This window comes from Gemmatimonas sp. (assembly GCF_027531815.1).
Classification (GTDB): Bacteria; Gemmatimonadota; Gemmatimonadetes; order Gemmatimonadales; family Gemmatimonadaceae; genus Gemmatimonas.
The window spans coordinates 403,701-461,045 of the sequence record NZ_JAPZSK010000002.1; the positions used below are offsets into that span (position 1 = coordinate 403,701).

Here is a 57,345-nt window from a genome sequence, read left to right on the forward strand (position 1 = left end):
GGTGAGATACCCCGACGGACCATCCTCACTGGTATAGCGCAGCAGCAGCTTCGCCACGATTTCGTCAGCGCAGGAGAAATCGAGCAGGTTGACCTGCGAGAAGTCGATGGTGGTCACCACCGGCGCCCCGATCTCGGTGACCTGGCGCTCGATTGCCGACCGCACCGCTGCTCCGGTGGGGCGGGTGACGAGATTGGAATACAGGTCGCACACCGTGCCGCGCAAAACCGTGCCCACGTCGATGTGCATCAGAAACGGCTCCGGCCGCGGGTTGCGGTCGCGGTACTGCGTGGGCGCGCCGGCGCATCGGCCGAGCGCTCCGGGATGATGATCTGCATCTGGGCCCCCGGAAAGAACGGCAACCCTTCGGTCATGGGCACATCCTCGTCCCACTCGGGAATGATCCCCAGGCGCGCCGTCCCGCTGCGCACCGTGAGCTTGCCGTGCCAGCGCCCGACAAAACGGCGGATCCCCGCGAGTCCCTGGCCACGACCGGCATCGCCATGACGAAAGCGGGAGACGGCGCGCAGCACCGCATCTTCGAGGGCCATGGCGTCATCCCAGCGATCCTTGTGGCGATGACCGGGCGCACTCTCGAGCGACGTGCGGAAGCCCACGCCGGCATCGCAGACGGCAATCTGCACCACCCGACGGCCCAGGCGCTGCTTGTAGTTGTAGGTCTGCACCGCCACCCACCCGCCCAGGCCGGCGTGTTCGACGATGTTCTGGCACGACTCGCTGAGCGTCATGCCGAACGCGCCGGTCACCGCGGTATCGAGGTTGAGCTGACCGTGCAGGATGTCGGCGGCCTTCTGCTGGATGCGTCCCACCACGCCGTGCACATCGTCGCTCTTGGTGATGGGCGTGATCTCCAGCAGCACCTCGCTTTCGTGCGCCTCGCGGGGTCGCGGCACGGTACCGTGCAGTTCGTACAACTCGGCCGCGTGACGGAAGAAGCCGGCGCGCGACCAGTAGCTCACCGTGTCGGGGTGCTCGGGCACCGCGAATCCAATGGGCTCGGAGCGCGCCTGCGGCACGCACAGCAGGGCGGTGAGCCCATACGGCGACGCCCAGCGCGCGTGGCGCGCGTCGAGCAGGATCTTCGATCCGTCGGGAGCGGCGGCGAGCTGCTCGATGACCTGCTCGAACGAGTGCTCGTCGAGCGAGGGCGGCACGCTGATGACGATCGTCACGTGGTGCTGAGCTCTCCGCGGAGATGATTCGCGAGACCGTTGGCCCCACGATGTTCGACGTTGCGCGACGCAGCCCTGTTCGCCGCCGCGATGGCGTCCGTCAACTTATCACCGGCGAGGAGCCGTGAGAAATGGGTGGCGCCCCACACATCGCCGCATCCCGTGGGATCCCCGGGGCCATCGACGCGCGGCGCGACGCCGGGAACGAGCGCCGTGCGCACGGCGCCAAGCGCCCCAGCGCCACCCCGGGGCGATGTGGACAGCGCAGCGTTGTGACCTCGTCGTGGCGGCAGATCCTGCAGGCGCTCAATGCCCGGGGCCGCGAAGTACGCCGCGCCGCGCTTGCCGAGGGTGACGCCCAGAATGGAGACCCCCGCCGCCATCGCGGTCGCCGCGAGCGCCATGGAGTCGGGGGCCATGAGGCGCATCTCGTCCTCGTTCACCTGCAGCACGTCGAAGCAGCTGCACCACTCCGCGACATTGGGAAGCGGGCGCGGCGTGCGCAGGCCGTCGGCCTGGACCGCCATGACGAGCATGTGCAGGTCACAGTAGATGGGGCCGGTGAAGTGGGCGCGAATGAGCTGCGCCGTTTCGAGGTCGAGCTCCCACCCGCTGAGCAGGTTGATGTAGAGCGCGTCGAGGCGCGCCGCTTCCAGCACCGGCTTGAGCCCCAGCCATGTCCATCCGGGGACGCCACCGGTGAGATGTTCGGTGCGCCGTTCATCGTCGAGGTAGCGCAGCTCGACGCGATTGTTGGGGTAGGGCACACCGATGAGCGCGGCATCGGGGGCCATACGCCGCAGCCCCCGGATGTACAGCTGCGCCCGTTCCACCAGATCGTCGCCCACCATGGCGAGCGGCACGATCTCCCAGTCATCGGTGAGTGCCGCGTCGAGCGCCGACAGCGAGTAGGTAATGCCCCCCCACTCCTCCATGGGCACGCTGCGCCGGTCGCGTCCATGCAGCACATCCCACACGAAGGAGCCGATCACTCCCACGCGTTGGCGTGGCGCACCGGGTCCGGGAGCGGCCGACATCGTCACGCCGGCGGTTGGCCGGTGGTCTGCGAAATGAACGAGGCCACGGCACCCACCACGCCGGCGGTTCCGGGCAATGTGCCGGGCACGATACGGCAGCTGTCGGAGACACTCTTGAAGGCGCGGCGGCGGACTTCCGTGCGCAACGGGCCGAAGAGCGCTTCCCCGGCCTGCGTGACCCCACCGGCGATCACGACCACGTCGGGATTGAAGACGTTGAGCAGATTCGCGATGCCGGCGCCCAGATACTTCGCCGTGTCCCGTACGATTTCCAGCGCCAGCGCGTCACCCCGACCCGCGGCCTCATAGACGACGGCCGCCGTGATGCGACTGACATCGCCGTCGACGAGCGATGGCAGCACCGACGATTCATCGTTGTGCAGCGCTTCGCGCGCCCGCTCGGCGATGGCGCTGCCGGAGGCGTACGCCTCGAGGCAGCCGTAGTTGCCGCAGCCGCAGCGACGTCCGTTGAGGTCGATGGTGATGTGCCCGATCTCGCCGGCGGCGTCGCTCGAGCCGTGGTACACATGCCGGTCCACGATGATGCCCCCGCCCACGCCCGTCCCGATCGTGACGCCCACCACGTTGGTCCCCCCGCGCGCCGCGCCCAGCCACCACTCTCCGTAGGTGGCGCAGTTCGCATCGTTGTCGATGCGCACCGGCAACCCCGTGAGCGCAGCCATGCGCTCGATGAGGGGGAAGTCGTACCACTTGAGGTTGGGGGCGGCGAGGACCAGGCCACGCTGTCGGTCCACGGTGCCGGGGGCGCCGATGCCCACGCCGAGCACGGCACTCCGCGGTACCCCCGCCTCGTGCGTCGTGATGTCGATGGTGGTGTTCACCATGCGCGCCATGCGCGCCACCACGGCGTCCGCCCCCTCCTGCGCGTGGGTCGGCTCGCTCTGGGCGCCGAAGAGCCGCGATCCATCGAGCGACATGGACGAGACGACAATGTTGGTGCCGCCAAGGTCGACACCAACGATGAACTGCGACGCGGGGGAGAGGGACGGTGAAGACATGACCGGAAACATAACGTCCCACCGGGCGTGGTTAACACGCCGGGCGCTGGCGCGTCTATAGGGGATGCCTTCGATCGCTCGTCTCCTCCGGCTTCTCGCGCCGGGAATGCTCATGGCCTGCGGCGGTGCCCCCACGGCGCCAGCGCCCACGCCGGCGACATCGTCACCGGCACCGTTGCCGGCACCGCCAGCCGATGTGCGTGCCTTGCCCTTCGTGCACCCCGCTCCGGGGGCGGAGTGGCCCACGGTGAGTGCCGGTGCCCTGGGCTGGGACACCACGGCGCTGCGCGCCGCCCTCGACTGGGCCGGTACCCAACGCTCCACCGCTGTGGTCATCACCTGGCGGGGGCGCCTGGTGGCGGAGCGGTACTGGCGCGGATGGACCGGCGAGACCGACAGCATCATCGCCTCCGCCGGCAAGAGTGTGCTTGCCACGCTCATCGGGCAGTTGCAGGCGGAGGGGCGCCTCTCGATCGATGCCCCGGCCAGCCAATACCTGGGGGCGGGATGGTCGCGCAGCCCCAGCACCGAGGGGCGCATTACCGTGCGTCACCTGCTGCAGATGTCCTCCGGGCTCGATGACTCCCTGCGCACGGTCGCCGCACCGGGGACGCGGTTCTACTACAACAATCCGGCCTACTACCAGCTCTTTGCGGCGGTCACGCGCGCCGCGGGACAGGACATCACCACGGCCTCGCGCACGCGCCTGTTCGATCGCATTGGCATGACGTGCAGCTGGCGATTCAACGTGGACACCGGCGAGCCGGGCTTCATTCTCAGCTGCAGCGCCCGGGACATGGCACGCTTCGGCCTGCTCACGCTGTCGCGCGGGGCGTGGGGCCCCACGCGCATCGTGGCCGACACGTCGTGGGTGACGCAGATGTGGCGCCCGGCGCCGCATGACAATCCGGCGTACGGCATGCTCTGGTGGCTCAACGGCACCGAGCGGCACCGCATTCCCGGGCCCTCTGTTCTTCCAACACTCACTGGCCCGCTGATGCCGTCGGCGCCCCGTGACCTGGTGGCGGCCCTCGGGAAGGGGGACAAGAAGATCTATGTGATCCCGAGCCTCGACCTCGTGGTGGTACGACACGGCGACGAGGCCGATGTGAGCGGCGGCAACCCGCTGGCAATGAGTACCTTCGACGAGCAGTTCTGGCAGCGATTGCGCCAGGCGATCCGCTACTGAGCGGTTGCCGCGCGCTCCGCCGCCGCGCGCTCCGCCGCCGCGCGCACGGCCGCTGGCGAGAGATCGCGCATGCAGCGCCAGTGCCCCAGGGGGCACTGCATGGGGCCGTGCGCATGACAGGGGCGGCAGGGCAGGGTGTCGTGCTGCACCACGACCTGCCGCTCGGCCAGCGGCCCGAATCCGAGTGCGGGGACCGTAGGGCCGAAGAGCGCCACCGTGGGGGTGTTCATGGCGCTGGCGAGGTGGAGGGGCGCCGAATCGTTGGTGACGAGCACGCGGCAGCGGGCCAGCAGCGCCGCTGATCCGAGCAGTGACAGGCGCCCCGTGGCATCGATTACGGACGGCGCCCCCACGTTGCGTGCGGCGGCGGCAATGGCGGCGGCGAGCGGCGCATCGCCCGCGGCGCCCAACACCACCAGACGTGCGTTGGGCAGTGCGGCGGAGCGCACCAGCTCCGCGGCGAGAGCGTCGAAAGACGGCCAGCGCTTGGTGGCCCACACGCTGCCGGGGGCGAGGGCGACCAGCGTGTCGCCGTCGTGAACGTCGTGCATGGCCAGCAGGGCCGCCACCGCGGCCTGCTCGCGCTCCCCGGGAAACAGCGACGGGCGAAGTGGCGGAGGTACCGTGGGCTCACCGGGGGCATTGGCAAGCTGCCACAGGCGCGCGGCGTGATGCAGCGACGGCTGGTATGGTACCCGCCGCGTGGTGAAGAGACGCCCACCGCTGGTGTCGAACCCGATCCGTTCCGGGATGCGCGCCAGGAAGGCCAGCGCGGCGGTGCGGTTCGAGCCCTGCGCCAGAAAGGCACGCTGCGCCCCCACCGCCCGCAGGCGCCTGGCCACCCGACGCAGCCCGCTCACCCCGCGGTCGGCGCCGCGCTTGTCGAACACGATGACGCTCGCCACGGCGGGGTGGTTGGCCAGCAGCGCCGCATTCGCCGGGGTGCCCACCACATGCACAAGGCCCTCACCAGCCAGCCGCTCGAGGAGCGGGGTGGTGAGGACCATGTCGCCGAGAAACGAGGTCTGGAGGACGGCGGAGATCATCGGGGACGTTTCAAGTGCTTAGTGGTAGTTCTCAGTTGTCAGTGAACTGATGGCCAAAGACGTCAACTGAAAACTGAAAACTTCCCGGACGATCACGCGCAGCCTGCCGTCAATCCACCTGAAGCACCGCCAGGAAGGCTTCCTGCGGAATCTCCACGCTGCCCACCTGCTTCATGCGCTTCTTGCCCTCCTTCTGCTTCTCCAGAAGCTTGCGCTTGCGGGAGATGTCGCCGCCGTAGCACTTGGCCAGCACGTCCTTGCGGAGCGGCTTCACGGTCTCGCGCGCAATGACCTTCTGACCGATGGTGGCCTGAATGGCCACTTCGAAGAGCTGGCGCGGAATGAGCTCCTTGAGCTTCTCCGCCACCTTGCGCCCCCACTCGTAGGCCTTGTCCTTGTGCACGATCACCGAGAACGCATCGATGGCGTCGCCGTTGATGAGCATGTCGAGGCGCACGAGGTCACTGGAGCGGTACTCGAGCATCTCGTAATCGAGCGACGCATACCCGCGGCTCACCGTCTTCATCTTGTCGAAGAAGTCGAGGATGATTTCGCCGAGGGGAAACTCCCAGTCCAGCTCCACGCGCACGGTGTCGAGGAAGCGCGTGTTCTTGTAGATGCCCCGCCGTTCCATGCCCAGCGTCATGATGGGCCCGATGTATTCGGCCGGGCACATGATGCGCGCGCGCACGTACGGCTCCTGCACGTCGTCGATCACCACCGCCGGCGGCATGAGCGCCGGGTTCTCGACCAGCAACTCCGTGCCGTCCGTCTTGGTGACGTGGTACTCCACGCTCGGCACCGTGGTGACGAGGTCGAGGTCGTATTCGCGCTCGAGACGTTCCTGCACGATCTCCATGTGCAGGAGCCCCAGAAACCCGCACCGGAAGCCGAAGCCAAGTGCGGTGGACGTTTCGGGCTCGTACTGCAGCGACGCGTCGTTGAGCTTCATCTTCTCGAGCGCGTCGCGCAGTGTCTCGTACTGCGTGGTGTCGGTGGGATAGATGCCCGCGAACACGAACGACTTGACTTCCTGATAGCCGGGCAGCGCTTCGGCCGCGCGGTTGTCCTTGTCGAAGATCGTGTCGCCGGCTCGCGTTTCGCGCACGGAGCGCACGGCGGCGAGCACGTACCCCACTTCCCCGGCGCGCAGCGCGTCGGTGGGCACCTGGCGCAGCTGCAGGTACCCCACTTCGGCGACTTCGTAGACGTTGTCGGAGACGCCGAAAGTGATCTTCATGCCCTTGCGGATCTCGCCATCCACCACGCGGATGCTGGGAATGGCGCCGCGGTACTTGTCGTAGTACGAGTCGAAGATGAGGGCGCGCAGCGGGCCATCCAGCTCACCCGTGGGCGGCGGGACGCGACGCACAATTTCCTCGAGCAGCTCGGGCACGCCCGTGCCCTCCTTGCCGCTCACGCACAGCACGTCTTCGGGCAGGCAGCCGATAAGGTCCACCACTTCCTGCCGACGGCGCTCCGGCTCGGCGCCGGGGAGGTCGATCTTGTTGAGCACGGGGATGATTTCGAGCCCCGCGTCCATGGCCAGGAAGAGATTGGACAGCGTCTGCGCCTGAATGCCCTGCGACGCATCCACCACGAGAATGGCGCCCTCACAGGCGGCCAGCGACCGCGACACCTCGTACGTGAAGTCCACGTGGCCGGGGGTGTCGATGAGGTTGAGCTCGTAGTGCTGTCCGTCGCCCGCGGTGTAGCTCATGCGGACGGCGTTCAACTTGATGGTGATGCCGCGTTCGCGCTCGAGGTCGAGCGTGTCGAGCACCTGTGACTTCATTTCGCGCTTTTGCAGTGTGCCGGTCTTCTCGATCAGGCGGTCGGCGAGCGTGGACTTGCCGTGATCGATGTGGGCAACAATGCAGAAGTTGCGGATGTGGCTGAGATGCAACGGAATGCCTTGCTTAGGGACAGGAGCCGGACAGGAAATCCCGGCCAACCTCGAAAAATAGCGGGGACAGGCGGCGCGGGGCACTGGGACCGGGCTCGGAGGCGTGGCGAGGCTGGGATCAGCGTCCATCTGATGGTGACCCCAATTCAATCCACCCGGTCGGGAGCGGGGCAACGCGCCAACACGGAGTTCGCCGAGGATGGTGAGGGCACGGAGACCGGCCCCTTGAACTGCCGAGTTCACGTATTCGGCGGTTCTCCAAGCCCTCACCAGCCTCCGTGAGCACTGTGTGGACGCGTTGCTCTCGCACCGAGTCCCCGGTCGAGAATAGGACGTGGAGCGAAATATCCGCCGCCCGCGTATTCTCCCCACATGTCCACCCGCGCCGACCAGCTCGATCCCGCCGTCCTCGCCGCCCTTGGCCACCTCGAACTGGTCGCCCGCTGGGTCGTGGACGGCTTCATCACCGGGCTCCACCGGTCGCCGCGCAAGGGGTTCAGCGTGGAGTTCGCCGAGCATCGTCCGTACATGCCGGGCGATGACCTGCGCTATCTCGATTGGCGCATTGCCGGCCGGGCCGACCGCTGGGTGGTGAAGCAGTTCGAAGAGGAGACCAACGCCCGCGCCATGCTCGTGCTGGACGTGAGCGCCTCCATGCAGTGGGCCGGGGACCCGGCGCGCCTTACCAAGCTGGCGTACGCGGAGCGGCTGGCCAGTGCCATGGCGCTGTTGCTGCTGCGCCAGCGCGATGCCGTGGGGCTGGTGCGCTTCGACGCCGCCTTGCGCGATGTGGTCCCGCCCCGCTCGCAGCGCGGGCAGTGGCGTCGGCTCGTGGCGGCCTTCGCCGAACCGGGGGGCGGAACGGCCTCGAACGTGGGGGAGGCCCTCGCGGCTGCCGGCAAGTTGGTGCGCCGCCCCGGCTTCGTGGTCTTGCTCTCCGATCTCCTCACCGACCCCGCGCCCGCCGCCGATGCCGCGCGCACCCTGCGCGCTCGCGGCCATGAGGTGCTGGTGCTGCACGTCATGGACCCCGCCGAGCGCGACTTCCCCGAGAGCGGCGAGGCGCGCTATCGCGATCCCGAAAGCGGCCACGAAGTGCCGGCCAGCCCCGGCGATGTGCGCACCACCTATCGCACCACGGTGCAGGAAGCGCTCGCCGACTGGAAGTCGGCGCTTGGTCGGGCCGGTGCCCGCTACGCGCTGGCATACACCGACGAGCCGTTCGGGCGCGCCCTGCGGCACCTCGTGGGCGTCAACGGCCGCGGGGCGATGGTATAATGGCGTTCCTGGCCCCCGCTTTTCTTGCCCTCGGCCTGCTGGCCGGTGTGCCGCTGCTGGTACACCTGCTGCGCCGCCGCGTCGGGCGTGTGATCGATTTCCCCGCCGTGCGCTACCTCGAGCGCATGGAGCAGGAGCACAGCCGCGATCTCAAGCTGCGCAACCGGCTGTTGCTGCTGCTGCGGCTGCTGGCGGTGCTGGCGCTGGCCTTGGCTGCCGCGCGGCCCATCGCCCGGCTGCTTGGTGTGGGGCATGCTCCCATGGCGTTGGCCATCGTCGTGGACAACTCGCTCAGCACCGGCGTGGTGCAGAACGGGCGGGTGCTTTTCGACAGCCTGCGGGTGGATGCCCGGGCGCTGGTGGGTGAACTCACCGCCGACGATCGCGCGTGGATCGTCACGGCCGACGGCCGGGTCATCGGTGGGGGGCCGGACGCGCTGCGCGCCGGGCTCGACGCGCTGCAGCCGTTGGGGGGGCGTGGCGATCTGGCCGCCGCCACCCGGCGCGCCGTGGGACTGGCGCGCAGCGGGGCGCCGCGCACCCCGGTGGTGGCCATCGTAAGCGACGGCCAGCGCAGCTCGTTTCGCAGCGACTCGGTGGTGCAGAGCGACGAGGTGCCGGTGATCACGCTGCAACGTGACGGCCCCCTGCCGCGCAATCGCGCCGTGCTGCAGGCCACACCGGAGCCGGTGCGCTGGACCCCTGGTGGCACGGTCACGCTGGCGGTGACCTCCCCCGATTCGGCCGCGTGGCGGCTGACCCTCAACGGCCGCACCGTGGCGCGTGGTACGGTGCCGCCCGCCACGCTCGAGGCACCGGCCCGCGTGACGCAGCGTCTTGCCAGCACCAGCAGCGGGTGGGTGCGCGGCAGCGTGGAACTCGACGCCGACGCCCTGCGCGCCGACGACACGCGGTGGTTTGCCGTGCGCGTGGCGCCGCCTCCCACGGTGAACGTGCGCGGTGAGGGGGGCGTGTTTCTGGGCGCCGCGCTGGGTACGCTGGTGGACGAAGGGCGGCTGGCCCGCGCGCGCGCCGGGGAATCACGTGCCGTGACCGTATCGGGGGCCGACGCACCCGGTACCCGGTTGCCCGTGCTGCTCACGGCACCGCGCGACCCCATTGCGGTGGGTGAGGCCAACCGCCAGCTCGAACGCCTCGGCATTCCGTGGCGCTTTGGCGCCATTGCCCGCTCGCAGGTGCTGGCCCGCGTGCCGGCGCGCGGCGGTGCCGTGGACACCAGCTCCATCTCGGCCCGCGCCTTCGACGGCACACCGGTACGCACCCGGTACCCCTTGCAGTACTCCCCGGGCAGCGGGGCGGCGGCGCCGACCGGCGCCCCCGATACCATCGCCACCGCCGGCGGCGCGCCGTGGGTGGTGGCCGGCGAGGGGTACGTGCTGCTTGGCTCGCCAGTGGACCCCGAGGCCACCGACCTGCCGCTCGATGCGGCGTTCGTGCCCTGGCTGCTGGAGGCGCTCGCGCGGCGGCTGGGCGACGACGGGCGCCTCATCGAGGCCAGCCCTGGGCAGGTGGTGAGTGGCCTGCGCGACCTGACCGGCCTCGAGGCGCCCGACGGCACGGTATCGCCGCTGGCCTCCGACCGGCTCACCGTGCCCACGCAGGCCGGTGTGTATTTCTTGCGGCGGCAGGAGACCCGGGCGGGGGCCCTCGTGGTGAACGGGGAGCCCTCGGAGTCGGAGTTTGCCGCGGCGGCCACCGCGACCGCCGCACCCAACGCGGCCGTCGCGGCACTCGTGACCGGCCGCGATGTGGTGACCGCGACCGACGGAACGAAGTGGCAGGAGGCTGTGTTCTCCCGAGCGGCGGGTCAGGCACTGCTGTTGCCCCTCGTGGCGCTGGCCTTGGCAGCGCTGTTGGCGGAAGCCTATGTGAGCGGTCGTTAGCGTTCGGGCTTTCTGTTCTCTTGCTTCAGGTTGTCGATGGGACTTCCACGTCTGCTCGACGCGGTCGCCGGGCTCTCGGCCTTCGATCGTGTGCTCAAGACCCTTCCCGGTCCGGGTGGGTCGCTTCGTGTTGGCGGCCTTGCCGGTTCGGCCGACGCCGTGCTGGTGGCCGCGCTCGCGCGTGCCATGCCGCAGCGGCTGGTCGTGGTCATCACCGACCAGCTGGGTGACGCGGAGCGGTGGCTCGCCGACCTGCAGGCGCTGGTCGACGATGTGCCGGTGGCGCTCTACCCGCCGCGCGAAGGGTTTGGTGAAGTGGAGCCGCACGCCGAAGTGGCCGGCGAGCGGGTGGAAACGCTCGAGAAGCTTGGGCGCAGCGGCGTTCGCATTCTGCTCACCACCTCGCGGGCGGTGCTCGAAAAGACCGCGCTCCCCAGGGCGCTCTCAGGCGCGCGCCTCGAGCTGCGCAAGGGGGATGTGCGGCGCCCCGAGGAGCTGGCGGCGCACCTGGAGAGCATCGGCTTCGAACGCGTGCCCATGGTCGAAGACGTGGCGCAGTTCAGTGTGCGCGGCGGCATCTTCGACATCTACTCGTTCGGCATGGCGGAGCCGGTGCGCCTCGAGTTCTGGGGCGACGACATCATCGAGCTGCGTCACTTCGACCTCAACACGCAGCGCAGCACGCGCGACGCCGCGGTGGCGCTCGTGCTGCCAGTGGACGGGCGCGTGCAGCTGGGCGACGACACGGGGGAGCGCGTCACGCTCCCCGAGCTCTGGCCCGCCGATTCGCTCGTGATCATGCCGAGCGGCAGCAGCGTGTTGCCGGAGCTCGTGCGCACCTGGGAGGAGGCGTCGCATCACATCGAGCTCGCCCTGCGCCGCGGCGAGGAGTACACGCACCGCGACCGGCTCTTCGTGGAGCCGCCGAAGATGGCGAGCACGCTGGCGCGCTTCGGCACGGTGCGCTTCAATCCGCCGCCACAGCGCGCCGTCAGCACCAACGCCGCCGACAACGTGCCGGTGGGGCCGGAGCCCGACGTGGCGTTCCCCATTCGGCATCCGGAGACGATCTCGCGCGACCTGCGCGTGCTGCGTCGCCTGCAGCGGGATGGTCTGCATACGGTCATCCTGTGCGACAACGCCGGTCAGGCGGAGCGCCTCGAGGAGCTCCTTGGCGAAGACGGACCCGTGGCCGCGTCGCTCGCCATTGGCGTGCTGGGAGGCGGCTTCGTGGTGCCCAATGTGGTGCGGGTGCTCACCGACCACGAGATCTTCCGCCGCGAACGCCGCCTGCGCCGGGCACGCCGCTACAGCACCGGCGCATCGCTCGAGTCGCTGGGGGCGCTCAAGCCGGGGGACTATGTGGTGCACCTCGAGCACGGCATCGGCATCTATCGCGGCATCGAACAGGTGTTCGTGCGCGAGGCCACCATCGAAAGCGCCGTCATCGAGTACGAAGGGGGCGATCGGCTGAATGTGCCGCTGTACCGCATCGATCAGATCGAACGGTATCGCAGCGCCAGCGATGTGAGCGACGATGCGCCCCCGCCGCGATTGCACAAGCTGGGGGGCAACAAGTGGAAGGCGCAGCGCGAAAAGACGCGCATGGCCATTCTGGAAATGACGCAGGAGCTGCTGCACCTCTATGCGCGCCGCAAGGTCACCACGCGGCCGCCACACGGCACCGATGGGGCGTGGCAGCGCCAGCTGGAGAGCAGCTTCCTGTTCGAGGACACGCCCGACCAGCGCAAGGCCACCGAAGACGTGAAGCGCGATCTCGAGGGCGAGCGCCCCATGGATCGCCTGCTCGTGGGCGACGTGGGCTACGGCAAGACCGAAATCGCCATTCGCGCCGCCTTCAAGGCGGTGCAGAGCGGACGGCAGGTGGCGGTGCTGGTGCCCACCACCATTCTGGCCGAACAGCATGCGCGCAGCTTCGGCGACCGTCTGGCCGACTTCCCGGTCACGGTGGAGGTCATGAGCCGCTTCCAGACCGCCGGTCAGCAGGCGGTGGTGGTGGAGAAGCTCAAGAAGAAGCAGATCGACATCATCATTGGCACGCACCGGCTGCTCAGCCCCGATGTGTCGTTCGCCGAGCTTGGCCTCATCATCGTGGATGAGGAGCACCGCTTTGGCGTGAAGCACAAGGAACGGCTCAAGCAGCTCAAGCTCAGCACCGACGTGCTCACGCTCACGGCCACCCCCATTCCGCGCACGCTGCATCAGTCGCTGGCGGGGCTGCGCGACCTCACGCTCATGCAGACGGCGCCGCGCGACCGCTCGCCGGTGCTCACCTTCGTGGAGCCGTTCGACGACGCGCTCATCGAGGAGGCGGTCAGCCGGGAGCTCGACCGCGGCGGGCAGGTGTTCTTCGTGCACAACCGCATCGAAACCATCGAAGCGATCGCCGACCATCTGCGCCGCATCGTGCCCCGCGCCCGCGTGGGGGTGGGGCACGGGCAGATGAAGGAGCGCGACCTCGAGAAGATCATGCGGCAGTTCGTGGAGGGGGAGCTCGACATCCTCGTCTCGACACTCATCGTGGAGAGCGGCCTCGACGTACCCAACGCCAACACGATGTTCGTGAACCGGGCCGACCATCTGGGACTGGCGCAGCTGTACCAGCTGCGTGGGCGCGTGGGCCGGTCACACCGGCGTGCCTACTGTTACCTGCTGGTGCCCGACCGGGTGGACGAAGATGCCGAGCGTCGTCTGGCGGTGCTGGAGCACCATACGGAACTGGGCGCCGGCTACCGGGTGGCCCTCAAGGACCTCGAACTGCGCGGCGCCGGCAACCTGCTGGGCCCCGAGCAGTCCGGGTTCGTGCACTCCGTGGGGTTCGACCTGTACCTGCGCCTGCTCGACGAAACGGTGCGGCAGCTGTCCGATGACGGGTCGCAGAAGGCGTGGATCCCGGCCGACGTGAACCTCGACTTCCCGAGCTTCCTCCCCGACGACTACATCGCGTCGCCGGAAGCCAAGCTGGATGTCTACCGCCGCCTCACGGCGCTACGGGATGCCGGCGCCATCGAGGCGCTGCGGCAGGAGGTGCGCGACCGGTTCGGGGCGCTGCCGGCCCCCGCCGAGGCGCTCTTCGGGAGTGCCATGCTGCGGGTGATCGGGGCCGCCCTGGGGGTGGAGGGGGTGCTTGTGCGCGCTTCCGAGGCTCGTATTACTTTCAGGGCTGACGCAGTTCCGCGCCTGAAGGGGCTGTCAGCGGCATTCCACGGGGTACAATTCCAGGTGGATGTCCGCCGTGCGCAACCGTTGGCACTCAAGCTCACCCGACTGGGGGGCGCCGAGATGCTCGACGGGCTGATCCGTGCACTCAAGGCCCTCGTTCCCTGACCTTCGTCTCCGCTACCGGAGTCCGACCTGATGAAATCATACCGTTTGTCCGTGCTGGGTGCCGTCGCGTTCGCCGTTGCCTGTGGGGCAGCGTCCAATCCCGATGTCGCGGCGACCGCCGGCAATCAGCAGCTCTCGGCGGCCCGGCTCGCGGAGATCGTGGGGCAGTCGCAGGCGCCCCTCGAGAAGGACGTGGCGCGCTCCATTGCCGAGCTGTGGGTCAACTACCAGCTGGTCGCCCTCGCGGCGGCCAAGGGTGACTCGCTCACCGATCCCAAGGTCATGCAGGACGCGCTGTGGTCGAATCTCGACAACATCCGCGTGAAGAAGTTCTACGACAACGTCTCCAAGGGCTGGGACGCACAGGTGCCGGGGAGCGACGAGGACCGGTACAACAGCGGCGAGGCGTATGCCGCCCGCCACATCCTCATCAAGACCGATCAGGGCGCCACGCCCGAGCAGATCGCGGCCGCCAAGAGCAAGGCGCAGGGGATCCTGCAGCAGGCCACCACGGCCAACTTCGTGTCGCTGACCGCCCGCTCCGACGAGCCTGGCGCCAAGGAGCGCGGGGGAGATCTGGGGCTGTTCGGCAAGGGCATGATGGTGCCGGAGTTCGAGAAGTGCGTGGCCGCGATGAAGCCGGGTGAGATCTCCAAGGAGCTCTGTCAGACGTCGTTCGGCTTCCACATCATCTACCGCACGCCGTTCGCCGATGTGGCGGAGAAGTTCGCGCCCATCGCCAAGCAGCGGAACGTGGCCATTGCCGAGAGCACGTACCTGGCCAAGCTCGAAGCCGGCAACGAAGTCAAGGTCGAGGCCAACGCCACAGTGAAGGCCAAGGCCATCGCGAAGAACACGCTGGGGTACATGAAGGACACCGACGCCATGGCCACCTACAAGGGTGGCAAACTCACCGCGTCGCGCTTCGCTGAGTGGCTCGCGGCCTATCCGCCGTCGTCGCAGATCCGCCCGCAGCTGGTACAGGCGCCGGACACGCTCGTGGAGAAGTTCGTGAAGCAGATCGTGCGTAACGAGCTCGTGCTGCGTCAGGCCGACAGCGCCAAGGCCACGGTGGACACGGCCGAGATGTCGAACCTGTTCCTGAACTTCAAGAACGCGGTGACGCAGTCGTGGGCGTCGCTCGGGGTGGAGCCCAGCAAGCTGGCCGACAGCGCCAAGGTGGCGGGCGGTGACAAGGAGAAGATCGCCGGCGCCAAGGTGGATGCCTTCTTCGGCAAGCTCGTGAAGAACGAAGTGCCGTTCGTGGACGTGCCGTACCCGGTGGCCCGTGCGGTGCAGAAGAAGTACACCTTCGCCATCAACGAGGCCGGGCTGGACAAGGTGCTCGAGCTGGCCAAGGGCGTGCGCGCCAAGGCCGATTCGAGCAAGGCGCAGCAGGGGCCGCCGGCGGCGCCCGGTGCGCCCGGTGCGGCGGCGCCCAGTACGCCGGCCCCGGCTCCGGCTCCTGACACGACCAAGAAGTAAGCGCCCACACCGGTGGGTCTCAGCGCCCCGGCCGGCTTCCGGCCGGGGCGCGTTGTACACGGGGCCACGATGGCCGCACTGCAACCCTGTTCCCGCCCGCGGGTACCTACCCGAATGATGCCTCGCATGAACCACCGCCTTCTGCTCACTGCTGTCGCCCTCATGGCGGCGCCCGTGCTCGTGCGCGCGCAGGCGACCGCCGCGTCAACCGCCGCGGCGGCAGCCAAGCCCGCGCAGGATACCGTCCGTGGTCTGCCTATCGACGGCATCGCCGCCATCGTGGGGGATCAGATCATCCTCGTGTCGGAGGTCATGACGGCGGTCAACCAGGCGCGTGCCTCGGGCGCCAAGGTGGAGTCGGCTGCGGACCTCGCCAAGCTCGAGGCCGACATCCTCGAGCGCCTCATCGACGCCGAGCTGCTGGTGCAGAAGGCGAAAGACGAGAAGGTGGAGGTGCAGGACGGCGACGTGGCCAGTTCGGTGGACGACCAGGAGAAGAACATCCGCAAGCGCTTTCAGAGCGACGCCGAGTTCAAGGCGGCGCTCAAGGAAGCCGGCATGGGCACCATCGAGGAGTGGCGCAAGATCACCGGCGATCAGCTGCGCCGCGACAAGATGCAGCAGCAGGTCATGCAGAAGCTGCAGCGCGACGGCAAGGTCAGCGCGGTGAATGTGAGTGAGGAGGAAATCCGCGAGGCGTTCGAGGTGTTCAAGCAGCGCATTGGCCGCAAGGAAGCCCGCGTGGGCCTGCGGCAGATCGTGGTGGCCACCAAGCCCAGCGAGGCGGCCAAGAAGCGCGCGCGCGACAAGATCGACTCGCTGTGGAACGAGCTGCAGAAGCGGCCGGAAGACTTCGAGCTGATGGCCAAGAAGTACTCCATGGACGGCTCGGCGGAGCTGGGGGGTGACCTCGGCTGGAACCGCCGCGGGCGCATGGTGCCCGAGTTCGACCGCATGATGTTCTCCCTCAACCCCGGCGTGATCAGCCCCATCGTCGAGACGGCGTTCGGCTTTCACATCATTCGCGTGGATCGCGTGCAGCCGGCGGAGGTGAAGGCGCGGCACATCCTCATCCGCCCGCAGGTGGACTCGAGCGACGAGCGTCGCGCCAAGGAGCTGGCCGATAGCATCGTGGTGGCGTGGCGCGCCGGCGGCAGCTTCGACTCGCTCAGCGTGAAGTTCCACGACAACGCGAGTGGTGAGGACAAGACCATTCCGGAGTATCCGCGCAGTGAGTTGCCGGAGCCGTACCGGAATGCGCTCGAGGGCGCCACGCTCAACCAGATCGTCGATCCGTTCCCGCTCCCCGATCCGTCGGCCGGTGTGGCGAAGTTCGTCATCGCCCAGGTCACGTTTCTGGATGAGGCGGGGGAGTGGACGCTGAACGAGGCGCGCGATCGCATCCGCGACCAGCTGTCGGAGGAGCGCAAGATGCGCCGCCTCATCGACAACCTGAAGAAGCAAACCTACGTGAGCGTGCGCTACGATCCCACCAAGCAGGGGGGCGGCGATCGGTGAGGCGGCTCGCGCTCACGCTGGGTGACCCGCGGGGCATCGGTCCGGAGATCGTTGGCAAGGCGCTCAGTGATCCGCGAATCGCGGCGCTGAGCGCCTCGGCGCATGGGCCGAACGCGGTGGCGTGGCGGGTGATTGGCCCGAGTGGCTGTGGGGTGCCGGTGCACGACGATCTGGGCGTGTGGGCGCCCACGGGCGATGCCGCGCGCGACGAAGCCGCCGGCGGGCGCTTCGCCGGGCGCGCGGTGGAGCTGGCGGCGCAGCTCGCGTTGCGCGGCGAGGTTGCGGGCATGGTGACGGCGCCGCTCGACAAGCATGCGTTGCAGGCCGGCGGCTTCGATTTTCCCGGGCACACCGAAATGCTGGCGCATCTGGCGGGCGTCCCCACGGCCATGATGCTGGCCAGCGACCGGCTGCGGGTGGTGCTGGCCACCACGCACATCGCGCTGCGCGACGTGCCGGCCGCGCTCAGCCGCGACGTGCTGGAGCAGACGTTCCGCACGACCCACGAGGGGCTGCGCCGCGACCTGGGCATCGCGGTACCGCGCATTGCGCTCTGTGCCCTCAATCCGCACGCGGGCGACGGCGGGCGCTTTGGCCGCGAGGACGATGACCTGCTGGCGCCGGTTGCACGCGCCTGCGGCATGTTCGGCCCCTTTCCCGCCGATACGGTGTTCGTGCGTGCGCTGCGCGGAGAATTCGATGCCGTCATTGCGCCGTACCACGACGTGGGGATGACGGCCATCAAGGTCGCGAGCTTCGGCAGCGCCGTGAACATCACCCTCGGGCTGCCGTTCGTGCGCACCTCGCCGGATCACGGCACGGCGCTGGACATTGCGGGGCAGGGGATCGCCAGCGCCGAGAGTCTGGTGCGGGCGATGCAGGTGGCCATCGACATGGTGGAGCGCCGGCAGGCGGGCAGGAGCGGCGGCGGCGAGGGGCAGGTGTGACCGCGGGGGATCATTCCGGACCGGCAGGCCGTTGTTTTGGTATCCCTGTCCCCGCTATCCTTTAAGGCTATGGAAATTCGCAACGTCGCCATCATCGCGCACGTCGACCACGGGAAGACCACCCTCGTCGACAAAATGCTCCGCCAGGCCGGAGCCTTCCGCGAAAATCAGGTCGTCGAAGAACGCGTGATGGACTCCAATCCGCTCGAAAAGGAGCGGGGGATCACCATTCTGGCAAAGAATACCTCCATCCGGTGGAAGGACACGAAAATCAACATCGTGGACACGCCGGGGCACGCCGACTTCGGCGGCGAAGTGGAGCGCATTCTGCGCATGGTGGACGGGGTACTGCTGGTCGTCGACGCCTTCGACGGCCCCATGCCGCAGACGCGATTCGTGCTGCGCAAGGCGCTGGAACTCGGGCGCACGCCCATCATCGTCATCAACAAGATCGACCGTCCGGGTGCCGACCCGCTCCGCGTGCACGACGAGGTGCTCTCGCTCTTCATCGAGCTCGAGGCCACCGAGGAGCAGCTCGACTCGCCGGTGGTGTACTGCTCGGCCAAGAACGGCATTTCGACGCTCGATCTCGACCAGGAAGCAGTGGACTTCGAACCCCTGTTCGAAACCATCGTCAAGACGGTCCCGCCGCCGCCGACCGACAAGGACGGCCCCTTCCAGATGCTCGTCTCCACGATCGACTACTCGGCCTATCTCGGCCGCATGGCAATCGGGCGCATCGAGCGCGGCATGGTGCACATGGGGGACAGCATCACCCTCGTCACCCCCGACAACAGCGCCGCGCCCGTGCGCGGCCGTGTCACGAAGCTGTACGGCTACGAAGGGCTCGAGCGCGTGGAAATCCAGGAGGCGTCGGCAGGGGAAATCGTGCTGCTCGCCGGCTTCGAAAACGTGGACATCGGCACCACGCTCACCGATCCCAACACGCCGGAGGCGCTGGAAGGGATCAGCGTGGAGGAACCCACGATCAGTGTCGACTTCGTGGTGAACAATTCCCCCTTCGCCGGCAAGGATGGGAAGTTCGTTACCTCGCGGCAGATCCGTGAGCGGCTCTACAAGGAGCTCGAGCGCAACGTGGCGCTGCGGGTGGAAGACAGCGACACCACCGACGCCTGGAGTGTGTCGGGGCGTGGGGAGCTGCACCTGTCCATCCTCATGGAGACGATGCGGCGCGAAGGGTTCGAGTTCCAGGTGTCGCGCCCGCGCGTGATCACCCGCATCGACGACAACGGCCAGAAGCTCGAGCCCTTCGAGGAGCTCGCCATCGACGTGCCCGAGGACTATCTCGGCGTGGTCATCGAGAAGCTGGGCCCCCGAAAGGCCGAGATGATCGAAATGAAGAACCCGGGGCAGGGGCTGGTGCGCCTGCTGTACCGCGTGCCGGCGCGCGGGCTCTTCGGCTACCGCTCGGAGTTCCTGACCGATACGCGCGGGACGGGCATCATGCACCACCGGTTCCTGGAGTACGGGCCGTGGGCGGGGCCGCTGTCGGGGCGCTCGCGCGGCGTGCTGGTGTCCATGGAAAACGGCACCATCATCGCCTTTGCGCTCTTCTCGCTGCAGGAGCGTTCGACGCTCTTCGTCACCCCGGGCGATGCCGTGTATGAGGGCATGCTCATTGGCGAGAACTCGCGTCCGGGAGACATGGACGTGAACCCCTGCAAGGAAAAGAAGCTCACGAACATGCGCTCCAAGGGCGCGGACGAGGCCATCGTGCTGGAGCCGCCCCGCCAGATCACCCTCGAAAGCGCCCTCGAGTACATCGAGGATGACGAGCTGATCGAAGTCACCCCGCAGAGCATCCGCCTGCGCAAGCGCATGCTGGCCGCCAGCGACCGCAAGCGCGTCACGCGCGAAGTCAAGCGCGAGCGGGACCGCGCCTCGGCGTAACCCCCCGCCTCCGCTGCCGCAGTCACCATCCGGGCCCAGCCGATCACGGTGGGCCCGGGTTCGCGTCCGGGTGCGTTTTTCGGGGTGTCGGTGCGTTGTGTCGGCTTGCGCCCTGCGCGTCGCCTGCCGATACTCCCGCACAGCAGGCACACGCGTGCCCTTTCTTTCACACTCGCAGGAGAATCGTCCCATGTTGGAGCTGTTCGGGTCGTCGTCGATGGACGCGCTCGAAGAGAAGGTGCAGTCGTCGGTCTTCATGCTCGCCGCCGACGACGAGGAGTTCGATGACGAGGGCTTCGACGAGGATGATCTCGACGAGGACGAGGACGAGGACGACGTCGATTTCGACGATGACGACGATCTCGACGACGAGGACGACGACGATCTCGACGACGACGACGACGACGAGGACGACGACTACGACTTCGACGAGGACCTCGGCTACGGCGACGAGGACGACCCCGACGCGTGAGCGTGCGTCGCGTATCCCTCGTGGGATACCGGCGGAGGGAAGACGGGCGACCTCAGGGTCGCCCGTTGTGCGTTTCCCGGAGGCGTCGTCCTGGCTGAGCTCCGGCCACGGGGAGAGCAAGGAAAAGCGGGCTGCTCCCTTTACTCGAGCCCCCACCGGGGATACATTATGCGGCTCTGGTGGATTGGCACCCCGGTTCGGGTGTCTGGCACCGGGCCTGTAGCTCAGGTGGTTAGAGCGCACGCCTGATAAGCGTGAGGTCAGAGGTTCAACTCCTCTCAGGCCCACTGATCGGTTCGTCGCATTTCGCACAGGTACGCAAGGGCCCCGGACATTCCGGGGCCCTTTGCCTTAGGCTCACTGCATGCGCTCGTCCCTCCGTCCCCTCACCGCGGCCGTCCTGCTGGGCGCCGCCGGGTCGGCCGCCGCCCAGCCGCTGTCGGCAGGCGACTGCACCGCCGAGACCCACGCCCGCCTGCTCCAGCCGGTACAGGGCCACCCCGCCGCGGCACGTGCCGTCTGGCTCGACGCCCGTACGCTGCGCTGGCCGCAGGCGCCGCTCGATAGCGGCCGGTTCGTGCTGTATGCCAGCCGGGGGGCCTCGCTGACGGTGCGCCCGGGCGAACGAGTGGTGGGCGCCACCGACACGGTGCTGCTGGTGGTGCGTACCGGCTCCCTTGCCGCGCCGTTGGCGCAGGCCACCCGTCACGTGCTCCCCGGCGCCACCCTCTCACTGGCACGCGGCAGGCCAGTGTCACGCACGCTGCTGGCGGCGCCGCTGGTGCTCGTGCGTGAAGATGGGGAGGGACGGGTGCTGGCGGCCACACACACGCAGACCGCACGGGCAATTGACGCGCTATATGCCACCGCCGCCGAATCCGTGACGCTGGGGGCCCGGCCCACGACCGGGCAGCGCACCCGCTTTGCCCTCTGGGCACCAACCGCCCGGGAGGTGGCGGTGTGTCTCCACGAGGGAACGGGGGGCGCGCGCCTTGTACCGTTGCACCCCGATACCGTCAGCGGCGTGTGGGAGGCCACGGTCCCCGACGCGCCGCAGGGCACCGCGTATCGCTATGTCGTCGATGTGCATGTCCCCGGGACCGGGATCGTGCGCAATCGGGTCACGGACCCCTGGTCGCTTGCCCTCACGGCCAACTCCGCGCAGTCGGTGGTGGTAGACCTCGACGATCCGACGCTGGCGCCCCCGGGGTGGAACCGGCGCCGGCCGCCAGCGCTGGCCCATGCGGTGGATCAGGTCATCTACGAGCTGCACGTGCGCGACTTCTCCGTGCAGGATGAGCGCGTACCCGTGGCCCATCGCGGTCGGTATCTGGCGTTCACGGACACCGCGAGTCACGGCATGCGTCACCTGCAGGCACTCGCGCGCGCCGGTGTCACCGACGTGCATCTGCTGCCGGTGTTCGACCTCGCCAGCATTCCCGAGATCGGCTGCCACACGCCGGACGTGCGCGGCACACCCGCGGGAGAAGAGCAGCAGGCCACCGTCATGGCCACGGCCGGGAGCGACTGCTTCAACTGGGGCTACGACCCCTTGCACTACACGGTGCCCGAAGGCAGCTACGCCAGCGATGCCGGTGCCTATCAGGCCCGCATCCGCGAGTTCCGCCAGATGGTGCTGGCGCTCAACGCCGCCGGGGTGCGGGTGGGCATGGACGTGGTCTACAACCACACCACGGCAGCCGGTCAGTCGCCGCAATCGGTGCTCGACCGCATCGTGCCAGGCTACTTCCATCGGCTGGATGCCGACGGACGCGTGGCAACGTCCACCTGCTGCGCCAACACGGCCACCGAGCATCGCCTGATGGCGAAGCTCATGATCGAGTCGGCGGTGACGTGGGTGCGGCACTATGGCGTCAGCTCGTTTCGTTTCGATCTCATGGGGCACCAGCCGCGTGCTGCCATGGAGCGTCTCCAGCGCGCGGTGAACGCGGCCGCCGGCACCACCGTGCCGCTCATCGGCGAAGGGTGGAACTTCGGCGAAGTCGCCGATGGCCGGCGCTTCGTGCAGGCGTCGCAGCGTGCGCTGGGGGGCAGTGGCATCGCCACCTTCTCCGATCGCGCGCGCGATGCCATTCGCGGCGGCAGCGCCCTCGATGATGGCGTGGCGCAGCTACGCCACCAAGGCTGGGTGAACGGCCTGGGCTATGCCCCCAACACGGAGCGGCAGCAGCTCGACACGCCGGCCGCCGATCGCGCGGCGCTGCTCGAGGCTGCCGATCTCGTGCGACTGGGGCTCGCCGGCACATTGCGCGACTACCGCTTCGTTACCGCCAGCGGCGCGGTGCAGTCGGGGGCGTCGCTGCGCTACGGCGATCAACCCGCAGGGTATGTGCACACACCGGCCGAAGTCGTGAACTACGTGGAGAATCACGACAACACCACCCTGTTCGACGCGAACGTGCTGAAGCTGCCGCGCGGCACGACCATGGACGACCGGGCACGGGTGCAGCTGCTGGCGTCGGCACTGGTCCTCTTCAGTCAGGGCATCGCGTACGTACATGCGGGGCAGGAGCTGCTCCGCAGCAAGAGTCTCGATCGCAACAGCTTCGATTCGGGAGACTGGTTCAACAGCTACGACCCGACGGGCGCGCGACACGGATTCGGCCGTGGGCTGCCCCCGCGCAACGACAACGCGGCCAGCTGGCCGCTGCAGCGCGAGCGGCTGGTCGATACCGCGCTGGTGCCGTCGCCGGCAGCGGTGCGCTTCACGCGCGCCGCCTTCCTCGACCTGCTGCGCATCCGCGCGAGCTCCACACTCTTCCGGCTGCGCACGGCGGGGGAGGTGCGCACCCGACTGCGCTTTGCCAACGTGGGGCGTGCGCAGCAGCCCACGGTGGTCGCCGCCCATCTTGATGGCCGTGGACTGGCGGGTGCCAACTTCGCCGACCTGCTGTACGCCGTGAACGCCGACACGGTGGCGCACGAGGTGACAGTCCCGTGGCTGGCCGGCGCACCGCTGCAGCTGCATCCGGTGCTGGGCGCCCCCACGGCGGCCGACGCGCGCGTCCACAGCGCCCGCTGGGACCGTGCGCGTGGTGTGCTCACGGTGCCGCCACGCACCGCTGTGGTCTGGGGACGCCGCTAGTGCGGCACCGGTTGGGCGTTTCGCCCGTCGCCCCATGCAATAGCTTGCGCCCATGAACACGCGCAGTGAAATCTCTGCCTACGACACGTGGCAGGTGGGACGGGTGCCCGTCATGGACGCGGTGGTGGCCGTGGCGTCCAAGCCGGGCGTCATGGCCCACGGTGGTGCCGACGCCCCCGCCGGCATGCTGGCCGAAGCCGTGGCCGCCCGCCTGCCGTCGGCCGTTGGGGTACGGTCCCTGCACCTGGGCAGCGGCAATGGGCTCGTGCCCGCCGTGGCACAGGCTGTGGGTTTTGCGCCGCTCGCCTTCGACCGGTACGCGGCGAACGCCGAGGCCACCCGACGGTCGCTGCTCGCCTCCGCTCCCCAGGGCGAGCACGACGGCCACCCCGCACCGGCCGTGTTCCACGCGGCGTGCGTCAATCCGCACGTGGAGGCGGGCTCGTGCGAGCTGGCGACCATTCGCATTCCAACCGATAAGCTGGGCGTGCAGCTGGCCGTGGTGGAAGCCTTCCGCGCTCTCGCGGTGGGGGGACGGTGTCTGCTGGCGGGGGCGAACGACGAAGGCGCCAAGCCGGCGGCGCGCCTGTTGGAGCAGCTCTTCGGGGCGGCGCGGCTCGAGAACCAGCATAGTGGCTGTCGGCTGCTGTCGGCGGTGAAGATGCGCGAGGCGCCGGGAGACGCGGCGCTCACGCACATCCGCTGGCTCGACGGCGACGCGTTCTCCGAACAGCCGGTGGTCGCGGGCGGTACGTCGTTCGTGCTGGCCACGCGCCCCGGGGTGTTTTCGTGGGAGCATCTCGACGAGGCATCCGGCATTCTGGCCGACCTCATGCGCGTCGACGACGGCGAGTCCGTGCTCGACCTGGGGTGTGGTGCCGGCGTACTGGGGGTGGTGGCCGCACGCCTCACCCCGACCGGCTCGGTGTGCATGCTCGACGCCGACGCCGACGCCATCCGCTGCGCTCAGCGCACCGCCCGGCTGGCGGAGTGCTCCAACGTGGACGTGCGGGCCAGCGATGTGTGCCGCGCCGTCGCTGAGCGCACCTTCGATGTGGTGGTGAGCAATCCGCCGTTTCACCTGGGCAAGGGCACCGATCTGGCCATTCCGCGCGCCTTCATCGAGCAGGCCCATGCGCGGCTGCATCGCGGCGGGCGCCTGTATCTGGTGGCCAACCGCACGCTGCCGTACGAACGCCTCATCGCCGAGGTCTTCGGCGAGGTGCGCACGGCGCACGACGGACGCCGCTTCAAGGTCATCGGCGGGGTGCGCCGTGCCTGAGGAGCGCGAGCCGCGGCCTGCTGGTGAGCCTGCACGGGCGCCCGCCTGGGCTCCGGCGTGGATTCCCGCGCGGCTCCTCCGCTGGCTCACGCTGTCCAACCTCTTTACCGCCGCCGTCGTGCTGTGGGCGGCGCCACGCTGCTGGCCGCACGTGGAGGCCCTGCTGGGCGTGCGGCAGCGCGCCGCGCTGCGACCGGACTACGCCGTGACCACGCGGGGCGGCGACCGGCTCACCGCCGACAGTCTTCGCGGACGCGTCGTGTTCGTGAACGTGTGGGCAACCTGGTGCCCACCGTGCCGGGCGGAGATGCCGGCGTTGCAGCAACTCGCCAACGCCTATGCCGCCGACGGGCTGGTGATGTTGGGGCTGTCGGTGGATCGCGGTCCGGCGCAGGCGGTGGACGCCTTTCTCGCCGAGCGCGACATCAGCTATCCGGTGGCGATCGTCACCGATGAGGTCATCACCGCCTTCGGTGGCGTGCGCGGGTACCCTACGAGCTTTCTCGTCGACCGGCAGGGCGTGGTGCGCCACACCGTGATGGGCCCGGTGGGCCCCCTCACGCTGCGGCCGGCCATCAAGCGCCTGCTGGCCGAACGCCCCACGGCTACCGCGACCCCTTCGCCTCCAGCACGGCCAGACGCAGTGCGCTGACTTCCTCGGGAGACAGCACGCGCCAGTGTCCGAGTGCCACGCCCGTCAGGTCGAGCGGGCCGAAGGTGGCGCGGTGCAGCGTCACCACATGATGGCCCACGGCAGCGAACATGCGCCGCACCTGGTGATAGCGTCCCTCGCTGATCGTCAGACGAAGCTGCCGCGGCGCCTGTGCCGTCAGCACCGCCGGACGCAGGGGAGCATCGTCTCCCTGCAGCCGCAGCGTCCCGCTGGCAAACCGCTCGGCCTCTTCCCCCCGTAACGGGTCGGAAAGCGTCACGTCGTAGCCTTTCGGCAGGTGCCATCGCGGGGACGTCAACTGGTGATTCAGCGGGCCGTCATCGGTGAGCAGCAGCAGGCCGCTCGTGTCGGCGTCGAGACGCCCCACGGTAGCCAGCACGGGGGTGCGCTGCAACCATCGCGGTGGCGCCAGGTCGTACACAAGCGGCGGCCGATCGCGCGTGGAGCACACGTAGCCCACGGGCTTGTGCAGCAGGACCACGGACCCGGGCGGAGGATCGAGCGGGGCACCGTCCAGGCGCACATCATCGTGGGCAAACGGATCGGCGTCCCGCAGGATGGCCCCGCTGGCCGAACGGACCTGCCGACTGGCAACCAGCCGTTCGCACTCCTTGCGGGTGCCGTAACCGAGGCGGGCGAGATAGCGGGCGAGGGACACGCGAAGCGCTGAGGGCGGGGCAGAAGGATCGAAACGGGCCCGTGCATTATACTGCCGGAGCCATTGCCGGGGGCCCGTGCACGCCATCGGCCCGCTCGCGGCGCTCCCGTAGGGCGCCCTGCACATTCCCATTCGTTCCGAGCTCGCATGCCGCGTCGCCCTGCCATCACCACCAGTGACTTCTACGACTGGTTTTCCACGGTGCCCGACGAGGTCAACGCGGAGCGCCTCGCCTTGCGGCAGTTCATGACGGAGGAGTGGGAGCCGCAGGCGAACGAATGGTGGGAGAAGGGGGAGTTCCCCCGCGACTACCTCATAGCGCGCATGAAGGCGTTGGACCTGTTGCGGCATCGGTACACGCCGGCCCACGCACCTGTGGCCACCGTGTCGGACGGACTGCTCAGCATGGAGTTCGCACGCGTCGATCCCTCACTGGCCACCTTCTTCGGTGTGCACGCCGGGCTGTGCATGAGCGCCATTGCGCTGTGCGGGTCACTGGAGCAGCAGGAGGAGTGGTTGCCGGCGTTGCGTCGGTGGGAGTTGGTGGGCGCGTTTGGTCTCACCGAACCCGATGTGGGGTCGGGGGTCGCGCGCGGACTCACGACCACCTGTCGGCGCGACGGCGACACGTGGGTGCTGAACGGCCAGAAGAAGTGGATCGGCAACGCCACCTGGTGCGACGTGGTGGTGATTTGGGCGCGTGACGAAGCCGACGCGACGGTGAAGGGGTTCATCGTGCGGACCGCGCTGCCGGGGTACTCGGCGGAGCTCATGCGCGGCAAGATCGCGCAGCGCACGGTGCACAACGGCCTCATTACCATGCGCGACCTTCGGGTGGCGGAAGCCGACCGGTTGCAGCGTGCCACCTCGTTTGCCGATACCCAGCGGGTGCTGGTCACGGCGCGCTGCGGGACGGCGTGGCAGGCGGTGGGATGCGCGATGGGGGCGTACGAACACGCGTTGCGTTACGCCGGCGAGCGCAGCCAGTTCGGTCGTCCCATCGCCTCCTATCAGCTGGTACAGCAGATGCTGGTGAAGATGCTGGGCAACGTGACGGCCATGATCGGCGTGGCGCTGCGGGCGTCGGAGCTGCAGGACCGGTTGGGTCCCCGCGATGAGCACTCGGCGCTGGCCAAGCAGTTCTGCGCGGCCAGGTGCCGCGAAACGGTAGCGCTGGCGCGGGAGGCGCTGGGCGGCAACGGCATCCTGCTCGAGTATCACGTGGCGCGATTGTTTGCCGACGCCGAGGCCATCTACAGCTACGAAGGGTCGAATGAGATCAACACCATGATCGTGGGGCGCGCCATTACTGGCCACTCCGCGTTCGTGTAGCGACCGGCGGGCGGGCGCCTCAGTCGTCGAGCCCGTACACCACGGTGGTCACGACCCGCACGCGCTTGCGCACCTGGCTCTCTTCCGTGATTCCCGCCGCCTGGTCGCGCGGCAGGATCTCGAAGACGCCCTGGCTGGCCGTGCGGATACCGGAGAGGGTGCTGTTCGCGTCGCGCGCAAACTGCTCGGCGCCTTCGCGCGCCCGGGCGGTGGCTTCGGCAATCATGGCCGGCTTGAGCGCATTGAGGCCAGTGAAGACGAAGGTGGGGCCACCGCCGCCGTACTCCTGACCGCTCGACAGCACCACCCCGTTGCGGACCAGCTCGGGGACACGCTGGCTGGCGGCCTGCACCTTGTCCACGTCGGCGGAGCGCACCACGAGCGTCTGGCGAATGATGTAGCGGGCGGTGTTGGCGTAGCCGCCCACCGTCCGGGCGTCTTCCACCCGGAACTCCTGCACCGTGATCTCGGAGGCGGCGGAGTCGAGCCCGCTTTCACGCAGGAACCCGCGCACCTGCTGCACGTTGCGCTCGAGAGCGGCGTTGGCGCGCCCGAGGTCATCGTCGGTGGCCACCAGGCGCAGCGGCCAGATGGCGAGGTCGGCCTTGGCTTCGCGCTCGGCGACGCCCTTCACCGCGACGGTGCGATCGGCGGTGCGCATGCGGGCGAAGCCGGTGCCAATCAACGCGCCAGCGCCGGCCACCCCCACGGCCAGCACGAGGGCGCCGAGCAACAGGGGCGTGGAAAGAGCCGGCCGAGCAACCGTGGTCATGGGCACTGTCTGAAGAGGTGGAGAACGGCGGAGCACGTCATTTTCCGTGTAAACCCGTCGGGGGGCAAGGGGGCCATGTCCCACGCGTTGTGCACACGCTCAGCTCTGCGCGGGCAAGCGGATGTCCACGCGGCACCCGCCGGTGGACTGGTTGCTCATGCGGAAGGCGTAGCGGTCGCCATAGAGCATGGCGAGCCGTGAGCGCGTGTTGGTGAGCCCAATGCCCAACCCGTCCACCGATGGCACCGCCGCGAGAAAACGCCCGCTCGTGGTGAGGAGTCCATCGAGCCCCTTGCCGTTGTCCTCCACGACGATCTCGAGACTGCCACCCACGCGCACGAGACGCACGGCGATCGACTGATCGGGGTGCCCCGGCGCCAAGCCGTGCTTGAGGGCGTTCTCCACGATCGGCTGCAGCAGGAAGCTCGGCACCAGGAGATCGACGGCGTTGGGGTCCACGTCGATGTCCACGTCCAGCCCGCTGCCGTAGCGAACGCGGGCGATCTGCAGGTAGAGCTCCACCAGCTCGATCTCCTGCCAGACGGGGATGAGCGACTGCCCTGCCGACCGCAGCGACAGCCGCAGCAGATCGCTGACGCGAATGAGGGTGCGTTGCGCCTCTTTCACGTTCATCTCCATCAGCTCGGCCACCGAGTTGAGCGCGTTGAAGAGGAAATGCGGATTGAGCTGCATGCGCAGCGCTTCCAGCTGCGTGCGCGCGAGCTTCTGTTCGAGCTCCGCCGCCGCGCGATCACGCTCACGATACCGCCGCACGAACTCGACCATGTACGCGGCCCCAAGCACGGCCCAGTAGAGCACGACTTGGATATCCAGATGATTGACGATCACCACGCGCAGGGCGAACGCATAGGTCGTGACCTGCCCGACAGCGCCGAACACGTGATCGAGCCAGGCAATGGCCAGCACGTTGGCCGCACTGATCATCACGGTGAAGCCGGCGTGCAGGGCCAGCCACGGCAGAACGCGGGCCGTGTCGAGTTGCACGCGATCAACGAGGGTGAGAATCAGCTGCGACCAGAGCCCCCACAGCATCCAGGCCGAGCCCTGCCAGAGCAGCGCCGTGCCGATCCCGTAGTGGACGCCGGAGGTGTCGCCCACCACGGTGAGTTGCAACGCGGCGAGTGAGGAGGGCACCACCCAGATGCTGGCAAACAGCACGCGGGTGAGCCGCCGCAGCCGTGCGCCCTCGTCGGCAATCGTGAGCGGAAGTGACGAGTTGGTCATGGATGAGACAAGACGCGTATGGGGATGACAGGACGAATGCGACCCGGCGGTATACCGCGCTGGTGCTCAGGCGAACTCTGGAGCGGGAGCGGGGTACTGGGGCGCAGCGGACAGCGTGTCACGGTGCGGCGGCACTTCCCTCCTTCGGGCTTCGGTGCAACCGTTCGAGACAGCGTGGGCCACGACCCAGGCAACCACACTCCGCAATCTGGTGTTTGTCACCGGTCTGGGTATCCGCTGGCGATCGCGACATTGGTCTCAGGCGGTATGATCGTCGAAGCGTAACCGTCACGTCGCACCTCCCGACGTGATGGCCCGGTGCGCTTCGGTTCGTCAACGGGAGGGGAGAAGGTACGAGTGCGAGTCCTCATTGTGGATGACGAGACGCTGGCCCGCCAGCGCGTACGCCGCCTGCTGCAGAATGAATCCGACGTGGAAATCGTGGGCGAGGCCGAGTCGGGGCTCGAGGCGGTCACCATGATTCGCGAACTGCGTCCGGATCTGGTGTGCCTCGATGTGCAGATGCCCGGGCTCGACGGCTTCGGCGTGCTGCAGGAGATCGATGGTGGCCCGGTTCCCATGGTCCTGTTTGTCACCGCGTACGATGAGCACGCGCAGCGCGCGTTCGATGTGCACGCCGTGGATTACGTGCTCAAGCCGGTCGATGGCGATCGCTTCCGCGCGGCCTTCGACAAGGCACGCAAGCAGCGCGCGAACGCCGTGGCGGCCGAACGGCTGGGTGAGCTGCTCGAAACGGTGCGTCGTCTTGCCGACGGTGCTGGCGAAACGCGCGACGGGGCCGCGGCCCTCGCCGGTTTGGCCCCGGACGCGGGCGGCAACAGCACCGCGATGGCGGCAGCGCCGACGGCGGCGGCAGCCGCCGCGCCGAGTGGCAGTTACGCCAGCCGTATTCTGGTCAAGCAGGACGGCCGCATGTTCTTCGTGAAGACCACCGAAATCGACTGGATCGAGGCCGATCGCAACTACGTCCGCCTACATGTGGGGAAGACGGCGCACACCATCCGGGAGCGCATCTCGCATCTCGAGGAAACGCTCGATCCGCGACTCTTCGCCCGCATCCACCGCTCCACCATCGTGAACCTCAACCGGGTGCGCGAGATGCAGCAGTGGTTCTCGGGAGACTACGTCGTGATTCTCGAGGATGGGACGCGGTTGCGCCTCAGTCGCCATTATCGCGACCGGGTGGAAAAGCAGGTCGGCGTCTAGGCACCGTGCACATGCGCGTCCGGCGTCGGTGATTCCGTGATGGAATCCATGCGGCCGTTGCTGGCCGCCAGCCGCCCGAGCTGGCAGGCGCACCTCGTGCACTGGCTGGTGGCGGCGCGCATGCGCCCGCATGCGCTGCGCCCCATCGATCCGCTGTGGGTGCGCGCCAACATGGGCAAACCCCGCGGACCCCGCCGGCTCATGGCGCGATCCACCGGGGCGCGCTTCGCAGTGCGACCGGCGACCAGGGGGTGGCCAGGCGGGGAACACCTGGTCTGGCCTGCGGCCTCCCCCGGTGCTCCCACGCTGTTGTACCTGCACGGCGGCGGCTATATCGCCTGCTCCCCCGAGACCCATCGGTCTCTCGTCGGGTCGCTGGTGCGGCGTACGGGCGGCGAGGCGTGGGTGCCACAGTATCGTCTGGCCCCCGAACATCCGCATCCCGCTGCACTCGAGGACGCGCTGTCGGCCTACCGGTTCCTGCTGCGCGATCAGCGGGTGGCGCCCGAGCAACTGGTGGTGGCTGGGGACTCGGCCGGTGGGGGGCTCGCCCTGGCCCTCGTGTTGGCCCTGCGTGACGCGGGTGAGCCGCTCCCGGCGGCCGTGGTCACCTTCTGTCCCTGGACGGACATGGCGGCGACCGGCGCGTCGCTCTACGAGAACAGCGAGCGGTGTGCCATGTTCGCCGGCGAAACGATCCGGCGGGCGGCCGGGTTTTATGTGGGCAACGGCGACCCGAGCGCCCCCACGGTCTCGCCGCTGTACGGCGACTATCGCGGGTTCCCCCCGTTGCTGGTGCACGCCAGCGCCGACGAAGTGCTGCGCGATGATGCCGTGCGGGTGGCGGAGCGCGCGCGCGAAGCCGGTGTGCGTGTGGAATGCGCCCTCTGGCCCCGTGTGCCTCATGTATGGCAGTTCTTCGCGGCGGTGCTTCCGGAAGCCCGCGAATCGCTGACGCGCACGCGGGACTTCATTGCGCGTCACACGGCGGGCAGGTCCTCGGCGTAACGGTGTGATCCCGGCAGCATGGTCGTTCGAACGACCGTGACCGCTGGCGTGACGATCCGTGACGAGGGGACACGCAGGGCGTCCAGCGGAAAGCCCATGCCCATGTCCGACGACATTTTCCCCCCGTATCGCCAACCCGACTGGTACCCGCTGCAGCGCGTGTTGGCGAGCGTGTTCGGCGTGGTCGCCATCGACGCCACGGGCGCCTTCTGGTTCATCGGCTTCGTGCCCGGGCCCGTGGATGTCGGCGAACTGCGCCTGTATGAACACAGCGAGACCAGGCGACGGCTGGCGCTGGACTCCACGGGCGGAGCCTACCGCTGGCTGGACGGCGTGGGGCGCTACGTGCGGGTGGATGATGAGGATGCGTTGGTCGAGGCGCTCGTCTAGTCGGCGGCAGCGACCGATATAACACGCATGTCCCCTGAAGTCGCCGGAACGGGCGGCGCCGCTAGCGGCGTCCCGATTCCGCCGTCCACCGCTGTGCGGCCGGCGGCGCCGTCGCGCGCCGTGGTGCCGGTTCAACGCACCGGAACGGCGCTCTCCCCCAGCACCTCGCCCTTGGGGCGAAGCGGGGTGCCGCTCGACACGCTGCTCGCCATTGGCGATGCCGTGGAGACGCGGGATACGGTGGCCCCGGTGGCCATGGAAATGGGGCTGGAGAGCGCACGCCGCCAGTTGCTCCAGCGGCAGCCGGAGGGGGCGCTCGCCGTACTCGATACCATCTGGGCGGGGGCCGCCGACAGCGAGGAGGGCTGGTACCTGCGATCCGGCGCGCTCACCGTGCTTGGGCATCCGCTCGAAGGCGAACGCGTTGCCGGACAGGGGTTGGAATCGCAGCCCGATTCCCGGGCGTTGCGCCTGCTGCAATCGGTGGCACGCGCCATGGTTGGCGACCTCTCGGGGGCGCGGGCGGCGCTGCACGCGGCGCTCGAGCGTACCCCCGCCGACCCGGTTCTGCTGGCGCAGCAGGCGCTGCTGCTGGCCCGACAGGGCCACGCCGACGACGCGGCGGCCCTGCTTTCCGCCCTCGCTGCCGACGTGCCGGAGCACCCGGCGCTGGCGTGGGCGCGCACGGCAGTGCGTACGGCCAACCGGGACCGCGATCGCAGCATGGCTCGGGCGGCGACCCTCATCACCGATGACGCGCGACCGGTCGCGGCAGAACGCGCCGAGGCCGTGGGCGACCCCGTCGTGGCCGGCGACGGCGCCCCGGATGGCGACATGGTGACGACCGCCTTCGCGCGTCTGGGAGCCCGGCTCCGTCATGAGGACCCCCCCGCGTTGCAGCATCATCTGCGCGCACTGCTCCGGGCCTGCTCGGCAGGCGGAGCACTCGCCAGCGCCTGCACGCCGTCCGAGGCGCACGCGAGTCGTCAACTGTTGCTCGCGCTGACAGGAGCAATCGACGAGCCGCGGCACCACGGTGTGCCCCGCCCCTTCGCGAGCGAGGCACGGCCGATCACGCCTGACAGTCCGGCGCCGCTGCAGACGCTGGTACGGCAACTGGTACCGGTATTGCGGCGGGGGCGGAGCATGGCCAGCGTCGCGGTATCGTCTCGCGTGTCGCCGCCCGTGGCGTCGCCCCACACGGCGGTGATCGAGGCGGAGCGCCTCCTGCGGCGTCACGGTGCCACGGTGCCCCCGGCCGTGCGTGCGCTGCTCGCGGTCCTGGTGGCGGGCGCTGCCGGCGACCCGGATCCGATCGCACCGCGCACCGCTGCCAGCGACGACCGGGCAGGAGAGACGCCTGCCGCCGGCACCGCCGCAATCCGCTCTCGCACCTCGGCGGGCGTGGACGGCGTGGCCACCGACGAGGCGGAGCAGGGGCCGCTCGTTCCCGTGCGTCTCGGGCTGTCACTGCTGGCGGAATCTGCCGTGACCCGGGCCCTGGAACGCGCGCAGGAGCCGCTGGGCAACTCGGTCCGGCTCCCGCTGCACGGTCTCGATGCGTGCGTGCCGCATGGCGGCGCGCGCACCACACCGACGGGGTGGGAGATATCGGTGGGTGCGGGTCCGCCGCGTGCAGTGGACGGTACCGGCTGGGGTGAGGCGCGCGCGCGCGCGGCGGTGCAGGACGTGCCGGCCGATGGCTCACGCAGCGCGGCGCTGCCGGCCATCGTGATGGGAGCGGGCGCGCTGGGCGCCGCAATGAACGGTGCCGCCTCGATTGCTGCCGTGCTGGGGGCCGTGGCCATGTGGCTCCTGTTACGCAGACCGTCGCCGCCCCCCACGCAGGACTGATTAGATTGCCGCCGGCGTCGCATTGGCACCGCTGCCGGTGTGGGCGCCACGTGCCCCGTCAGAACCCGACTCTCCCATGGCCCAGTCCACTTCCGCGCCGGTGACGGCGTTTCTGCGTCACCACTATCGGCACTTCAACGCCGCGGCACTCATCGACGCAGCCGATGGGTACATTCGCCACCTCGACCAGGGCGGCAAGATGATGGTCACGCTGGCCGGCGCCATGAGCACGGCGGAGTTGGGCATCTCGCTGGCCGAGATGATCCGGCAGGACAAGGTGCACATGATCACGTGCACGGGGGCGAACCTCGAGGAAGACATCTACAACCTCGTGGCGCATGATCACTACGCCCGTGTTCCCAATTACCGCGACCTTACGCCCGAAGACGAGCAGAAACTGCTCGATCAGCATTTCAATCGCGTGACGGACACGTGCATCCCGGAGGCCGAGGCCATTCGGCGCATTGAGAAGGCCGTGCTCGAGGAGTGGCAGGCGGCTGACCGGGCGGGCGAGCGCTACTTCCCGCACGAGTTCATGTACCGCATCCTCAACAGCGGGAAGCTCAAGGAGTTCTACCAGATCGACCCGAAGGACTCCTGGATGGTCGCGGCGGCCGAGAAGCAGATCCCCATCATCGTGCCGGGGTGGGAAGACAGCACCAACGGCAACATCTATGCGGGTCACTGCATGGAAGGGGACATCAAGAATGTCCACACCGTGCGCAGTGGCATCGAGTACATGATGTACCTTGCCGACCTCTACACGGCGATGACGAAGGAGTCGACGATCGGCTTCTTCCAGATCGGTGGCGGCATAGCCGGCGACTTTCCCATCTGCGTGGTACCGATGCTGCACCAGGACCTGCAGCGCACCGAGGTGCCACTGTGGGGCTACTTCTGCCAGATCAGCGACTCCACCACGTCGTACGGCTCCTACTCGGGCGCGGTGCCGAACGAGAAGATCACGTGGGGCAAGCTGGCCATCGACACGCCCAAGTACATCATCGAGTCCGACGCCAGCATCGTGGCGCCGCTCGTCTTTGCCATCGTCCTCGGCCAGTAACGGCTAGCGGGCAATCGTATCGCCCGGTGCCGGTTTGGGCACCCGCAGGCGCTGCCCCACCTTGATGTCGTCCTGCCCCAGCCGGTTGAGCTGGCGCAGGACGTCCGGCGAGGTGCGGTAGCGCCGGGCGAGCCCGGTCAGCGTTTCGCCGCGTCGCACGATGTGCGGCACGTACTCGTCCGCGGGGCGCGGCGCGCTGCGTGTGGTCCCTGCCGATTCCTGCTGCTCCCGCGTGGCCACGCCGCGCGCGCGCGCACTGGCCTGCGCCACCCGCTCCGCCTCGGGCCATGAGGCGTCATCCACGATGAAGTCCACGCTGGTACCGGGGGTGCGCAGGACGAGCCCGCGCCCGCGCCCGCGAAAGATGGTGCGCGGCTCCAGAGTGAATGCCGCGTCGTACGGATAGCTCTCCACCAGCAGCGCGAGCGGCCCGTCGTCGCGCGGCCGCAGCAGCGGTGTGGGGGGCGCACCCACATACAGCAGCCGCCGGTCGGTGGCCACCACGACGCCGAACGATTCGCGCCACATGTCGGTCCACCGGCGCTGCGACGCGAACGCCTGCGCCACGATGCGTTCGCCGGGAGCCATGGCCGACTCGACCTCCCCCAGGGCGGCATCCCGCGCCAGGCGCCGCGCGCCAATGGGGGGCACGATGGCGGCCGCTGCCACCAGTGTCACCGTGCCGACCAGTGCCGTCGTGGAGGTCAGGGCCACGATCCCCCGCACCCACAGCGAACGCTGGCGGCGTTCCGGTGGCGTGCCGGCAGTCAGCCATTCCTTGGTGGTGCGCGGGGTGGTCATGCGGTGAAGTGTAGGCAGGTAACCAACGCTGGCGTACCGCGTGCGCCGTAGCGAGCATTCGTGCGGTGCGCGCCGTTTCCCGGCGCAAGGCTGACCCGACCCTTTCTCCGGCACATTCCGGTGCTCCGTGCCTGCTGACGATCTGCCACTCTGGCGTCCCGCTGCCGCCGATGTCGCGGCCGCGCAACTCACGCGCTTTCGTGAGGGGCTCGTGGCGCGCGGTGTCGTCCCCGCGCACGTGCACGACGCGCACGCACTGCAACGCTGGTCGGTGGAGCACCTCGCCGAGTTCTGGGCGGCCGTCTGGCAGGCCGCCGAGATCGTGGCCGATGGACCGGGGGCGGCCCACGCCCCCTGGCGTGCCGTCCTCGAGCAGGGGGAGGTCATGCAGCCGCCGCATGCCGGACCACAGGGCCATATCGGGCCGCAGTGGTTTACCGGCACGCGCCTCAACTTCGCCGAACAGCTGCTGCGCCGCCGCGACGATGGGGTGGCGCTGGTCGCGTGGAACGAACAGGGAGCACAGCGCCGCATCACGTATGCCGAGCTGGCCGCACAGGTGGCGCAGTGCGCCGCCGCGCTGCGCGCCCTGGGGGTCGGCCCCGGTCACCGTGTGGCCGGGTGGATGCCCAACCTGCCGGAAACGGTGATCGTCATGCTCGCGGCCGCAGCCATTGGCGCCACATGGTCCAGCTGCTCCCCCGATTTCGGCACCAAGGGCGTGCTCGACCGCTTTGGCCAGATCGCCCCCACCGTACTCGTGGCGGCCGACGGCTACCGGTACGCCGGCAAGGAGATCGACTGTCTCCCCCGGCTGCGCGAAATCGCGGCGGCCATCCCGTCGTTGGTGGCGGTGTGGGTGGTGCCATATCTGCGTATGGCGCCCTCGCTCGACACGGTGCCCGGTGCCGTGCATTTCCCCGAGGTGCTGGCGGCCCACGACCACGATCGCACGCCGCGCTTCGAGCGCCTCCCGTTCGATCACCCGCTCTACATCCTCTACTCGAGCGGAACGACCGGACTGCCGAAGTGCATGGTGCACGGGGCCGGCGGCACGTTGCTGCAGCATTGGAAAGAGCTGGCGCTGCACACCGATCTGCGGGCCGGTGATGTGCTCTTCTACTTCACCACCTGCGGGTGGATGATGTGGAACTGGCTGGTGTCAGGGCTGGCCCTCGGCGCCACGGTGGTGCTGTACGATGGCGCGCCGCTGGCGCCGGACCCCACCATTCTCTGGCGCATGGCGGCGGCGGAGCGCGTGACCGTATTCGGCACGAGTGCGAAGTATCTGGCCATGTGCGAGAAGGAGGGGGTCGTTCCGCGGGAGTGTGCTGATTTGCGGGCACTCAAGGTGGTGCTCAGCACCGGCAGTCCGCTGGCCTCGCACAGCTACGACTATGTCGCGCGCGCGGTGGGCTCGGGGGTTCGGCTGTCGAGCATCAGCGGGGGGACCGATATCGTCAGCTGCTTCGCCCTGGGAGATCCCACGGGGCCGGTGCATCGCGGCGAACTGCAGATGCGCGGGTTGGGCATGGCGGTGGAGGTGTTCGATGAGCAGGGGGCTCCCGTGCGCGGGGTGCCGGGGGAACTGGTGTGCACGAAGCCGTTCCCCAGCATGCCCGTGGCCTTCTGGAACGATCCCGACGGGGCGCTCTATCGCGCCGCCTACTTCGAACAGATTCCCGGCGTGTGGCGCCATGGCGATTGGGCGGAGATCACGCCGCACGACGGGCTCGTGATTCATGGCCGCAGCGATGCCACGCTCAATCCGGGCGGGGTCCGCATTGGCACGGCCGAAATCTACCGGCAGGTCGAACAGATCCCCGAGGTGGTGGAGTCGCTGGTCGTGGAGCAGACGATCGGCGACGGCGACTCCCGGGTGGTGCTCTTCGTGCGGCTGCGTGAGGGGCACGACCTCACGGAGACGCTGCAGCAGCAGATCCGCCACCGCATCCGCGAGCACGCCAGCCCCCATCACGTCCCCAGGGTGATCGTGGCCATTGGCGACCTGCCGCGCACGATCAGCGGCAAGATTACGGAGCTGGCGGTGCGCGAGGTCATCCATGGGCGCCCCGTGAAGAACGTGGATGCCCTCGCCAACCCTGCTGCCCTCGAGTTGTTTCGGGATCTTCCCGCCCTGCGTCTTCCCTTGCCCCCCCGCTGATCATGAACCGCGTGCTGCGTGGGCGACCGCCCGCTGGGGCGTCATGGTGACCCAGGTGCTGGCCCTGCCACCGTCGCGCGCGGCCGCTCAGGCTGCTTCGGCGGCCCGATCCGCACCCACCCGGCCGTACACCTGCACGGCCGGGCTGGTGCAGCAGAACATCCTGAGCGCCGCGCTGTACGAGAAGATTGCGGATCGCATCATCGCGAAGCCGTAGGCCGACCCTTAGCTTACCTTCATGTTTCTGAGCCCGCCGGCAGAGGACCAGCGGCAGCGCGCGTGGATCGGCGCGCTGCCCCGTTCTCACATCTGAGAGTCGAGAGGTTGGTGTACGCCGCGTGACGCCCCGGTCGGGCGCACGCCGCTTCGCGTTGTCTTCCTCATCGCCCTTCACTCTGCAGGTACACGCATGGCCACGCTCACGCTTCCCGAAACGGGCGCCGAACAGGACGCCTTCCCCATCAACGGCACCGACTACGTCGAGTTCTACGTCGGGAACGCCAAGCAGGCGAGCCACTATTACCGCGCCGCCTTCGGCTATTCCCTGGTGGCGTATCGCGGCCCCGAAACCGGCGTGCGCGACCGCGCCAGCTACGTGATGCAGCAGGGGAAGATCCGCCTCGTCCTCACCACGGCGCTGTCCCCCGAATCGCCCATCGCCGCGCACGTCCACCGGCACGGAGACGGGGTCAGGGACTACGCGCTCTGGGTGGATGACGCCCGGCTCGCCTACGAGACGGCGCTCGCCCGTGGCGCGATCCCCGTGCAGCCGCCAACCGAGATGCAGGACGAACACGGGACGGTGGTCATCGCGGCCATCGGGACCTATGGCGACACCATCCACTCGCTGGTCGAGCGGCGCCACTATGCGGGCGTCTTCCTCCCCGGCTTCCGTCCGGTCACGCCGCATTACCAGCCGGCCAGCGTGGGGCTCAAGTTTGTCGACCATTGCGTCGGCAACGTGGAGCTGGGGCGCATGAACCACTGGGTGACGTACTACGCCAACGTGCTCGGCTTCCGCAATCTCATCACCTTCGACGACAGCGACATCAGTACCGAGTACTCGTCGCTCATGTCCAAGGTGATGGCCAACGGCAACGACAAGATCAAGTTCCCCATCAACGAGCCCGCCTCGGGGAAGAAGAAGTCGCAGATCGAGGAATATCTCGACTTCTACGGCGGGCCCGGCGCGCAGCATCTGGCGCTGGCCACCGACGACATCCTCGCCACCGTCACCGCTTTGCGCGATCGCGGGGTGGAGTTCCTGTCGATCCCCACGTCGTATTACGACGAGCTGCAGGCGCGTGTGGGGCGCATCGATGAGCCGGTGGAGGAGTTGGCCCGCCTCGGCATCCTCGTCGATCGGGACCCCGATGGCTATCTGCTGCAGATCTTCACCAAGCCGGTCGAAGATCGGCCCACCCTCTTTTTCGAGATCATTCAGCGCAAGGGGGCCACGAGCTTCGGCAAGGGCAACTTCAAGGCGCTGTTCGAGAGCATCGAGCGCGAGCAGGAACTGCGCGGCAATCTCTGACCCTCCGAGCCGATCATGCCCATCTACCATCAGCTCGGGTCCATCCCGCGCAAGCGCCACATCGTGTTCCGGCGTCCCGACGGCGGCCTCTATGCCGAAGAACTCATGGGACACGAGGGGTTCGTCGGCACGTCGTCGCTGCTGTACCATACCCATCCGCCCACCACGGTCCTGTCGGCGCGCAAGCTGCGTGACCTGCGTTGGGAAGAAGACACCGACACGTCGTTGCGGCATCGCCACTTCCTCACGTCGCGCATCGCGCGCGGCGGCTCGCCCACCCTCGATCGCCTGCCGCTGCTCTTCAACAGCGACATCGGCATGCTGTACGTCGAGCCCGATGTCACCGACAGCCACTTCTATCGCAATTCGCAGGCCGATGAGGTGGTGTACGTGGTGGAAGGGCACGGGGTGCTCGAGTCGGTGTTTGGCGACCTGCCGTATCGCCCCGGCGACTATGTGGTGATTCACCGCAACATCACCCATCGCTGGCGTCTCGACCCCGGCGAGGGGCCCAGCAAGTTCCTCGTCATGGAGAGCCGTGGGCACATCCGGTTCCCCAAGCGGTATCGCAACGACTTCGGGCAGTTGCTCGAAGGCGCGCCGTTCAGCGAGCGCGACATCCGTCGCCCAATGCTGCTGGAGCCGCGCGACGAGAAGGGCGCGTTCCCGATCGTGGTGAAGCAGTACGACGCGCTCAACGAACTGGTGCTCGATCACCACCCGTTCGATGTGGTGGGGTGGGATGGCTACTTCTATCCGTGGATCTTCAACATTCACGATTTCGAGCCCATCGTGGGGCGCATCCATCAGCCGCCGCCGGTGCATCAGACGTTTCAGGGCGACGGTTTCGTGATCTGCAGCTTCTGCCCCCGCCCCTACGACTTCGATCCGGAGGCGGTGCCGGCGCCGTACAACCACAGCAACGTGGACTCCGACGAAGTGCTCTTCTACGCGTCGAGCGAATTCATGAGCCGCAAGGGCATCGAGTACGGCTCCATCACGCATCACCCCGATGGGCTGCCGCACGGGCCGCATCCGGGGCGTGCGGAGGCGAGCATCGGGGCCAAGTACACGAACGAGCTCGCGGTGATGATGGACAGCTTCCGGCCGCTCAAGGTGGCCAAGTCGGCGCTGTCGATCGAGGATCCGCGATACCATCAGAGCTGGATCGACGCCCAGCACGCGCAGTTCAGTCCACCCACCTCCTGATGCCACGCCTCTCCTCGCGGTTTTCGGCCTTCCCGGTCTATCCGCTGGCGCACATCCCGGCGCGCAAGAAGGCGCTCGTCGCGGCGGGAGTGGATGTCATCGACCTGGGCGCCGGCGACGCCGATCTCCCTCCCCCCGCTGGCGCCGTCTCCGCGCTGCAGGCGGCCGCCGAGGTGCCGGCCATGCAGCGCTACGGCTTCGGCCTCGGGCATGTGCCCTTTCGCGAGGCGATCAGCGCGTGGATGCAGACGCGCTTCGGGCAGCCAGTCGATCCCATGACCGAGATCGTGCCCCTGCTCGGCAGCAAGGAGGGCTTGGCGCACATCGCCTTCGCGTATCTCGGTGCGGGCGATGTGGCCATCATCCCGGACCCGGCGTATCAGGCCTACCTGGGCGGCACGCTCATGAGCGATGCCACCCCGTATGTGTATGCGCTGCGGCCGCGCACCGAATTCCTGGTGGATCTGGACGAAATCCCGGCCGACGTGCTGGCCCGCACGCGGGTGCTGTATCTCAACTATCCCAACAATCCCACGGCGGCCATTGCCCCACGCGCCTACCTCGAGCACGTGGTGCGGCTGTGCCGGGAACGCGACATCCTGCTGGTGTACGACAACGCCTACTCGGAGATGGGCTTCGACGGCTACGTGCCGCCCAGCATCTTCGAGATCGATGGCGCCCGTGACGTGGCCATCGAATTCCACTCGTTGTCGAAGACGTACAACATGACCGGATGGCGCTGCGCCTGGGCGGTGGCCAAGCCGGAGATTGCCGGCGCGCTCACCAAGGTGAAGTCGTTCACCGATACCGGTCAGTATCTCGGTATCCAGGCGGCCGGTGTCGCGGCCATCGAGAGCTGGAGCGAGTTCGTACCGCGCAATCGCGCCGTCTTTGCCCAGCGGCGCGATGCCGCCGTGGCGGCGTTCCGGGCCAACGGCTTCTCCTGCGAGACGCCGTGTGCCACGATGTACCTGTGGATTCCGCTCCCCGAGGGCATCGCGAGCGCCGCCTTCTGCGACCGGCTGCGGGAAGAGCAGGGAGTCATTGCCATGCCCGGCTCCGGCTTCGGTGCTGGTGGCGAAGGGTTCTTCCGCATCTCGTTCATCCAGAACGGTCCCCGCATTGCCGAGGCGGCACGTCGCGCTGGTGTGGTGCTGGCGGCAATGCGTGCCGAAGAGCCACGATCGCTGGGCGCGCAGACGTCATGAGCGCCCGGTCGTGGCGCGCGGGCGCTTACGGGGGGGCGTCGCTGCTGTTGCTGGGAAGCGTCTCCTGCCGCACCGCACTCACGCCGGCGGTACCGCGCCCTGACAGTGTCGCTGCCACCCCGGCGGCGCCGCCGGTGGCACCGCGCCCCGAGACGAAGCCGCGGCCCGTGGCCTCCCCGCCGGCTGCCAAGGCTGCCCCCAGCCCCCTGGCCAGCGCCGACGCCCCACCGTTGCTGCGGGAGTTCCGCGGCGTTTGGGTGGCCACGGTGGGGAACATGGATTGGCCCTCGGCGCGCACGCTGTCGGTGGCGGAGCAGCAGGCGGAGCTGCGCACGCTCTTCGATCGCGCGGAAGCCCTGCGGCTCAATGCCGTGATCTTTCAGGTACGCCCCGCGGCAGACGCGCTGTACAAGTCGTCCATCGAGCCGTGGTCGGAGTTTCTCACGGGGGGGCAGGGGCAGGCGCCCTCTCCGGCGTGGGATCCGCTCGCCTTCGCGATCAAGGAAGCCCATGCCCGCGGCATGGAGCTGCACGCGTGGTTCAATCCCTATCGCGCCGGCTTCGTGCGTGGGCGGTCCGCTGCCGCGGCCTCGCACATTCGCCGCACGAACCCGTCGCTCGTGAAGAAGTACGGCAGCTACTGGTGGATGGATCCCGGGGAGGCCGCCGTGCGGGCGCGTACGGTGCGCGTCATCGTGGATGTGGTGAAGCGCTACGACGTGGATGGGGTGCATCTCGACGACTACTTCTACCCCTACCCGGAGAACGACCGGCGTGGTCGGCCCCTCCCGTTCCCCGACGCGGCGAGCTGGAAGAAGTATCGTGCCCGTGGTGGCGCGCTGTCGCGCGACGACTGGCGACGCGAGAACGTGAATACGCTCGTGCGGGAGCTCGACGCGGCCATTCACCGTGCCAAGCCGCACGTGCGATTCGGCATCAGCCCCTTCGGCATCTGGCGTCCCGGGTATCCGGCGTCGGTGCGCGGCTTCGATGCCTACCAGAAGATCTATGCCGACGCGCGGAAGTGGTTGCGCGAAGGGTGGGTGGACTACTTCACGCCACAGCTGTACTGGCCCACCACCAAGGTGGGGCAGGCCTATCCGGTGCTGCTCGACTGGTGGGCCACGGAGAACATCATGCAGCGACATCTCTGGCCGGGCAACTACTCCTCGCGAGCGGGGCTGCCGGGCGCCGCCGCGTTTCCGGTGAGCGATCTCGTGGAGCAGATTCGGCTCACCCGGCTGCAGCCGGGGGCGTCGGGGAACGTGCACTTCAGCATGACGTCGTTCCTCAAGAATCAGGCCGGCATGAACGACACCCTGCTGGTGGGGCCGTACGCCACGGTGGCGCTGCCCCCGGCCACGCCGTGGCTCAAGGCACCGCCACCGCCCACGCCAGCCCTCCGGCTCGCGCGAGAGGCCGGCGCCACCACGCTGCGCTTCACGCCGCAGGGGCGCACGGCGCCGTGGCAATGGGTGGTGCGCCTGCGCACGGACACGGCATGGATTACCATGATACTGCCCGGAACGACGACCCAGTGGCCCATCCCCAACGGGGTGGTAGCCACGAAAGTCACGGTTTCGGCGCTCAACCGGGTCGGCACCGAAAGCACGCCGGTGTCGCTGCCCATCGTGACTCGACCCACCACTGCGCCCACTGGACGGTTCCAATGAGCGAGCGCGTCCCGTTCTACTATCGCCTGACCGCGGGCATCCGCATCACGGTGCGCCCGTCGTATCTCAAGGAGCGTTCCAACCCGCTGCTTGGCCAATTCGTCTTCGCCTACCACATCCGCATCGAAAACGTGGGGGAACAGGCGGCGCAGTTGCGCACCCGCCGCTGGCTCATCCACGATGACGCCGCGGGCGATTCGGAGGTGGAGGGCGAAGGCGTGGTGGGCGAGCAGCCCCATCTGCTTCCCGGTCAGGTGCACGAGTACCGCTCCTTCTGCGTGCTCAAGGCGCCGAACGGCTGGATGGAAGGCAGTTACCGCTTCGTGCGCGACGACGGCTCCGGCTTCACCGCCGTGATCCCCCGCTTCACCCTCGACGCAGAACCGCGCGCCGACACCGTCTCGTGACGTGCACGTCGGCGCGCGCGCGGCGCTAGCTGCGCGCGATCACGCCGGCGAACGGGGCACGGAGCGTCTCCACCGCATCGGGTGGCAACAGCTCCTCGACCATGAGTGCCAGCAGGGCTGCCAGCGCTGGCTCCGCCACCGGATCCAGCAGGGCCAGCGCCTCGTCTTCGGTGGCCGGCGCCGGCGCGTTGACGGGGCGCACCAGCTGCAGCAGCGGGCCGGTCAGCGCATCCCGCTGCGGTTCGCGTCCACTGCGCTCGATCGCGGTGGCCAGGTGCTGCTCCGCGGCGCGCCACGTGTGGGTAGCGCTTACCTGGGTGTAGCGCTCCACCACCAGTCGGCGGTCGTCTTTCCCCAGCCCCGCCAGCTGCACGAGAAAGCGGCGTACGCCGGCGGTATTGGGGCCGTACGGCTGCGCGCTCACGTCGGGTGTCCCGGAAGCGGGTGTCCCGGAAGCGGGTGGCCCGGAAGGGGGTGTCCCGGAAGCGGGTGGCCCGGAAGGGGGTGGCCCGGAAGGGGGTGTCCCAGTGCCCGCAGGCCATCGAACACGGTGGGCATGGTGGGGCGCCAACCGGTGGCCAGCAGGGCGGCGCTGCTGATGCGCTGGTTGCTGCGCCCGGCGCGCACGGTCCCGTCGTCCACCAGCGTCTCCGCCGCGCCCGCCGGGAGGCCGGTGAGGGCGTGGGTGATGGCCCCGGCCTGCACCGGCGTGTTGTCGGTGCAGTTGTAGATCGTGCCGCCGTGGGTTGCGGGGAGTGTGAGGACGTGCCGCATGGCCGCAATGACATCGTCGCGCCAGGAGAAGTTGCACCAGCTCTCCGGCTCAACGGATCCGGCGGCGAAGCGGGGGCCGGGATCCCGCCCCGGTCCGTAGAGCCCCGCCGCGCGCAGGACGGTTGCCCGACAGCCCGCCGCAGCGGCCGCAAGAACGGTGAGCTCCGCATCGAACAGCGCCCGCACCCGCTCGCTGGCTGGCGCAATCAGCGTGCGCTCATCCACGGCACTCCCGTCGTGACGATCGTACACGCCGGTGCTCGAGATGTAGACCAGCGCCTCGGCGCCCAGCGCTTCGGCGATCGCGGCGGCACCGCGTGCGGCGGCCGGATACACGGCATAGCTGTCCCCACGCGCACGTGACGGTGCTACACACACGACGACCGCCGAGAGCGGCGCGGTCACCGCGCGGGCGAAGGCGGGGTCCGCCATGCCGCGGGTTACGTCCGCGGTCAGGGCCTGGCAGCCAACCGGTGCCTGCCGGTCGGATCGCGACGCCGTGAAGACGCGCCGCGTGGGCGAGGCCGCGGCCAGCGCGACCGCCGCCGGCGCTCCCAACCACCCCGGGCCAACGAGCAGGACGTCGCCCCCGGCATCATGCCCCACCGGAGAGCCTCCGCTGGCCTCGCGCAGGGAAAATCATATCTTTTTCTCCGTCATGGCCGGCACGACTCCCGGGCCGGTCCCACCAAAGGGGACAGGATCGACGCATACATGGGGAAGCAGGACGCGATTGAACTCGAGGGGACCGTCACCGAGTTATTGCCGAATGCCACGTTTCGGGTGACGGTGCCGAGCGGCCATGAAGTACTGACGACGCTCGCCGGAAATATGCGTCGGAACCGGATTCGCGTGTTGGCCGGTGATCGCGTCACGGTCGAGGTGTCCCCCTACGATCTCACGCGCGGCCGCATCACCTTCCGCCACAAGAACTGACGCGCACCGGCGCGTCCGCGGACGTTTCGTCAGCGCAGCAGGAAGAACGCGGCCACGCCGCCGGCGGCCACAATGGCCGCACCCAGGGCAATGAGTACGCCCTGGCTCTTGCCCTTGCTCTCGGTGGGCGCAGGCAGCACCACGCGTGACTCCGAGCTGCGCCGAACCGGTCGCTGCCCGCCCGTTGGCACAGGCGTGGGACGCGCCGGCGCCGTGGGAACGGCTGCGGCGGCGCTGGTTTCCGGCATCGGTGGCGCGGTGGCCACCATGTTGTCGATGGGGGCGATCCCGCGGGTGGAGCCGGCGCTCACGACCCCCAGTTGAGGTGCTACGGCCACTTCCGGTGCCCGTGCTAGCGCCGGCTCGAACATGCCGGGAACCGGCAGCGAGATGGGTGCCCGTTGCACCAGGACGGCCTCGTCATTGGCCATACCGTGCTCCACGGCCAAGTCGAGCAGCAGGCCGTTGTCTGGCAGCAGCGCCGGCGCGGTGGTTGGCGCCGGGGCCGGCGCGGGCTCGGCGTCGGCCGCGGGGAGCACGTCGGTCAGGTCCAAGGTGTCGAGCAACGCCTCGGCCTCGGCGACCGTATCGTCGTTCACGGCGAGATCGGGCGAATCGAGCAGCACCGTAGGCGGAACGATTGGCACCCCGGTTGGCGTCGTGCGCAGCAGGTGGTCCGTCACGGCCACCGCATCGCGCAGCGGCTGGTCTTCCCAGTCCGCGAGATCGGTGATGCTCGCGTGCGCGTACACCTGGGTGGAGGCATCGTCGAACCCATCCACGTACGCCGCCGACACGGGCGTTGTCATCGAAACCGCGGCGGGCACCGCTGCCGGCGCCATCACCGGTGCGGCCACGGCCGCCCGCTGATACGCGCGCACCTCCGCGACCTGCGCCAACAGCAGGTCGGCACTGGCGGTCGAACGATCGTGCGCGTCCAGCAGCGCGTGCAGGCGCAGCAGCAGCGGCTCGGCGTTGGCAGGTCGCCCCGACGCCAGAGCAATGCGGGCCGCGTTCTCAAGCACCGGCGCCAGACGCGCATCCTCTTCACCCACCCGGTGCTCGATGCCGGCGATGGCCCGTTGGATGAGTGCGGTGGCTTCGTCGAGGCGCCCACTGCTGGCCAGCATGACAGCAAGATCCATGCGCGCGCGCGCCACCGGCATGCCATCTTCTCCGGTAATGGCCACACGCAAGGCGCACGCGCGCTGCGCGTGGCGCAGCGCCTCGTCCAGGTGCCCCAAACGGAAGCACGCCTGGGCGAGGTTGCCAAGCACCAGCGCCAGCGGTTCGTGGTGCGACTCACCGGTGAGGGCACGACCATCGGGCAGACTGCGCCCCAGACAATCGGCGGCGCTGGCGAAGGCCTCGGTGGCCTCCGCCCAGTCGCCGTCCTGCGCGAGCCTCAGCCCGCGGTCGTTGTCGTGCCGCCACGCGTCGCGCTCAGCGCGCGCCGCCGTGCGATCGGATGGGAAGTCTGCCATACGTTGGTTGACGCTCCGTGACGATCGACGTCACCCCCGGGAATGCGAATGGGCCGGGAGTGTGACGGTTGTGCAGGGTGGATCACAGGGTGGACTGGGGGCGCGGCGGTAGGGTCGTAGCCGCGACCAGTTCACGAGCGCCAATCACAAATATGGCGAATCGCCGCGTTGACGGTATGGTCACCCTTCGTAGCTTCCACCGCATGAGGTCCATCATGAAGCGTAAGGGGGAGGTCGCCACGGGCGTGCCAGCCGTCGCCGCCCGTTTGCTCGCGGGCACAACAGTTGGCCGACTCGCATGGATGGTACCGTGCGCGGTCATCGCCCTCGGGGCGTGCGGTTCCGGTGAGGTCAGTGTCTCCGGCGATGTGGAAGGGCTCGACACGCTGGCCTTCCGCGGCGGCGAAATTCTCCGGGAGGCCGATCGTGCCCCGCTCGTGCTCGACTCCATGCGCGCCGCGTCGCGCGCCGAGCGTGCTCGCCGGATGGGCGACACGGCGGCGGATTCCCTTGCCATGGTCCCCGACTCGGTCAAGGCACGCGCGGCGCGCCGCGCGGTGGAGGAAGCCAGCTCCCCCGGCGGCACCATGTCGCGGCGTGCACAGGCGCGCGGTGACTCCATGGCGCGCGCCTTCGCGGCGCGCCTGACCGGCGGGGCAACCGGCGCCGACCGGGCGCGTGGCGACAGCGTGCGCGGGCTGCTCGTCTGGCGGGGAGAAGGGGCCACGCGCAGCATCGTCCTGCGCGCCGGCACCACCGTGGTGGCGCTGAGCGGCATGGCCACCACGGGCATCAGCAAGCTCGCGGGGAGCGAGATCATGGTGCGCGGCGTGCGCGTCACCCCGCGCGATTTCGTCGTTGCCGACTACGTGGTGCGCGCCTCCGACGGTGTGCCGGCCTTCGACGGCGTCGTGGTGGACGCGCGGACCCTGCGTCTCACCGACGGCGGCACCCTCAAGCGCGTGCCCCTCCCGGCATCTCTGCAGGGGATGATCGGCTCACGCGTCTGGGTGGCGGTCAAGGAGGGCGCGCCTCACGCCTACGGCCTCGTGGAGGCGCGCTGAGCGGTCACCCCGGTTCGCGAATCGCGATCATGGGGGTTTCGCGATAGACATCGCGTGACGTGAGCAGGCCGATCGTCATGGTGAGCAGCAGCATCCCGCCCGCAATGAGCAGCGTGGGGCCCACCGCCGGGTCGAAGGGGTCCTCGAACACGAAGGTGGTGATGGCCCACGCGCCGCCGAAGCTGAGCACCATGCCGGTCAGCGCGCCCAGGGCCCCCAGCGCGCCGTACTCGGCGAGCAGTACGCGTGCCACCTGCGTGCGGGATGCGCCGAGCGTGCGCAGCAGCACCCCCTCACGCAAACGCGCCCGGCGTGTGGCGGCCACGGCGCTGAAGAGCACGGGAACGCCCATGGCGAGGGAGAACAACCCGAGGAACCGGATGGCGAGCGTCACCCGATCGACGATGGCGCCGATCGTCTGCTTCACGAGCGTCAGGTCGAGACTCGACACGTTGGGATACCGTCGCACGATGTCGCGCTGAATCTCCGCGAGCGGCGCCCCGGTGGGTACGTTGGCCACGATCACGTACTGCTGCGGGGCCCGACGCAGCGCCGCCGGCTCGAAGACGGCAAAGAAGTTGGCTTCGAAGCGTCCCCAGTTCACCGATCGTGTGTTGGTGAGCACGGTGGTCACCGGAACGCCCTGCACGTTCCACGTGATGGTGTCGCCCAGCGTCACGCCCATATCGCGGGCGAGGTCCTGCTCCAGCGAGAGCAGGAAGGGGCGCGACGGGTCGGCGGCACGCTGCGTCGCGAGCGCGGCGGAATCGGGGAACCACGTGCCGCTCACCAGCTTCTCCGACGATTGCATGTCGTGGCGATAGGTGGAGCGGTACTCGCGCCGCAGCGACCAGCCGGCGCGCCGCACGGTGCTGTCGCCTTGCAGCTTGGCAACCGGTGTGCCGTTGATCGCTTCCACGCGCATTGTCACGATGGGCGTCTGCTGCACGATGGGATGCTGACGCACGCGCAACATGGAGTCGAGTGGAGCGGCCTGGTCGTCCTGCACGTCGAAGAGCAGCAGGTTGCCGGCGGCGGCGTCGGCGGTGGTCTGCACCCGTCCCAGCAGATTGGCCTGCACCAGGTACACGGTGCTCAGCAGAAACGCGCCGAAGCCGAGCGCCAGAGTCACGGCGCGCGTCTGGTTGGCCGGACGGTGAAGATTGGCAATGCCCTGCCGCAACGGAAACGGCCAGGACGGATGCGTACTGCGTCGTGCCAGGGCGATGAGTGCGGTGGCCGCCAGCCACAGGATGAGCACGACCGCGACGATGCCGCCGGTCATGGCGAGTCCGTCGCGCAGCGATTCGATGCGGGAGAGCACGATGGCCACGATGCTCCCCACGAGCAGCGCGTCCACCAGCAGGCGCGCCCCATCCTTCCACTCGCTGGGCAGCGCGGCCGGATCGGCGTTGCGGCGAATGGCCTGCAGCGGCGACACACGGCGCAGCGCCAGGAGCGGGCGCAGCGCAAAGACCAGCGACACCCACACGCCGGTGGCCAGCCCCAGCAGCAGCGGGCGTGGTTCGAGGGCGATGGTGACGTCGACCGGGAGGAAATCCCCCATGACCTGCGGCAGGAGGAACTGCACGGCTACCCCCAGGGCGGCGCCGGCGGTGGCGCCCACGAGCCCCATGGCGGCAGCCTGCACCACGTAGAGCGCCAGCACCTGGCGGCTCGTGGCGCCCAGGCAGCGCAGGACGGCAACGGTGTCGATCTTGGCCGAGACAAAGGCATTCACCCCGCTCGCCACGCCAATGCCCCCGAGCAGCAGGGCAATGAGCCCGATGATGCTGAGAAAGTCGGCGAGGCGTGCCACCGCTTCGGTGAACTCCCGTTCGGTATCGGCCACAGTGCGGACACGAACGCGGGTGCGCGGCGCCGTGGTGGCTGCCGGCGCCGCCGCGGCGCTGTCGCCGGCCGCGGCGGTGGTGTCACGCGCTCCCTCCTCGTCCTGGCCGCCGGGCGCGTTGCGCTCACGTTCGCCGCGGGCTTCCGCGGCCTCGATGCGGGCCGCTTCCACCGGGTCGATGCGCCGGCGCAAGGCGCGGGCAACCTGCGCTGCCGGCTTGGGCGTGGCCTGCGCCGCGGGCAGCTTGAGCACCAGTTCGTATTCAGCGCGGCTGCCGAACGACAGCAGCCCCATTTGCGGGAGCCACCGGTCGGAGACGTACACCCGCGGGCCGATCACTGCGGTAATGCCGGCATCCCCGGGAACGTTGCCCAGCGTGCCGCCAATCGTGAACGGCTGCTGCCCCAGCTTGAGCCGGTCCCCCACCTTGGCGTCGAGGGCGATGAGCAGCGAGGCGTCGACGAACACGAGCGTGTCGTCGTGCACCTGCGACCAGCCGTTGGCCGGGACGGTCTCGATGGCGCCGTAGAATGGGTATCCCGGCGAGACCGCCCGCACCTGCACGAGGCGCGTGCCCCCCGAGGGCTCGGCGAGCGCCATGGAGGCAAAGGTGGTCACGCGCGAGGCCGGCACGCCGGCGGTGCGCAGCGAATCGGTGAGGGTGTCGATGACAGCGGGGAACTTCGCGCGGGCCTGCAGCGACAGGTCGCCGCCCAGCAGGGTCCGCGACTGGTCACGAATGGAGCGCGTGACGTTGCCGGCAAAGGAGTCGATGGCCACGAGCGCCGCCACGCCGAAGGCAATGGACGACATGTACAGCGCAAGCCGCCGACGCGCCGTGCGGCTTTCGCGCCACGCCAGCCGGAGCAGGGTCTGGACGGTCATGCGGGGGTGTGGTGCACGTCTTCCACCATCACGCCGTCCTTGAGGCGAATGGTCCGCTGTGTGCGCGCCGCGAGGGTCACGTCGTGGGTGACGAGCACGATGGTGCAGCCGCGTTCCCGGTTGAGCGCCTGCAGCAGCTCCACGATGCGTTCACCGGTGGCACCGTCCAGGTTGCCCGTGGGTTCGTCGGCAAAGAGGATCTTGGGGTCGTTCACGAAGGCGCGCGCAAGGGCCACGCGCTGCTGCTCACCGCCCGAGAGCTGTTGCGGGAAGTGGTGCGTGCGGTCGCCCAGCCCCACGCGCGCGAGCAGGTCGCGGGCACGCGCCGCCGCCTCACGCACCGGGACGCGCCCGGCCAGTTCGAGCGGCACCTGCACGTTTTCGAGCGCCGTGAGGGTGGGGATCAATTGAAAGCTTTGGAAGACGAACCCAACTTTCTCTCCCCGGAGGCGTGCGCGGGCATCTTCATCGAGGCGGCCGAAATCCTCGCCGTCGAGGGATACCGTGCCGCTCGACGGGGTATCGAGACCGGCGAGCAGGCCGAGCAGCGTCGTCTTGCCGCTGCCGGAGGGGCCGACAATGGAAACGAACGCCCCGGCCGGTACCTCGAACGACACGTCACGCAGCACCGTGAGGCGCTGGGTGCCGCTCAGATATTCCTTGGTCAACCCACGAGCGACGAGCATGCGAAGACAGAAGAGGGAAGAGGGACACTGCCGCTGGCGCACCGCCGCCATGGTGGTGACGCTTGCCGGAGCGGGACTGCTGGGCGCGTGTGGTGCCGGGGCATCGGGCAATGCAGCGGCTGCCGGTACCAACGGAGGGGGCGCGCCAACGGATTCAGCGAATTCCGCCGTGGGCGCACCTGCCGTGGGGGAGAATACACCAGCCGGGGCCAATGGCGCCCCCGCCGGGGCGCGGCGGGTGGTGCTGCTGGGGACGAGTCTGACGGCGGGGCTGGGGTTGCCCCCCGAACAGGCGTATCCCGCCTTGCTGCAGGAGAAGGCCGATTCGGCGCAGCTGCCCGTCACGATCGTGAACGCCGGGTTGAGCGGCGAAACGTCGGCCGGGGCGGTGCGCCGCGCGGCGTGGGTCCTGGAGCAGCCGGCGGCGGTGGTGGTGCTGGAGGTGGGCGCCAACGACGGCCTGCGCGGGGTGGACCCTGACAGCACCTACGCCAACCTGGTGAAGCTGGTGCAGATGGTGAAGGCCCAGCGCCCCGAGGCCAAGGTGGCACTGGTGCAAATGGAAGCCCCGACCAACCTTGGCGCCTCCTATACCCGTCGTTTTCACGACGCCTACGGGCGGGCCGCCCGCGAAACCGGGGTCCCGCTGTGGCCCTTTCTGCTGGATGGGGTGGCCGGGGTGGCGCGGTTGAACCAGGGCGACGGCATTCACCCCAACGCCGAGGGCGCACGGGTGGTGGCTGGCACCGTGTGGGGGGCCATGGGGCCGCTGTTGAGGGAGCTGGTGGCGCCGTAGTCGGGCGGTCGGCGCGACCATTCGCCTACACTTCCAGCGCGCGATCCGTCCGGTTACGTTTTGAGGCTGTCCGCGAGATGCGGGCAAATCGTGTGATCTTCGCGCTGTTCGTGCTTTCCATCCCTGCTTGCAGGTGCCGTAGATATGGCTTTTTCCGCTACGCAGATCCGCCGTGGCATGGTGCTCGTGTTCGAGGGCGACCCGTGCCGTGTCATCGAGTTCCGTCATCACACGCCGGGCAACCTGCGCGCGATGGTGCAGGCGAAGCTGAAGAACCTGCGCACGGGTTCGAGCTTCGAGCATCGGTTCCGTGCTGCCGACACGATCGTGAAGGCGGACATGGAAACGCACGAGCTGGAGTTCATGTACCAGGGTGGTGACTCGTACCACTTCATGAACGCCGAGAACTACGACCAGATCGAACTCGACGAAGAGGCGCTGGGCGATTCGGCGCCGTGGATGCAGTCGGGGCTCAAGATCCTGGCCGAGTACTACAACGGGCGTCCCATCGGCATCCAGCTTCCCAACTCCATGGTGTTCGAGATCGTGGAGACGGCGCCGGTGGTGCGTGGCGCGACCAAGACAGCCTCGTCCAAGCCGGCCAAGCTGGAGAACGGCGTGACGGTGAACGTGCCGGAGTTCGTGGAGCAGGGGACGCGCGTGCGCGTCAATCCGAACACGGGCGAGTACCTCGACCGCGCGAAGGATTGAGCGAACGGGGAAAATGGCCGGGTTCAGCCCTTGAATTCGGTCTTTTCTCCGGTTACTCTTGGCGTCTCCCGCGGAAATCCGCTCCAATCGTTACGATAGGAGCCAGGTCGGTAGGAGATCGCAACGGGTGCAAGCGGGCCCGGGCGAGCATGGTGGCCGTAGCTCAATCGGTTAGAGCACCGGATTGTGGTTCCGGGGGTTGCGGGTTCGATTCCCGTCGGTCACCCTGAACACACTGGCGAGCAGCGATCTTTCGCCGCTCTCCGGAGGTCCGTAGCTCAATTGGTAGAGCACCGGTCTCCAAAACCGGCGGTTGGGGGTTCGATTCCCTCCGGGCCTGTCAGAACAACAGTTTTGAGTTTTGAGTTGTCGGTGCTGAGTGGAGACGCTTGGTAGCGGCGGGCTGGGCGACAGAAACGAGGGGCGATCAGGAGTCGTGATCGCGGCAGGGAACAGTTGTACCGCCGAGGCGTCATGCCTTGGCGAGACGCCTCGGCGGTATCGTCTAGGGGACTAGGACACAGCCCTCTCAAGGCTGGAACACGGGTTCGAATCCCGTTACCGCTATTCGCTGGACGTTGCTGCAGGCAGATGGTCTGAATCACATCTACGGCTCCATCGTCTATCGGTTAGGACGCGACCCTTTCAAGGTCGAGAGACGGGTTCGATTCCCGTTGGAGCTATGAAGGTGCAGGTGTAGTTGGGGGGCGTAGCTCAGTTTGGTTAGAGCACTCGACTGTCACTCGAGAGGTCGCGGGTTCGAGCCCCGTCGCTCCCGTCGTTGTTCGGGCTCAGCAGGTGCAGGTTGCAGGTTGCAGGCGCAGGACGCACAAACTCGGTCGCAAGCCGAGCCCCTCGCTCTGGTGGTGAAATTGGTAGACACGCCGTCTTGAGGGGGCGGTGCCGCAAGGCGTAGCGGTTCGAGTCCGCTCCAGAGCATGCAGGTGTTGGTGCAGTCGCGTCACCGCCACAGTAGCTCAGTGGTAGAGCACCCGATTCGTAATCGGGCGGTCATCGGTTCAATCCCGATCTGTGGCTCTTCAAAAACCGGTCGAATTCCCGGTCCGCACTGCGGACCGGGAATTTTTTTGTCGGTCACTCGGGCCAGGGAATCTCTTCCAGCCCCGGCCCCGCCGCAGTCCGCGTAACCGGCGCCGCCACTCCCACCGAGTCCGCCGATCCCGCGGCTGCACCCGGGCGCGAACGCGTCACGCTCCCCGGCGGCCAGGCCACCGCGTCGAGTGCGCAGCGCGCCAGGTCGAAGAGCGGCAGGGGGGCATCCTGCCGAATGGTGGTGAGCCGACGCATCAGCCGCGCCTGCTCATGCTGCCCCGCCAGCTTCGCCGTCTCATCGCGATGGCTCACGAACTCGCTCGCCTCGAGCGCCTTCTCCAGCGACTGCCAGCGACGCAGCAGCTTCGCTGCGGTCCCCTTGCCGATGCGGGCAATGCCGGGAATGTCGTCACCATCCTCACCGCACAGGGCCTTGAAGTCGGGGAGCTGCGACGGCGTGACACCGAATCGGGCGTGCACGTCGGCCGCCAGCCATCGCCGCACGCGCAGCCCGTCGGTGCCTTTCCCCACGCCCACATACGACACCACCTGCACCTGGTCGTCCACGAATTGGAGCAGGTCCGAGTCGTTGGAGAGCAGCGTGACCGGCAGCGTGGCGCGGAAACCGGCCATGATCGAGGCCACCACGTCGTCACCCTCGAAGCCTTCCACGCTCACACTCATCACCCCGGCGCCCTCGAGTGCCGTGCGAATGGGCGCGACACGTGTGCGCGTGTCCCCCGTCCGGCGGTGCTTGTACGAGGGAAAGAGCCCGTGGCGGAAGGTCGGGCCGTCGTGGTCCCACGCCGCCACCAGGTGCGTGGCCCCCACATCCATGGCGGTGCCACGCGCCATCTGACACCAGAGGCGCACCCCCGCGGTAACGTCGTCACTGGCCACGTGTGCGGCACGGGCAGCGAGCGACTGGGCATCGATGACGAGCAAATGCAGCGACGACGGCAAGGCAGACATGGCCTCAACGTACTCGTCCGGTGCACATTGCGCCCATGATTCCCTCGAACCCCGGGACGGCTGCCGGTGGCGCGACAGGTACGACACGTCGTCGCCGTCTGGTCCTGCTGATGCTGCTCGTGGCATATACGTTCAATTTCCTCGATCGGCAGATTCTGGGGATTCTCAAGGAGCCCATCAAGGCGGAACTGGGGCTCAGCGATACGCAGCTGGGGCTTATGGGCGGGTTGGCGTTCGCGCTGTTGTACAGCACGCTGGCGGTGCCCATCGCTTGGCTGGCTGATCGGGTGAGTCGCACGTGGATCATCACCGCGGCCCTGGCCTCGTGGAGCGCCTTCACCATGCTCTGTGGCGTGGCGACCGGGTTCTGGTCACTCTTCCTGGCGCGGGTGGGCGTGGGGCTCGGTGAAGCCGGCGGTGTGGCCCCGGCGTATTCGCTCATCGCCGACTATTTCCCGCGCGCGCAACGCGCGCGCGCGCTGGCCGTCTACAGCTGGGGCGTACCGCTCGGCTCCGGCGCCGGCATCATGTTCGGTGGCCTCATGGCGGCGTGGGTCGATTGGCGCTGGGCGCTCCTGCTGATAGGCGGCGCGGGCGTGCTCTTCGCACCGCTGTTCAAGTGGGTCGTTCGCGATCCCGTGCGCGGCGGGCTCGATGGCGCCGAGGCAGGCGTGGGCGGAGCAGGGCCGACGGCTGATGCGATCACGGTACCGTTCCGCACGGTGGCGACCCGCGTGGCGAACGTTCCCGCCTTCTGGATGCTGGCGCTTGGAGCGGCCTGCTCCAGCATCTGCGGGTACGGTCTTGGCTTCTGGCTCCCCAGCTATTTCATGCGCAGCCTGGGGTTTACGCTGAGCCAGACGTCGGTGTATTACGGCAGCATTCAGCTGCTCGGTGGTATGGCGGGAATTTGGTTGGGCGGGGCGATCGCCGATCGACTGGGGGCACAAGATCGGGGCGCGTACGCACGAACGCCGGCGGTGTGTTACGCCGTGGCGCTGCCGTTGCTGCTCTTGGCCATGCATACGACACACCCGGTGCTGGCGTGGCTGCTGTTCGTGGTGCCCACGGGGCTCAACCTGGCCTGGATGGGCCCGGTCATGACGGCGGTACAGCACCTGGTGCCGGCGCACATGCGGAGCACGACCAGCGCCCTTTTTCTGCTGGTGGTCAACCTGCTTGGTCTGGGTATGGGGCTGTGGATCTTCGGGTTCCTGTCCGACCGCCTGGCCCCGTGGTACGGGGCGGAGAGCATGCGGTACGCCATCACGTGCGGACTGGGCTTCTATGCGGCCGCCGCCGTGCTCATGCTGTTGGCCTCCCGCCACCTCCCCGCCAGGTGGGTGGACGCGGCCGCCTGAAGGGGGGTGGGAGTCTGCCTGTTGTCTCTGCCGGTGTTGCACGCTAGCTTTCGGTTCACATCGCGGGCGTAATTCAGTTGGTAGAATGCCAGCTTCCCAAGCTGGACGTCGCCGGTTCGAGTCCGGTCGCCCGCTCTCATTCTTCGCAAACGGCGGTCTCCCTGTGGAGGCCGCCGTTTTGCGTTCGGGCCGGCAGTTCGGCTTGCCGAAACCGGGGGGATGGAGATCGGAGCGGCGAGTCGTGAGGGGTGAGGTAACGCGCACTCACGGAGAGCACCGAGGTGGGGGAGGGGCACGGAGAGCGGCGACGGATGCCGAGCCGCAGGCGTTCATGCCCCACGATCGCCACCACCATCATCGCCCTGTCACTCGCCTGCCGGGGAATGATGAGGCGCGCGTAGCGCTGCCTCCTGGAGGGGCGGGGGAAACGCGGAATCACCGCGATCACCGAGGCGGTCGAGGACACAGAGAACTGCCGGCGCGAGCCTCCATGCCCTCCACCGTCTCGGTGATCTCCGTGAACACGCGTTCCCCTCAGGTCTCACGAGCGTTTCCCTCACCGCTCACCTCTCGCCGTCGTACACCAGGCGCTGCACGCCGTCGATGAGGCGCTCGAAGCCGAAGTTGATGAGCAGGCCGGTGCGATGGCCGGAGAGCCGCAGGTAGGTGAGCAGCTGTCTCAGGTGGGCATCATGGGAACGGTCGCTGCACTTGAGCTCCACCACGATGCGCTCGTTCACCAACAGGTCAATGCGGTAGCCTACCGGTACCGTGTGGCCATCGAAGGTGACCGGGAAGAGGCACTGGCGGTGTACCACGAGGCCGCGCTTCACGAGCGCCAGTGCCAGAAACTCCTCGTACGCCGCTTCGAAGACGCGAGAGCCAAGACGACGGTGAATGCGAATGGCCTCG

47 protein-coding genes and 9 tRNA genes (2 of these 56 running past the window's edge) are annotated in these 57,345 nt (G+C 68.7%); 39 read left to right on the forward strand and 17 right to left on the reverse strand.

The genetic code is table 11. The features are described from left to right. The 4 genes in view from O9271_RS02865 to O9271_RS02880 are tightly spaced (at most 2 nt apart) and all read right to left on the reverse strand, a layout consistent with a single transcriptional unit that may run on beyond the window. Positions 1 to 249, reverse strand: the beginning of a protein-coding gene (locus O9271_RS02865) for a hypothetical protein (RefSeq protein WP_298266027.1). Its footprint begins 336 nt before the window's first position; 249 of the gene's 585 nt are visible here — the first part of the coding sequence; it begins with the start codon at positions 247 to 249; its stop codon lies off the left edge, out of view. Next, positions 249 to 1,193, reverse strand: coding sequence for an ATP-binding protein (locus O9271_RS02870; protein ID WP_298266029.1), 945 nt, complete (start codon positions 1,191 to 1,193; stop codon positions 249 to 251). Before O9271_RS02870 ends, O9271_RS02865 begins: the two co-directional genes overlap by 1 nt. Next, a complete protein-coding gene (locus O9271_RS02875; protein WP_298266031.1) occupies positions 1,190 to 2,230 on the reverse strand; it encodes a PfkB family carbohydrate kinase in 1,041 nt (346 codons plus the stop codon). The genes O9271_RS02870 and O9271_RS02875 overlap by 4 nt, the downstream gene beginning before the upstream one ends. Positions 2,231 to 2,232: 2 nt before the next feature. Beyond that, positions 2,233 to 3,249: an ROK family protein gene (locus O9271_RS02880; RefSeq protein WP_298266032.1), complete on the reverse strand. Its 1,017-nt coding sequence runs from the start codon at positions 3,247 to 3,249 to the stop codon at positions 2,233 to 2,235. A gap of 64 nt (positions 3,250 to 3,313) precedes the next feature. Between O9271_RS02880 and O9271_RS02885 the strand changes: the two genes are divergently transcribed. Continuing rightward, a complete protein-coding gene (locus tag O9271_RS02885; RefSeq protein ID WP_298266033.1) occupies positions 3,314 to 4,438 on the forward strand; it encodes a serine hydrolase domain-containing protein in 1,125 nt (374 codons plus the stop codon). Here the strand turns inward: O9271_RS02885 and waaF are convergent. Together waaF and lepA are read right to left on the reverse strand one after the other, a co-directional pair. Further along, positions 4,432 to 5,484 carry a lipopolysaccharide heptosyltransferase II gene (waaF, locus tag O9271_RS02890; protein WP_298266034.1) on the reverse strand — a complete coding sequence of 351 codons (1,053 nt, stop codon included), beginning with the start codon at positions 5,482 to 5,484 and terminating at the stop codon, positions 4,432 to 4,434. The two genes, O9271_RS02885 and waaF, sit on opposite strands and share 7 nt — an antisense overlap. A gap of 109 nt (positions 5,485 to 5,593) precedes the next feature. Further along, positions 5,594 to 7,390, reverse strand: a complete 1,797-nt coding sequence (lepA, locus tag O9271_RS02895) for a translation elongation factor 4 (protein WP_343213867.1) — start codon at positions 7,388 to 7,390, stop codon at positions 5,594 to 5,596. Between the two features lie 372 nt (positions 7,391 to 7,762). Here lepA and O9271_RS02900 point away from each other — a divergent pair, with 372 nt between their 5' ends. The 12 genes from O9271_RS02900 to O9271_RS02955 all read left to right on the forward strand — a co-directional run bounded on the left by O9271_RS02900 (position 7,763) and on the right by O9271_RS02955 (position 25,293). After that, positions 7,763 to 8,668 (forward strand): DUF58 domain-containing protein, encoded by a 906-nt coding sequence (locus O9271_RS02900; RefSeq protein WP_298266036.1) that lies wholly within the window; start codon positions 7,763 to 7,765, stop codon positions 8,666 to 8,668. Beyond that, entirely contained in the window at positions 8,668 to 10,572 is a 1,905-nt protein-coding gene (locus O9271_RS02905; RefSeq protein WP_298266037.1) for a BatA domain-containing protein, read from the forward strand. Before O9271_RS02900 ends, O9271_RS02905 begins: the two co-directional genes overlap by 1 nt. A 36-nt stretch (positions 10,573 to 10,608) precedes the next feature. Next, the gene (gene mfd / locus O9271_RS02910; RefSeq protein ID WP_298266038.1) at positions 10,609 to 13,920 is read left to right on the forward strand and encodes a transcription-repair coupling factor; all 3,312 of its coding nucleotides are present in this window, start codon (positions 10,609 to 10,611) and stop codon (positions 13,918 to 13,920) included. Between the two features lie 30 nt (positions 13,921 to 13,950). Then, positions 13,951 to 15,405 carry a peptidylprolyl isomerase gene (locus O9271_RS02915; protein ID WP_298266040.1) on the forward strand — a complete coding sequence of 485 codons (1,455 nt, stop codon included), beginning with the start codon at positions 13,951 to 13,953 and terminating at the stop codon, positions 15,403 to 15,405. 126 nt (positions 15,406 to 15,531) lie between these two features. Beyond that, a complete protein-coding gene (locus O9271_RS02920; RefSeq protein WP_298266041.1) occupies positions 15,532 to 16,923 on the forward strand; it encodes a peptidylprolyl isomerase in 1,392 nt (463 codons plus the stop codon). Continuing rightward, positions 16,920 to 17,870: a 4-hydroxythreonine-4-phosphate dehydrogenase PdxA gene (gene pdxA / locus O9271_RS02925; RefSeq protein ID WP_298266043.1), complete on the forward strand. Its 951-nt coding sequence runs from the start codon at positions 16,920 to 16,922 to the stop codon at positions 17,868 to 17,870. Before O9271_RS02920 ends, pdxA begins: the two co-directional genes overlap by 4 nt. A 69-nt stretch (positions 17,871 to 17,939) precedes the next feature. Beyond that, positions 17,940 to 19,781, forward strand: a complete 1,842-nt coding sequence (gene typA / locus O9271_RS02930) for a translational GTPase TypA (protein WP_298266045.1) — start codon at positions 17,940 to 17,942, stop codon at positions 19,779 to 19,781. A 190-nt stretch (positions 19,782 to 19,971) separates the two neighbouring features. After that, on the forward strand, positions 19,972 to 20,253 hold the full coding sequence (locus O9271_RS02935) for a hypothetical protein (protein ID WP_298266047.1): 282 nt from the start codon (positions 19,972 to 19,974) through the stop codon (positions 20,251 to 20,253). Positions 20,254 to 20,466: 213 nt separating this feature from the next. Beyond that, positions 20,467 to 20,540, forward strand: a tRNA-Ile gene (locus O9271_RS02940). Between the two features lie 77 nt (positions 20,541 to 20,617). Continuing rightward, positions 20,618 to 23,359: an alpha-1,6-glucosidase domain-containing protein gene (locus tag O9271_RS02945; protein WP_298266049.1), complete on the forward strand. Its 2,742-nt coding sequence runs from the start codon at positions 20,618 to 20,620 to the stop codon at positions 23,357 to 23,359. Between the two features lie 52 nt (positions 23,360 to 23,411). Next, positions 23,412 to 24,641 (forward strand): methyltransferase, encoded by a 1,230-nt coding sequence (locus O9271_RS02950; RefSeq protein WP_298266051.1) that lies wholly within the window; start codon positions 23,412 to 23,414, stop codon positions 24,639 to 24,641. After that, positions 24,634 to 25,293 (forward strand): TlpA disulfide reductase family protein, encoded by a 660-nt coding sequence (locus O9271_RS02955; protein WP_298266053.1) that lies wholly within the window; start codon positions 24,634 to 24,636, stop codon positions 25,291 to 25,293. Before O9271_RS02950 ends, O9271_RS02955 begins: the two co-directional genes overlap by 8 nt. Here the strand turns inward: O9271_RS02955 and O9271_RS02960 are convergent. Continuing rightward, a complete protein-coding gene (locus tag O9271_RS02960) occupies positions 25,247 to 25,972 on the reverse strand; it encodes a pseudouridine synthase (RefSeq protein WP_298266055.1) in 726 nt (241 codons plus the stop codon). The genes O9271_RS02955 and O9271_RS02960 overlap by 47 nt on opposite strands. A gap of 147 nt (positions 25,973 to 26,119) precedes the next feature. On the opposite strand from O9271_RS02960, the gene O9271_RS02965 reads away from it, so the two are divergent. Next, on the forward strand, positions 26,120 to 27,304 hold the full coding sequence (locus tag O9271_RS02965; protein WP_298266057.1) for an acyl-CoA dehydrogenase family protein: 1,185 nt from the start codon (positions 26,120 to 26,122) through the stop codon (positions 27,302 to 27,304). 19 nt (positions 27,305 to 27,323) lie between these two features. On the opposite strand, the gene O9271_RS02970 is transcribed toward O9271_RS02965, so the two are convergent. Then, positions 27,324 to 28,076, reverse strand: a complete 753-nt coding sequence (locus O9271_RS02970; RefSeq protein WP_298266059.1) for an SIMPL domain-containing protein — start codon at positions 28,074 to 28,076, stop codon at positions 27,324 to 27,326. A 99-nt stretch (positions 28,077 to 28,175) separates the two neighbouring features. Continuing rightward, positions 28,176 to 29,321 carry a histidine kinase gene (locus O9271_RS02975; protein WP_298266061.1) on the reverse strand — a complete coding sequence of 382 codons (1,146 nt, stop codon included), beginning with the start codon at positions 29,319 to 29,321 and terminating at the stop codon, positions 28,176 to 28,178. Positions 29,322 to 29,678: 357 nt separating this feature from the next. Between O9271_RS02975 and O9271_RS02980 the strand changes: the two genes are divergently transcribed. The 5 genes from O9271_RS02980 to O9271_RS03000 all read left to right on the forward strand — a co-directional run bounded on the left by O9271_RS02980 (position 29,679) and on the right by O9271_RS03000 (position 34,863). Further along, entirely contained in the window at positions 29,679 to 30,548 is an 870-nt protein-coding gene (locus tag O9271_RS02980; protein ID WP_298266063.1) for a LytTR family DNA-binding domain-containing protein, read from the forward strand. A gap of 39 nt (positions 30,549 to 30,587) precedes the next feature. Next, complete coding sequence (locus O9271_RS02985) at positions 30,588 to 31,556, forward strand: alpha/beta hydrolase (protein WP_298266284.1); 969 nt, start codon at positions 30,588 to 30,590, stop codon at positions 31,554 to 31,556. A 102-nt stretch (positions 31,557 to 31,658) separates the two neighbouring features. Further along, a complete protein-coding gene (locus tag O9271_RS02990) occupies positions 31,659 to 31,946 on the forward strand; it encodes a hypothetical protein (RefSeq protein WP_298266065.1) in 288 nt (95 codons plus the stop codon). 27 nt (positions 31,947 to 31,973) lie between these two features. Continuing rightward, complete coding sequence (locus tag O9271_RS02995; RefSeq protein ID WP_298266067.1) at positions 31,974 to 33,800, forward strand: hypothetical protein; 1,827 nt, start codon at positions 31,974 to 31,976, stop codon at positions 33,798 to 33,800. Between the two features lie 76 nt (positions 33,801 to 33,876). After that, the gene (locus O9271_RS03000; protein WP_298266069.1) at positions 33,877 to 34,863 is read left to right on the forward strand and encodes a deoxyhypusine synthase family protein; all 987 of its coding nucleotides are present in this window, start codon (positions 33,877 to 33,879) and stop codon (positions 34,861 to 34,863) included. Between the two features lie 3 nt (positions 34,864 to 34,866). Here O9271_RS03000 and O9271_RS03005 read toward each other — a convergent pair whose 3' ends face one another. Further along, complete coding sequence (locus tag O9271_RS03005; RefSeq protein ID WP_298266071.1) at positions 34,867 to 35,664, reverse strand: LysM peptidoglycan-binding domain-containing protein; 798 nt, start codon at positions 35,662 to 35,664, stop codon at positions 34,867 to 34,869. 127 nt (positions 35,665 to 35,791) lie between these two features. Here O9271_RS03005 and O9271_RS03010 point away from each other — a divergent pair, with 127 nt between their 5' ends. The 7 genes from O9271_RS03010 to apaG all read left to right on the forward strand — a co-directional run bounded on the left by O9271_RS03010 (position 35,792) and on the right by apaG (position 43,859). Further along, positions 35,792 to 37,828: an acetoacetate--CoA ligase gene (locus tag O9271_RS03010; protein ID WP_298266073.1), complete on the forward strand. Its 2,037-nt coding sequence runs from the start codon at positions 35,792 to 35,794 to the stop codon at positions 37,826 to 37,828. Positions 37,829 to 37,871: 43 nt separating this feature from the next. Beyond that, positions 37,872 to 38,045, forward strand: a complete 174-nt coding sequence (locus O9271_RS03015; RefSeq protein WP_298266075.1) for a hypothetical protein — start codon at positions 37,872 to 37,874, stop codon at positions 38,043 to 38,045. A gap of 192 nt (positions 38,046 to 38,237) precedes the next feature. Then, on the forward strand, positions 38,238 to 39,362 hold the full coding sequence (gene hppD, locus O9271_RS03020) for a 4-hydroxyphenylpyruvate dioxygenase (protein WP_298266077.1): 1,125 nt from the start codon (positions 38,238 to 38,240) through the stop codon (positions 39,360 to 39,362). 15 nt (positions 39,363 to 39,377) lie between these two features. Then, a complete protein-coding gene (locus O9271_RS03025) occupies positions 39,378 to 40,571 on the forward strand; it encodes a homogentisate 1,2-dioxygenase (protein ID WP_298266079.1) in 1,194 nt (397 codons plus the stop codon). Continuing rightward, entirely contained in the window at positions 40,571 to 41,779 is a 1,209-nt protein-coding gene (locus O9271_RS03030; protein WP_298266082.1) for an aminotransferase class I/II-fold pyridoxal phosphate-dependent enzyme, read from the forward strand. Before O9271_RS03025 ends, O9271_RS03030 begins: the two co-directional genes overlap by 1 nt. After that, positions 41,776 to 43,452, forward strand: coding sequence for a family 10 glycosylhydrolase (locus O9271_RS03035; protein WP_298266084.1), 1,677 nt, complete (start codon positions 41,776 to 41,778; stop codon positions 43,450 to 43,452). The genes O9271_RS03030 and O9271_RS03035 overlap by 4 nt, the downstream gene beginning before the upstream one ends. Continuing rightward, complete coding sequence (gene apaG / locus O9271_RS03040) at positions 43,449 to 43,859, forward strand: Co2+/Mg2+ efflux protein ApaG (RefSeq protein WP_298266086.1); 411 nt, start codon at positions 43,449 to 43,451, stop codon at positions 43,857 to 43,859. The genes O9271_RS03035 and apaG overlap by 4 nt, the downstream gene beginning before the upstream one ends. Positions 43,860 to 43,884: 25 nt before the next feature. Here the strand turns inward: apaG and O9271_RS03045 are convergent, their stop codons facing one another. Together O9271_RS03045 and O9271_RS03050 are read right to left on the reverse strand one after the other, a co-directional pair. Next, complete coding sequence (locus tag O9271_RS03045) at positions 43,885 to 44,283, reverse strand: hypothetical protein (RefSeq protein ID WP_298266088.1); 399 nt, start codon at positions 44,281 to 44,283, stop codon at positions 43,885 to 43,887. Further along, positions 44,280 to 45,239, reverse strand: coding sequence for an NAD-dependent epimerase/dehydratase family protein (locus O9271_RS03050; protein ID WP_298266090.1), 960 nt, complete (start codon positions 45,237 to 45,239; stop codon positions 44,280 to 44,282). Before O9271_RS03050 ends, O9271_RS03045 begins: the two co-directional genes overlap by 4 nt. 108 nt (positions 45,240 to 45,347) lie before the next feature. Here O9271_RS03050 and infA point away from each other — a divergent pair, with 108 nt between their 5' ends. Next, a complete protein-coding gene (gene infA / locus O9271_RS03055) occupies positions 45,348 to 45,569 on the forward strand; it encodes a translation initiation factor IF-1 (RefSeq protein WP_291263830.1) in 222 nt (73 codons plus the stop codon). Positions 45,570 to 45,598: 29 nt separating this feature from the next. On the opposite strand, the gene O9271_RS03060 is transcribed toward infA, so the two are convergent. Continuing rightward, positions 45,599 to 47,053: a tetratricopeptide repeat protein gene (locus O9271_RS03060; protein WP_298266093.1), complete on the reverse strand. Its 1,455-nt coding sequence runs from the start codon at positions 47,051 to 47,053 to the stop codon at positions 45,599 to 45,601. Between the two features lie 203 nt (positions 47,054 to 47,256). On the opposite strand from O9271_RS03060, the gene O9271_RS03065 reads away from it, so the two are divergent. Further along, positions 47,257 to 48,117 carry a hypothetical protein gene (locus tag O9271_RS03065; protein WP_298266095.1) on the forward strand — a complete coding sequence of 287 codons (861 nt, stop codon included), beginning with the start codon at positions 47,257 to 47,259 and terminating at the stop codon, positions 48,115 to 48,117. Positions 48,118 to 48,121: 4 nt separating this feature from the next. On the opposite strand, the gene O9271_RS03070 is transcribed toward O9271_RS03065, so the two are convergent. Both O9271_RS03070 and O9271_RS03075 read right to left on the reverse strand, forming a co-directional pair. Then, complete coding sequence (locus O9271_RS03070; protein ID WP_298266097.1) at positions 48,122 to 50,854, reverse strand: FtsX-like permease family protein; 2,733 nt, start codon at positions 50,852 to 50,854, stop codon at positions 48,122 to 48,124. After that, positions 50,851 to 51,540 (reverse strand): ABC transporter ATP-binding protein, encoded by a 690-nt coding sequence (locus O9271_RS03075; RefSeq protein ID WP_291267488.1) that lies wholly within the window; start codon positions 51,538 to 51,540, stop codon positions 50,851 to 50,853. The genes O9271_RS03070 and O9271_RS03075 overlap by 4 nt, the downstream gene beginning before the upstream one ends. Here O9271_RS03075 and O9271_RS03080 point away from each other — a divergent pair. From O9271_RS03080 to O9271_RS03120, 9 genes are all read left to right on the forward strand, one after another. Further along, on the forward strand, positions 51,539 to 52,336 hold the full coding sequence (locus O9271_RS03080) for an arylesterase (protein WP_298266099.1): 798 nt from the start codon (positions 51,539 to 51,541) through the stop codon (positions 52,334 to 52,336). The genes O9271_RS03075 and O9271_RS03080 overlap by 2 nt on opposite strands. Before the next feature lie 144 nt (positions 52,337 to 52,480). Beyond that, positions 52,481 to 53,047, forward strand: coding sequence for an elongation factor P (gene efp / locus O9271_RS03085; protein WP_291263836.1), 567 nt, complete (start codon positions 52,481 to 52,483; stop codon positions 53,045 to 53,047). Between the two features lie 152 nt (positions 53,048 to 53,199). Then, positions 53,200 to 53,273, forward strand: a tRNA-His gene (locus O9271_RS03090). A gap of 41 nt (positions 53,274 to 53,314) precedes the next feature. After that, positions 53,315 to 53,387: transfer RNA gene (locus tag O9271_RS03095), tRNA-Trp, on the forward strand. A 154-nt stretch (positions 53,388 to 53,541) separates the two neighbouring features. After that, positions 53,542 to 53,614, forward strand: a tRNA-Glu gene (locus O9271_RS03100). Positions 53,615 to 53,658: 44 nt separating this feature from the next. Continuing rightward, positions 53,659 to 53,730 (forward strand) — tRNA-Glu (locus O9271_RS03105). A gap of 20 nt (positions 53,731 to 53,750) precedes the next feature. Then, positions 53,751 to 53,825 (forward strand) — tRNA-Asp (locus O9271_RS03110). Between the two features lie 79 nt (positions 53,826 to 53,904). After that, positions 53,905 to 53,986: transfer RNA gene (locus tag O9271_RS03115), tRNA-Leu, on the forward strand. Positions 53,987 to 54,013: 27 nt separating this feature from the next. After that, positions 54,014 to 54,085: transfer RNA gene (locus tag O9271_RS03120), tRNA-Thr, on the forward strand. A gap of 57 nt (positions 54,086 to 54,142) precedes the next feature. On the opposite strand, the gene O9271_RS03125 is transcribed toward O9271_RS03120, so the two are convergent. Beyond that, positions 54,143 to 55,072: a 5'-3' exonuclease H3TH domain-containing protein gene (locus O9271_RS03125; RefSeq protein ID WP_298266100.1), complete on the reverse strand. Its 930-nt coding sequence runs from the start codon at positions 55,070 to 55,072 to the stop codon at positions 54,143 to 54,145. A 35-nt stretch (positions 55,073 to 55,107) separates the two neighbouring features. On the opposite strand from O9271_RS03125, the gene O9271_RS03130 reads away from it, so the two are divergent. Both O9271_RS03130 and O9271_RS03135 read left to right on the forward strand, forming a co-directional pair. Beyond that, on the forward strand, positions 55,108 to 56,433 hold the full coding sequence (locus O9271_RS03130; protein WP_298266101.1) for an MFS transporter: 1,326 nt from the start codon (positions 55,108 to 55,110) through the stop codon (positions 56,431 to 56,433). A 62-nt stretch (positions 56,434 to 56,495) separates the two neighbouring features. Beyond that, positions 56,496 to 56,568: transfer RNA gene (locus O9271_RS03135), tRNA-Gly, on the forward strand. Between the two features lie 428 nt (positions 56,569 to 56,996). Here the strand turns inward: O9271_RS03135 and O9271_RS03140 are convergent. Next, positions 56,997 to 57,345, reverse strand: partial view of a GxxExxY protein gene (locus tag O9271_RS03140; RefSeq protein ID WP_298266102.1) — the 3' portion only. Its footprint extends 35 nt past the window's final position; only the last 349 of its 384 coding nucleotides appear in the window; its start codon lies off the right edge, out of view; its stop codon occupies positions 56,997 to 56,999.

Coding starts and splice junctions, on each gene's coding strand:
- O9271_RS02875 (WP_298266031.1), bottom strand. CDS start 2,230: ATGTCGGCCGCTCCCGGACCCGGTGCGCCACGCCAACGCGTGGGAGTG.
- O9271_RS02880 (WP_298266032.1), bottom strand. CDS start 3,249: ATGTCTTCACCGTCCCTCTCCCCCGCGTCGCAGTTCATCGTTGGTGTC.
- O9271_RS02885 (WP_298266033.1), top strand. CDS start 3,314: ATGCCTTCGATCGCTCGTCTCCTCCGGCTTCTCGCGCCGGGAATGCTC.
- waaF (WP_298266034.1), bottom strand. CDS start 5,484: ATGATCTCCGCCGTCCTCCAGACCTCGTTTCTCGGCGACATGGTCCTC.
- O9271_RS02900 (WP_298266036.1), top strand. CDS start 7,763: ATGTCCACCCGCGCCGACCAGCTCGATCCCGCCGTCCTCGCCGCCCTT.
- O9271_RS02905 (WP_298266037.1), top strand. CDS start 8,668: ATGGCGTTCCTGGCCCCCGCTTTTCTTGCCCTCGGCCTGCTGGCCGGT.
- mfd (WP_298266038.1), top strand. CDS start 10,609: ATGGGACTTCCACGTCTGCTCGACGCGGTCGCCGGGCTCTCGGCCTTC.
- O9271_RS02915 (WP_298266040.1), top strand. CDS start 13,951: ATGAAATCATACCGTTTGTCCGTGCTGGGTGCCGTCGCGTTCGCCGTT.
- O9271_RS02920 (WP_298266041.1), top strand. CDS start 15,532: ATGAACCACCGCCTTCTGCTCACTGCTGTCGCCCTCATGGCGGCGCCC.
- typA (WP_298266045.1), top strand. CDS start 17,940: ATGGAAATTCGCAACGTCGCCATCATCGCGCACGTCGACCACGGGAAG.
- O9271_RS02935 (WP_298266047.1), top strand. CDS start 19,972: ATGTTGGAGCTGTTCGGGTCGTCGTCGATGGACGCGCTCGAAGAGAAG.
- O9271_RS02945 (WP_298266049.1), top strand. CDS start 20,618: ATGCGCTCGTCCCTCCGTCCCCTCACCGCGGCCGTCCTGCTGGGCGCC.
- O9271_RS02950 (WP_298266051.1), top strand. CDS start 23,412: ATGAACACGCGCAGTGAAATCTCTGCCTACGACACGTGGCAGGTGGGA.
- O9271_RS02965 (WP_298266057.1), top strand. CDS start 26,120: ATGCCGCGTCGCCCTGCCATCACCACCAGTGACTTCTACGACTGGTTT.
- O9271_RS02970 (WP_298266059.1), bottom strand. CDS start 28,076: ATGACCACGGTTGCTCGGCCGGCTCTTTCCACGCCCCTGTTGCTCGGC.
- O9271_RS02975 (WP_298266061.1), bottom strand. CDS start 29,321: ATGACCAACTCGTCACTTCCGCTCACGATTGCCGACGAGGGCGCACGG.
- O9271_RS02985 (WP_298266284.1), top strand. CDS start 30,588: ATGGAATCCATGCGGCCGTTGCTGGCCGCCAGCCGCCCGAGCTGGCAG.
- O9271_RS02990 (WP_298266065.1), top strand. CDS start 31,659: ATGTCCGACGACATTTTCCCCCCGTATCGCCAACCCGACTGGTACCCG.
- O9271_RS02995 (WP_298266067.1), top strand. CDS start 31,974: ATGTCCCCTGAAGTCGCCGGAACGGGCGGCGCCGCTAGCGGCGTCCCG.
- O9271_RS03000 (WP_298266069.1), top strand. CDS start 33,877: ATGGCCCAGTCCACTTCCGCGCCGGTGACGGCGTTTCTGCGTCACCAC.
- O9271_RS03005 (WP_298266071.1), bottom strand. CDS start 35,664: ATGACCACCCCGCGCACCACCAAGGAATGGCTGACTGCCGGCACGCCA.
- O9271_RS03015 (WP_298266075.1), top strand. CDS start 37,872: ATGGTGACCCAGGTGCTGGCCCTGCCACCGTCGCGCGCGGCCGCTCAG.
- hppD (WP_298266077.1), top strand. CDS start 38,238: ATGGCCACGCTCACGCTTCCCGAAACGGGCGCCGAACAGGACGCCTTC.
- O9271_RS03025 (WP_298266079.1), top strand. CDS start 39,378: ATGCCCATCTACCATCAGCTCGGGTCCATCCCGCGCAAGCGCCACATC.
- O9271_RS03030 (WP_298266082.1), top strand. CDS start 40,571: ATGCCACGCCTCTCCTCGCGGTTTTCGGCCTTCCCGGTCTATCCGCTG.
- O9271_RS03035 (WP_298266084.1), top strand. CDS start 41,776: ATGAGCGCCCGGTCGTGGCGCGCGGGCGCTTACGGGGGGGCGTCGCTG.
- apaG (WP_298266086.1), top strand. CDS start 43,449: ATGAGCGAGCGCGTCCCGTTCTACTATCGCCTGACCGCGGGCATCCGC.
- infA (WP_291263830.1), top strand. CDS start 45,348: ATGGGGAAGCAGGACGCGATTGAACTCGAGGGGACCGTCACCGAGTTA.
- O9271_RS03060 (WP_298266093.1), bottom strand. CDS start 47,053: ATGGCAGACTTCCCATCCGATCGCACGGCGGCGCGCGCTGAGCGCGAC.
- O9271_RS03065 (WP_298266095.1), top strand. CDS start 47,257: ATGAGGTCCATCATGAAGCGTAAGGGGGAGGTCGCCACGGGCGTGCCA.
- O9271_RS03070 (WP_298266097.1), bottom strand. CDS start 50,854: ATGACCGTCCAGACCCTGCTCCGGCTGGCGTGGCGCGAAAGCCGCACG.
- O9271_RS03080 (WP_298266099.1), top strand. CDS start 51,539: ATGCGAAGACAGAAGAGGGAAGAGGGACACTGCCGCTGGCGCACCGCC.
- O9271_RS03075 (WP_291267488.1), bottom strand. CDS start 51,540: ATGCTCGTCGCTCGTGGGTTGACCAAGGAATATCTGAGCGGCACCCAG.
- efp (WP_291263836.1), top strand. CDS start 52,481: ATGGCTTTTTCCGCTACGCAGATCCGCCGTGGCATGGTGCTCGTGTTC.
- O9271_RS03125 (WP_298266100.1), bottom strand. CDS start 55,072: ATGTCTGCCTTGCCGTCGTCGCTGCATTTGCTCGTCATCGATGCCCAG.
- O9271_RS03130 (WP_298266101.1), top strand. CDS start 55,108: ATGATTCCCTCGAACCCCGGGACGGCTGCCGGTGGCGCGACAGGTACG.